The sequence below is a fragment of the Achromobacter arsenitoxydans SY8 genome (genome assembly GCF_000236785.1).
GTDB lineage: Bacteria > Pseudomonadota > Gammaproteobacteria > Burkholderiales > Burkholderiaceae_B > Achromobacter > Achromobacter arsenitoxydans.
Genome location: NZ_AGUF01000031.1, coordinates 1 through 55,985 on the forward strand (window position 1 = coordinate 1; position 55,985 = coordinate 55,985).

The window sequence follows — 55,985 nt, forward strand, 5'->3', positions numbered from 1 at the left end:
CTGCCGCGGGCGAGGCGTTGCTCGAACGCTGGCGCGCGGCGGGAGTCTCCCGCGAAAACCTGTTCTGGCGGTCATTGGCGCAGAACCAGGAGGCCATCGAGGACGAGGTAAACCAGCTATTCAACAACAAAGGCGCGTTGGCGTCACTCGATCCGTCAGCGTCGCAGAATCTGATCAAGAGGCTGGCCGATTTCTACGACAAGAGCCACGCCATGATGGATTCGCTGGCTGACGCCTCCACCGCGGGGCCGCCATCCAGCTACCTGGTGGGCGGCGCCATGCTCATCAACACGCTGGGCAATTCGCTGTTTCAGAGCAAAGCGGCAAGCATTCTGGATAAGCCTGTGAACAGGGTGTTTGCGTCCGTCCTGCATGCAAGGCTGGGCCAATTTGCCCAGCATTTCCGGCTGGAAATGCGTGACGGAAAAGCGTTGAGCCGGGGCACGACAGCCCGCATAGACCGCGCCACCACCCGCAGCATCGACGAGGCCCTGAGTGCCGGAAAGATGGGGGCGATGACTGAGGTGCGCATCGGCGGCGTGCTGGTGTTCTTGGAGATATGGAATCTCTATAACAAGCTGACAGTCCTGCATAAGCAAAGCAGGGAATATGTCGAGGCCGTGGTGGCGCTAGTGGCGTTAACGGCTGCCGGTGTTGAACTAGGGGCTTGCGCGGTGTCGCTGGCCGAGCGGAGCGGTAATGCTGCGGTTCGGCAGGGCGCCAGGGTTTTTGGTAGTGGGTTGCGGTTGACGGCGGGGGTTTTGGCGGGGTCGGCTGCGACAGTCAGTGCGTGGTATGACATCCAAGACTGGTACGAAAACTATAAGCTAGAAAGGCGATCCCTAGCCGCCTTCTATTTCCTGCGATCAGTCACCCAAGTGGGCGCAGCTTCCCTGTCGATCGCTGTGGGGTTGGGGCATGCAGGCCCATTTTTTGAGTATCTGCTCAAGAAATACGGAGCGCGGCCGCTACTTGGAAAAGGCATCGAAGTCGCTTGGCGGGTATCTGCGGCAATGGCTGCGCGAATGGCACCCATGCTTCGAATCTTCTTCGGGCTAAACCTCGCCATCGTGGCATTGGTTCTAATTGAGATCTTTCTTTTTCCCGACGATTTAGAGCGTTTTCTTGACCATTGCACATTCCGGAAGAATCGTAGCAATGGAATTGTAGCCACTGAAGAGCAGGAGATTGATCTGATGCAACATGCAATAGAGAGAAGATTCTGATGTACTTTCTAGAGCGAGGATTCCAATGGGGCAAGAGCCTGATGTCTTACGAAGAAGCCACGGAGGAATACAGCAAGAAGCAACGCCAGCCAGGGCAGGCCGAACTTCAGGCACCGGAAGGCGTGGGTGAATCCGTCTGTGTGGCAGTCAATGAAAATGGTTCTCTGTATGCGCATAACGAAACCTATATCGACGTCCGCACCCCCAACGATGAAAAGAGAGGTGTCATAACGGCATTTGCAGGCTGCATTTATGGGATGTTCATCTACGCATTTTTTCTGGCTTTGTTCGTATCCATTGAGAAATTCATGTCAGGCCATCGCCTTAGTGGCGAGCCACTCGGCGGCTCCGATTACTTCATTTTCACAATATTTCCTATATTGTGGCTAGTGGTGCTTGGGATTTTCTTGAAATACACATTCCGATTCTTCCGTCTGGAGTCCCTGACCGCTCGACGCATCATCGTTCGCTTCAACCGTATCACCCGCAAGGTCTATCTGCTGCGCCCCAAGCATTTGGGCGGCATCTTAATCCTGGACTGGGATAAGACCGAGGTGCTCATGGACAAGAGCATGAGCGAATTGGAGGGTACGGGTGGGTTCGTAGTCCTGATCTGGGACAAGGGGGATGGCGTGGACTTGCAGGGTACACCCACCGACCACCTCGAAATGACCTTCGTCGGCAAGCCGACTCGCAACGCCAGCGAATTGCTCGCATTCTGGGAATACATCCGCCGCTACATGGAAGACGGCCCCGCTGCCGCGCCGGCGCCCAAAAAACTCCTCACCAAATTCCCCTGGCCCTGGCTCTCGTTCAAGGCGGCCTGGGGTTTGGACACCCGGTTCTTTCGACACAGCGGGCTGTGGGTATTCGTGCTGATCAACGTATTGATACTGCCAGCCATCCTCATCCACGCCACCGGCCATTGGCTGTCCCTGCTGCTGTGCTACGAGCCTCGGTTTCCTCGCGTCATTGAAGAAGCGGGGCGTTGAACGCGGCAAGTGCACAGGCGGCCGTCGAGGGCCACCGCGCGCCAGCAGCAGGAACCAGTACGCATGCTGCATCAACAAGGACAAGCTGCTCATCGAACAAGGCGACTCGCGTCTTTCAATTGGGCAGCGTTCGCAAAACCTATTCAAGAAGCTGGCCGATTTCTACGACAAGAGCCACGCCATGATGGATTCGCTGGCTGACGCCTCCACCGCGGGGCCTCCGTCCAGCTACCTGGTGGGCGGCGCCATGCTCATCAACACGCTGGGCAATTCGCTGTTTCAGAGCAAGGCGGCAAGCATTCTGGACAGGCCCGTGAACAGGGTGTTTGCGTCCGTCCTGCATGCAAGGCTGGGCCAATTTGCCCAGCATTTCCGGCTGGAAATGCGTGACGGAAAAGCGTTGAGCCGGGGCACGACAGCCCGTATAGACCGCGCCACCACCCGCAGCATCGACGAGGCCCTGAGTGCCGGAAAGATGGGGGCGATGACTGAGGTGCGCATCGGCGGCGTGCTGGTGTTCTTGGAGATATGGAATCTCTATAACAAGCTGACAGTCCTGCATAAGCAAAGCAGGGAATATGTCGAGGCCGTGGCGGCGCTGGTGGCGTTAACGGCTGCCGGTGTTGAATTGGGGGCTTGCGCGGTGTCGCTTGCCGAGCGGAGCGGTAATGCTGCGGTTCGGCAGGGCGCCAGGGCTTTTTTGGCAGTGGATTGCGGTTGACGGCGGGGGTTTTGGCGGGGTCGGCGGCGGTGGCGGGGACGTGGTATGACTTCCAGGATGCTTACGAGCGCTATAAGGTGGGCCAATACTCCATAGCAAGATTCTATCTCTTACGCTCCGTCACCCAGTTTGGTGCAGCTTCGCTGTCGGTTGCGATCGGGTTAGGCCATGCCGGCCCATTTTTTGAGTATCTGCTCAAAAAGTACGGAGCGCGGCCGCTGCTTGGAAAAGGCATCAAAGTGGCTTTGCAGGTATCTGCAGCAATGGCCGCGCGCATGGCGCCGATGCTTAGAATATTCTTCGGGCTGAATATTGCGATTTTGGCGCTTGTTGTGATTGAGATTTTCGTACTTCCCAACGATCTAGAGCGCTTTCTGGACCATTGCACGTTCCGCAGGAATCGGAGCAATGGCATCGTGGACACTGAAGAAAAAGAGATTGAAATAATGCAGCAGGCGATAAAGAGAGAACTCTGATGTATTTCCTGGAGCGAGGATTCCAATGGGGCAAGCGCCTGATGTCTTACGAAGAAGCGACGGCAGAATACAACAAGCAGCAGCGACAGCCTGGACAGGCTGAACTTCAAGCGCCGGAAGGGGTAAGCGAATCCGTTTCCGCGGTCGTCTATGATAATGAGTCACTTTATTCATATAACGACATCTTTATTGACGTTCGTACGCCTAACGATGAGAAGAAAGGTGTAATAACGATATTTGCAGGTGGCATTTACGGGATGCTTATTTACTGGTTTTTTATGTTTTCAAGTGTATCCATTGAAAGATTTGTGTCTGGGCGTCAGCATAATGGAGAACTACTTACGGGTTCCGACTATTTCTCTCTCACGCTTTTTCCCGTAACGCTGCTAGTAATACTCGGTATTTACTTAAAATACACATTCCGATTCTTCCGTCTGGAGGCCCTGACCGCCCGGCGTATCATCGTTCGCTTCAACCGCATCACCCGCAAGGTCTACCTGCTGCGCCCCAAGCATTTGGGCGGCATCTTAATCCTGGACTGGGAGAAGACCGAGGTGCTCATGGACAAGAGCATGAGCGAACTGGAGGGTACGGGTGGGTTCGTAGTCCTGATCTGGGACAAGGGGGATGGCGTGGACTTGCAGGGTACGCCCACCGACCACCTGGAAATGACCTTCGTCGGCAAGCCAACACGCAACGCCAGCGAATTGCTCGCATTCTGGGAATACATCCGCCGCTACATGGAAGACGGCCCCGCTGCCGCGCCGGCGCCCAAAAAACTCCTCAGCAAATTCCCCTGGCCCTGGCTCTCGTTCAAAGCGGCCTGGGGCCTGGACACCCGGTTCTTTCGACACAGCGGGCTGTGGGTATTCGTGGTGATCAACGTTTTGATACTGCCAGCCATCCTCATCCACGCCACCGGCCATTGGCTGTCCCTGCTGCTGTGCTACGAGCCGCGGTTTCCTCGCGCTATTGAAGAGGCGGGGTGTTCAGCGTCAACGGCAAGTGCGGCAGGCGGGTGTCAAGACTCGCCGCGCTGACAGCTGGAATCAGTACGCCCGCTATATCAACGAGGACAGTCGATCGGCATTGCCGGGCGTAGCGGGCTGTAGTTGCGTCTGCGCGGCGCAATGGCAACAAGCCAAGACGCTTGATGACCGAATAGAATGCGGGCGTCCCAGACCAACCAAGATACTCCCGTGGAGAACGCCATGCATCCCCTCATCATCGCCGGCATACAGGACGCCGAGGAACGGCTGCGCCAAGCCATGCTGGCCTCGGACGTGGCGGCGCTGGAGGCCCTGCTGGATCCCGGCCTGCTGTTCGTCAATCACATGGGCTGGACGGTTACGCGCGAAGACGATCTGGACACGCACCGTTCGGGTCTCTTGAAGATCCACGCGCTGGATCTGTCCGAGCAGTGCATTTTGCCGCGCGGCGATTGCGCGGTGGTGTCGGTGCTGGCCCGCATCGCGGGCAGCTACAACGGCATCCCGGCCAACGGCCTATTCCGCTTCATGCGGACGTGGGCGCCGGATGCGGACACCGGCGCGTGGCGCGTGATTGCGGCCTCGTCGGTGATGGTGGTCTGAAACGGCCTTCGGCGGCTCAGGCCTTGAGGTCCTTGAGCAGCTTGGCGAGCTCTGGCGCGGTCATCAGCGACACGCCCTGCGTCCTGGCGTATTGGATCGCGTTGTCGGACACCTCGCCCAGCGCGATATAGATCGCTTCGCGGGCGCCGCGTTTTTCGCGCACGGCCTGCAGTTCTCGCAGCGGCTCCACGCCATTTCTAGCCGCTTTCCAGCGTTTGGCGCTGACGATGGCCACGTGGCCGTCTTTGGAGAGCGCGAAGTCGGCGCCCGGCGTCTGCAGGCGCTCGACCTCGCAGCCGTCACGCTGGAAGCCGGCTTGCACGGTGCGCGAGAATTCAGCCCACGACATGGCGGCCGCGGCTTCTGTCACGAACTGCACGCGCGCCCCTGACGGCGCGCGCAATTGCTTGTAGGCGGCCATGATCGAGATCACCGCGAACGGCACTGCGGCAAACACGCCCATCGCGGCATATTCCAGCGGCAGCGCGGCAAAGCCGAGCACGCACAGCAGCAGCGCCACGCCGGCGCTCATCCACCAGGGCGACCGCAGCAGCACGGCGAAGATGGAATTCTGGGACATCTTGAGTTTCATGGCGGCTCGCGACAGGAAGAGGTCAGGCCGCGCCGGCGGCGTCGAAGTCGCGCACCACGATGCGCACGTCGCCACAGGTCACGATCTGCCCGCCGCGGATCTTTGCCGTCTTGCGCGTTTCCACCGTGCCGCCGACGCTGACATGGCCTTCCGCCACGAGCATCTTGCCCGCGCCGCCGCTGTCGCAGACGCCGGTGGCCTTGAGCAGCTGGTTGATTTCAATATAGGGGCTGCCTTCGGCAAGCGTGAATTCGATGATGGGCATAAGGCGAATCTACAGGGTTCTGCGGTCAGGCCGGGCCGTTGCCGGGGTTGCCCGGATTGCCGGGGGCGGCGGGCTGGTCGGCCGGCGCGGGCGGGCCGGCGGGCGGAGCGGGGCGGCTATTGGTTTCGGCGCGGGCCATCCAGGCGATCAGCGACGACCGCATGGCCTCTTCGACCGACATCTGGATGGGCTGCACCCAGTCCTGCGGCACGAACACGGTGTAGCCGCCGATCATGTAGCCCATCGGTAGGTAGACCGCGACGCGCTCGCCCTGGGTGAAGCCTTCGGGCAGGCCGTCCATGCTGCGGCGGGTGACCAGGCCCACCAATTCCAGCTGCTGGCCGGGCACGCGCAGGATGACGACCTGCTGGGCGGTGTTCTTGGAACTGGGCGAGAAGTAGTCGGCAAAGCTCTTGAGCGAAGAATAGATGCTCTTGACCACCGGCAGGTTGGTGAAGGGCATTTCCACGACCGTCAGGAAGCGCTGCACGCGTTCCTTGGAAACCAGGTAGCCGATCGCCAGGATGCCCAGGATGCCCAGCGCCAGTCCCATTCCCGGGACGTAGAAGCCGCCGATGAAGGGGCGCAGGAAGGTCAGCGCCACGCCTTCCGTCCAGGCCAGAAAGAGGTAGAGCAGATAGATCGTCAGCGCCAGCGGCAGGACGGTGATCAGGCCGCGGAAGAAGTATTTATATAGACGGGTCATAGACAGAGGCAATAAATGGGGTCGGACGAGTACGAATTCGGCCGAGGCCCGCAGCATAGCAGCCGTCGAGGGACTTTCCGGTAACAGACCGGGCAGGGCGGGGGGTATGTCTGCTTTTGGCGTGAACGGAACCTAGCGGTCCACAGGCAGGAACAGCGTCTCTTTGATCTCCTCCATGACCACGTAGCTGTGCGATTCGGCGGACGCGGGCAGACGCTTGAGGATTTCGCCCAGGAGCCGGCGGTATTCGTTCATTTCGGTCAGGCGGGCCTTGACCAGGTAGTCGAAATCGCCCGACACCAGATGGCATTCCATCACTTCGGGCACGTACAGCAGTTCCTTCTTGACCTTGTCGAAGACGTCGCCCGACTTGGCCGACAGCTTGATTTCCAGGAACACAAGCAGGTTCTTGCCCAGCGCCGCGGGATTGACGCGCGCGTGGTAACCCGTGATGACGCCTTCTCGCTCCATGCGCTTGACGCGGTCCGAGCAGGGGGTGGCGGACAGGCTCACGCGCTCGGCCAATTCCGTGACCGAAATGCGGCCCTCGCGTTGCAGGATATCCAGGATTTTCAGGTCGATACGGTCTAGGTCGCGCATTTCACTTTCGCCGGTCATAAAACAGGGCTCGCCCGAGAAAAACCACTGGCAAAACCAAATCTTCAGTGTTTTTCACTGGTCGCGGCCCAATAGACTACCGAAATTCCCGTACAAAACCAATCACCGGAAAGAATCATGCATGTGATCGTCCTCGGCAGCGGCGTTATCGGCACAACCACCGCCTATTATCTTGCCCGCCAGGGCGCCAAAGTGACCGTGCTGGATCGCCAGCCGGCCGCGGCGCAAGAGACCAGCTGCGCCAACGCCGGGCAGGTGTCGCCCGGCTATTCCACGCCCTGGGCCGCGCCCGGCATCCCGCTCAAGGCGGTCAAGTGGCTGTTCCAGAAGCATGCGCCGCTGGCGATCCGCCTGGACGGCAGCCTGTACCAGCTCAAATGGATGGCCGCCATGCTGGCCAACTGTTCGGCGGAGCGCTACTCGGTCAACAAGGAACGCATGCTGCGCCTGGCCGAATACAGCCGCGACTGCTTGCGCGAACTGCGCGCCTCCACCGGCATCCACTACGAAGAACGCGCCCGAGGCACCCTGCAGCTGTTCCGCACGGACGCCCAGATGGAAGCCGCGCGCCGCGACATCGCCGTGCTGGAAGAAGTGGGCGTGCCCTACGAACTGCTGGACCGCCACCGCCTCGTGACGGCTGAGCCGGCGCTAGCCGCTTCCGCCCACAAGCTGGCGGGCGGGCTGCGCCTGCCGAACGATGAAACCGGCGACTGCCAGTTGTTCACCCGCAGGCTGGCCGAGATGGCGGCCGAGCTGGGCGTGGATTTCCGCTACAGCCAGACCGTCGCGGGCCTGGAAACGGCCGGCGGTCAGGTCACGGGGGTGCGGGTCGGCAACGAGGTGCTCAAGGCGGATCGTTACGTGGCGGCGTTCGGCAGCTACACGCGCGGCTTCCTGGAACCCCTGGGCCTGGACCTGCCGGTCTATCCGGTCAAGGGCTATTCGCTCACCATCCCCATGAAGGACGAGGCGGCCGCGCCGGTTTCGACCATCCTGGACGAGACCTACAAGGTTGCGGTGACGCGCTTCGACCAGCGCATCCGCGTGGGCGGCATGGCCGAGCTCTCGGGCTTCGACCTGCGCCTGAAGGACGCCCGCCGCAAGACGCTGGAACTGGTCGTGAACGACCTGTTCCCGGGAAGCGGCCATGTGGCCCAGGCCGAGTTCTGGACCGGTCTGCGTCCCATGACGCCGGACAGCACGCCGATCGTCGGCGCCACCCGCTACGGCAATCTGTACCTGAACACCGGTCACGGCACGCTGGGCTGGACCATGGCCTGCGGGTCCGGCAAGCTGGTCGCCGACCTGGTCATGGGCCAGCGTCCCGCGATCAGCACCGACGGCCTGGGCCTGTCGCGCTACGAGCGCGGCGCGGCCGCCAGCCAGCCGCTGGTGCTGGGCGGCAAAGGCGCGTAACGCCGACGCCGCATTCGCAGCGCCGCAAGACGGGCGCGCACACCACCGGGCCGCTTCGATGCGGCCCGTTTCTTTTGCGTGATCTGGCGGTCACGGTGTCGCCGAGGGCGCCCGCTTCTTTGTGCCAAAATCGCCGCATGACCCATTTCCTGCATACTGCCGACTGGCAGATCGGCCGACAGTACGGCCAGTTCGAAACCGACGACGCCGCCATGCTGGCCGAGGCGCGCTTTGACGTCGTGGCGCGCATCGCCGCGCTGGCCGCCGAGCGCGCCGTGGATGCGGTGCTGGTGGCCGGAGACGTGTTCGACACGCAGGGCGTGTCGGACCGCAGCATCCGGCGCCTGTTCGCCGCCATGACGGCTTACGCCGGACCCTGGGTGATGATCGCCGGCAACCACGATGCCGCGCTGGCCGACAGCGTCTGGAGCCGCGCGATGCAGCTGGGCTGCATTCCCGCCAACGTTCACATTCCCCTGCGCACCGGCGTGGTGGACCTGCCGCAGGCCAGCATGGCCGTGCTGGCCGCGCCGCTTACGCAGCGCCATACCTACGACGACGTCACCCAGGCCTTCGACTCGCTTGAATCCGCGCCCGGCCGGGTGCGCGTGGGACTTGCCCACGGCAGCGTGGCCGGCCGCCTGCCCGATAACGTCGACGCCACCAACCCCATCGCGCCCGACCGCGCGGCGCGCGCGCGCCTGGACTATCTGGCGTTGGGCGATTGGCACGGCTGCCTGTCCATCGACGAACGCACCTGGTATGCCGGCACGCCGGAACAGGATCGCTTTCGCGGCAACGAGCCCGGCCATGTGCTGGACGTGCGCATCGCGGCGCCCGGCGCCATGCCTCAGGTCGAACGCGTGGCCGTGGGCCGGTATCGCTGGTCGGCCTGGACTGAAGCAGTCAGTCTGCCCACCGACGCGCAGGCGCTGGCCGGCCGCATGGCCGCGCTGCGGAGCGAAGACGTGCTGCGCCTGGACGTGCAGGGCCACGTCAACATGGAAACCTGGGAAGCCCTGCAAAGGGCCGTGGACCAGGCCGCCGCGCAGGTGCGGGCGTTGCTGCCGGACCTTTCCGGCCTGCGCCTGGAACCCGACGACGCCGACCTGGCCGAACTGCGCGCCAGCGGTTATGTGGGCGAGGTCGCCGCGCAATTGCAGGCGATGCAGGGCGATACCGCGCAGGCCGCGGTGGCAGGCGAGGCGCTGCGCCTGCTGTTGCGGTTCCAGCGTGAAAGCGTCGCGCCGGGAGCCGCCAAATGAAGCTCACCCGCATCGTCCTGGAAGAATTCCGCAAGTTCCGCCAGCCCTTGTCGCTGGACGGACTGCAAGACGGCCTGAATCTGTTCGTCGGCCCCAACGAAGCTGGCAAGAGCACGGTGGCCACCGCCATACGGGCCGCCTTTCTTGAACGCTACAGCACCAGCAAGGTGGCCGACCTGGCGCCGCGCGGCGAATCGGGCGCGCGCCCCAGCGTCGAGCTGGCGTTCACGCATGCCGGTCACGGCTACGTGCTGAAAAAGCAATTCCTATCCCGCGCGCGTTGCGAACTGCTGATCGACGACGGCGCGCAGCGGCTGGACGGCGAAGAAGCCGAGAACGCGCTGGCCGCCTTGCTGGGCTTCGAAATGTCCGGCCGCGGGCAGAGCAAGCCGGATCTGGCAGGCATCCCCGGCCTGTTGTGGATTCAGCAGGGCGATGGCCAGAACCTGCAGGAGGCCGCGGGCCATGCCGGCGTCCATCTGCGCGATGCGCTGACGCAGCTTTCCGGCGAACTCGCATCCGGCGACGGCGATCGCCTGTTCGAACGCGTGTCCTCAGAGCGCGCGGCCTTGCTGGACGCCCGTAACGGCCGCCCCAAGGGCAGCTACAAAGAGGCGGAAGACGCGCTGACGCGCGCCGCCGCCGAACGCGACGAATGCGCGCAGACCATGGCCCAGCTTGACGCGGACGTCGACCGGCTGGCCGAATTGCGCCGCGAGCACGAGCGCGCCCAGGCGGCGGAACCGTGGAAGGACTTCGAGACCAGGGCCGCTCAGGCGCGCGCCCGGTTGGCGGCGCTGGCAAAGGAACGCGAGGCGTTCGAAGGCCTGCAGCGCGAGCAGGCCCAGGCCGCCCAGACCCTCGCCTTGCTGCAAGACCAGGTCAGGCGCGATCAACAGGATGAAAGCGAGCTGCAGGCGCTGATGCGCGACGCGCGGGCCGCGCGGGCGCATGTGCAGGCCGCGCAAGAGCCCCTGGCGCGCGCCCAGCAGCAGCGCCAGGCCCACGCCGACACCGTTGAAGCTGCGCGCCGGCGCGTGGCGGCAGTGCAGGCCCTGGCCGACCGCCGCGACCTGGACCGCCAGCTTGCCCGGCTTCACCCAGAGATCGAGCGCCTGGACGGCGCCCTGAAAGAGGTTGCGGTCCTGATCGAGCAGGGCTCCGCGCTAAAGGCCGAGGCCCTGCGCCTGGAAATATCCGACGCCGAGATCGACGCATTGCGCAAGGCCGGGCGCGAACTCGGCAACCTGCAATTGCAGCAGCAGGCCATCGCCACGCGGCTGCGCTATCAGCTGGATCCCGGCAGGCAGGCGCTGCTGGACGGCAAGGCCTACGAGGGGGCGGGCGAGGTCCTGCTGACGGCCGCCGCCGAGCTCGACATGCCCGGCGTCGGCCGCTTCCACATCGAACCGGGCGGGCAGGACCTGCCCGCGTTGCAGCGCGACCTGGCGCGGGCGGAAGCGGCCCATGCCGCCTTGCTCAAGCGCGCGGGCGTGGCCACGCTGGCTGACGCCGAACAGCGCCACGCCCGCTACGGCGCCTTGTCGCGCGAACTTGAAGGCATGCGCAAGACGCTGGGCATCCATGCGCCCAAGGGCGTAGAGGCCTTGCGCAATCAGCGCGAAGAGGCGCTGGCGCGCCAGGCGCAGCTGCAGGAGCGCCTGGCCGCGCTGCCCGCCGCAAGCGGCGGCAACACGGGCGAGGACGACGACGACCTGCCGGCGGCTGTCCAGGCCCTGCGCGAGGCCGAGGCCATCGCGGCGCAGGCCGAAACGGCGCTGGCGCAGGCGCAGCGCGCGCTGGATGCCGACACCGCGCGCGCGCAACTGCTGGAAGGGCAGGCCGAGGCGCGCGGCGTGGAAGTGCAGTCGCCCGAGCGTGCGGCCCAGCGGCAGGCGCGCGCCGGCCGGCTGGCCGAGGTTCGCAGCACCCACGACCAGCTTGAGCTACGCGTGCGCGCGGCGCAGGCGGCTCTGGCGGAACACCGGCCAGAGCTGGCCGAACAGGACGCGCTGCGGTTCGAGAAATCCGCGGCCATCGAGCGCGAGGCCCAGCACAAGCGCCACGGCGACATCCTGCAACTGCAGGGCAAGCTGGATCAGGCCGGCGCCCAGGGCCTGGGCGAACGCCTGTCCGAAGCCCAGGCCGCGTGTGAACGCCTGCAGCGGCGCCGCGACGAGTTCGCGCAACGCGCCGCCGCACTGGATCTGTTGCAGCAGTTGCTGGCCGACAGGCGCGCGGCGGCCACGCAGCGCCTGCAGGCGCCGCTGGCTCGGCGCCTCAATCACTATCTGGCCCTGCTGTTCCCCGACGCAGCGCTGCGCCTGGACGATGCGCTCCTGCCCACGGCGCTGCGCCGGGGCGGCGGCGAAGACCTTCTGGCGGCGCTCAGCTTCGGCACGCGCGAGCAGTTGGGCATCCTGGCGCGCTTTGCGTATGCCGATCTGCTGCGCGAGGCCGGCCGGCCCACCTTGCTGCTGCTGGACGATGCGCTGGTGCACACTGACGACGCGCGGCGCGACTTCATGAAGCGCGCGCTGTTCGACGCGGCGACGCGGCATCAGATCCTCATGTTCACCTGCCACGGCGAGGCCTGGCGCGACATGGGGGTGGAGCAGCGCCGCATCGGGGCCTGAACGCCCCGGAGCGCGCTATTCCGGGCGGACGCCGCCCGCCCAGTGCCCGCTCACCAACTGGGCCGGACGCGTGCGCGCAACGACGCGCGCGCAGACATCCCAGGCGTCCAGCCGCACGCTCAGACCGGCATAGACGCCATGCCCGGCGCCGGCCTCGATGACGCCGGCGGCTTGCGCGCCTTCACCGGCCCGGATCGCGCCTTCCGCCCGGATGTCCTCGCCAGCGATCAGCCCCCAGCCGCAGGCCAGGTGATCACCGCACTGGATCGTGCCGCCGGCCTGGATGCCGCAGCCCGCATTGATTTCCTTGTCCGCGCGCACCTCGCCGCCGGCCTTGATGCCTTGTCCGCACTTGATGGCGCCTTGCGTGCTGATGTCCTGGCCCGCATGCAGGTGGCCGGTCACGGCCAGGTCCTGCCCGGCGCAGATGTCCCATTTTGCGCGCACGTTGCCGCCGCAATCCAGGCGGGTCGCGGTGTCGATGCCCCATTCGGCGGCCACGTCGCCGCCCGCGCGCAAGTTGCCGCCGCTGGCGATGTTCGCGCCCGCCGTGATGTTCTCCCCGGCCATGATGGTCTCGCCGGCGCGGATGCCGCCGCCCGTCACGATGGAGCGTCCGGCGCGAACGACGGTGTCGACGTTGATGCCCTTGCGCACTTCGATCGTGCCCGCGAACACGACGGCATCGGCTTCCAGGCTGTCCAGCCTGAGCACGGCGTCGGTCGGGCCGAACTGGTCCAGCAGCCAGCAGGCGTCGCCGACGCGGCCGTCGGCGACCAGGGCGTCAAGCACGGCCTGGTAGTCCCCCTGGCCGTTGTGGTCGCGGATGAACCATTTGTAGCCGCCCGCGCAGGGATTCTTGGCTTTGACGAATTTCTTGGTGAGTTGCATGGCGCTAGAAGAGAAGGTGCGTGGCCGCCCGCAGGCCATCGCGGGCATGCGGAAGCGAAATAGGGCGAACGCCCGCCACGCGGCGGTGCGTCCGCCGGCCGGAATCGGGCTGCGCGCCGCGCGGATGTGCGCGGGCAGCCGGCATCGGGCCGGAATCAGGAAGGGGAAGGGGGCAGCCGGGCGGTTAGCCGGGCTTGGATCGCGCGTAGGCGGAACGCGCGGCGACTTCCTGCGAGCTCAACAGCGTTGAGCGCAGGGCGCGGAGGGCGCAGGTGGCGCCGGGAAGGGAAGAAATGTGGGATTGCACGGGGGCAGATGCTACCACCCGGGCGATTGCAGTCAAGCCAGGAGCCCGCGAAAACAGCACGTCGGCAGGGATCCCGGTAGCGACGCCGGCAAGGGGCGGCTTGCGTGCGACTATGCCCCTTGCCGGCGGTCAGCGTCAGTTCGTCAGGACGATATTGCGGTCTTTGGCGATGCGCTGGCGCAGCTCGAGTTCGCGCTGGATCTGCTTGGCGTAATCGGCGGGCGAGTTGCCGTCCACCAGCGAGCCGCCGTCGGCCAGGCGCTGGGCGATCTTCGGATCCTTCAGCGCCTTGGTGGTGGCCGCGTAGATGCGGTCGACCACGGCCTGCGGCGTGCCGGCCGGGGCCACCAGGCCGTACCAGGCCATGTTGTCCATGTCGGGCAGGCCGCCTTCGGCGAAGGTCGGCACATCCGGCAGGGCGGGCAGGCGCTTGGGAGCCGCCACTGCCAGCGCGCGCAGCTTGCCGGCCTGGATGTGGGGCATGGACGAGGGCAGGTTGTCGAACTGGGCGTTCACCTGCCCGGCGATGACGTCATTCAGCGCCGGGCCCGAGCCGCGGTAGGGCACGTGGACCATGTCGGTCTTGGTGAGCGACTTGAACAGTTCGCCGTCCAGGTGGCTGATGCCGCCCGCGCCCGACGAGGCGTAGCTGTACTTGCCGGGATTGTCCTTGAGCAGCTTGATGAATTCCGCCAGCGTCTTGGCGGGCACCGCCGGGTTCACCGTCATGACGTTGGGCACGTTCACCATATTGGTGATGGGGGTGAAGTCCTTGAGCGGGTTGTAGGGGTTCTTGGGGTTGGTGGCGGGATTGGTGGCCATGGTGCTGACGGTGGCCACGCCCAGGGTGTAGCCGTCGGGCGCGGAGCGCACCAGGGCATCGGCGCCGATCGAGCCGCCGCCGCCGCCGCGGTTCTCGACCACGACGGGCTGGCCCAGTTCGCGGCCCAGGCCTTCGGCCACGATGCGGGCGACGATGTCGGTGGTGCCGCCCGCCGCGAAGGGGACGATCAGCCGGATCGGCTTGTTGGGATAGGGGTCGGCGGCCTGCGCCGCGGAGCTAAAGCAGACGCCTGCGATGGCGGCGGCCAGGACGGCCTTGGCATGTGACAACACGTTCAAGAGTCTTCTCCATATTGTTGTTCCGAGCCGGCCGGCTTCTTGGGCCGGCTTCGGTGAGGCGCGCACTGCCGGGGTGCCCGGCAGACTCCGCCTCGTGGCCGAATTCCACACAGGTATGTCCCCACGGTCAACTTGGGATTGTCCCTGTTATGACGAAGCGCAAAAAAAATCCAGCGGCGCCGATTTCCGTGGAAATGCCGTAATTTGGGCGAAAAAGACAGTCTTACAACCTCATGAACGAATTTTCAATGGCTTTCATTGCGCAATCATTGCGCAGTCATCGTGCTGTCATTACACGGGTACGTGCATAAATCTCTGCATAACTTACAAGAATCTGATATTTTTCGGATGAGATTCTTGCCCGGTCTTGCAAGAAAGCTATTGCGTTTGTTTCTGTCTGCGCCGTTCAATTGGCGTTGGTTGATGTCCCTGCGGGGCAACGTGTAGTGCCGCGCCGCACCGGGCCAGGGTTCCGTCCGTTTTCAATCCCCGGTCTGTTTCGTCTCTCGCTGCCTTGCGCTGGCGGGAGGGGGCCCGGACATTCTCGGAACGCCATGTCGCTGATCCTGATCCTCGCTCTGCCGTTCGCCGGCAGCCTGTGCGCCGCGCTGCTGCCCTCCAACGCCCGCAATGCCGAGGCCTGGTTGGCGGGCCTCATCGCCCTGGCCTGTGCGGTTCTGGTAGCCAGCCTGTATCCCGAAGTCGCCAACGGCGGCGTGATCCGCGCCGACATGCCCTGGGCGCCCGCGCTGGGCCTGCAATTCACCCTGCGGATGGATGGCTACGCCTGGCTGTTCGCGCTGATCGTCTCCGGCATGGGCGCCCTGGTCGTCCTGTACGCGCGCTATTACATGTCGCCGGAAGATCCGGTGCCGCGCTTTTTTCTCTTTCTTCCAGGCCTTCATGGCCGCCATGCTCGGCGTGGTGCTGTCTGGCAACCTGATTCAACTGGTGCTGTTCTGGGAAATGACCAGCCTGGCGTCGTTCATGCTGATCGCCTACTGGCACCATCGCCTGGACGCGCGCCGCGGCGCCCGCATGGCGTTGACCGTCACCGGCGCCGGCGGCTTGTGCCTGCTGGCTGGCGTGCTGATCCTGGGCCATATCGTCGGCAGCTACGACATGGACCGCGTCCTGGCGTCGGGCGACCTGGTGCGCGCCGATCCCTGGTATCCGGCGGTGCTGGCGCTGGTCGCCCTGGGCGCGTTGACCAAAAGCGCGCAGTTCCCGTTCCATTTCTGGCTGCCCAACGCCATGGCGGCGCCCACGCCGGTGTCCGCCTATCTGCATTCGGCCACCATGGTGAAGGCCGGCGTCTTCCTGCTGGCGCGCTTCTGGCCGGTGCTGTCCGGCACCGACGAATGGTTCTGGATCATCGGCGGGGCAGGGCTGATCACCCTGGTGCTGGGGGCCTATGCGGCCATCTTCCAGCAGGACATGAAAGGGGTGCTGGCGTATTCCACCATCAGCCACCTGGGGCTGATCACGCTGCTGCTGGGGCTCAACAGCACGCTGGCGCTGGTGGCCGCCATCTTCCACATGATCAACCACGCCACGTTCAAGGCCTCGCTGTTCATGGCGGCGGGGGTGGTCGACCACGAAACCGGCACGCGCGACCTCGGGCGCCTGTCGGGCCTGTACAAGGCCATGCCGATCACGGCCACGCTGGCCATGGTGGCCGCCGCGTCGATGGCTGGCGTGCCTCTGCTGAACGGTTTCCTGTCCAAGGAAATGTTCTTTGCCGAAACCACCTTCGTCAGCGCCGACCGCTACATCCAGATCGGTCTGCCGCTGCTGGCCACCATCGCGGGGGCCTTCAGCGTCGCCTATTCGCTGCGCTTCATCCTGCAGGTGTTTTTCGGCCCCCCAGCCACCGACCTGCCGCGCGCGCCGCACGAACCGCCGCGCTGGATGCTGCTGCCCAGCGGGCTGTTGGTGTTCATGTGCCTGCTGGTTGGCGTAGTGCCCGGGCTGACCGTGGGCCCGTTCCTGGCCACCGCGGCGCAGAGCATCCTGGGCAAGGACATGCCCGAGTACAGCCTGGCCGTCTGGCACGGCGTCAACCTGCCGCTGGTAATGAGCCTGGTCGCCACGACGGCGGGCGTGCTGCTGTACCTGGGCCTGCGCGCGCATCAGCAGGCCAATCCGGGCCGGGTGCCCTTCATCTATCGCCTGGATGGCCGCCGCACATTCGAAGCGCTGCTTGACGGCTCCAGCGTGGCGTCCGCCTGGCTGCTGCGCTGGGTGTCGTCCACGCGCCTGCAGGTGCAGATGGCGCTGATCGTGGTGGGCACGCTCTTCGTCGCCTGGCTGCCGCTGCGTGCGGGCGGCTGGCTTGACGGCGCGGACCGCCTGACGCCGGTCGATCCGGTGTTCGCGCTGCTATGGCTGGTGGGAGGCACCTGCGCGCTGGCCGCCGCGTTGCAGGCCAAGTACCACCGCCTGGCGTCGCTGGCCCTGGCCGGCGGCGCGGGGCTGATCACCTGCCTGACCTTCGTCTGGTTTTCGGCGCCCGACCTGGCCCTGACGCAGTTGTCCGTCGAGGTCGTGACCCTGGTCCTGCTGCTGCTGGGCCTGCGCTGGCTGCCCCGGCGCATCGAGCAGGACGACGAAGAAGGCCTCAAGGCCACGCTGCAGGCCCGCGGCCGCCGCCTGCGCGACCTGGCGCTGGCCGTGGCGGCCGGCGGCGGCATGTCGGCTCTGGCCTACGCCGTGCTGGCGCGTCCGCAAGGCGAGACCCTTTCCACCTATTTCGTCGATCGCGCGCTGCCGGACGGCGGCGGCACCAATGTCGTCAACGTGATCCTGGTCGACTTCCGCGGCTTCGACACGTTCGGCGAGATCACGGTGCTGGGCATCGTGGCGCTCACGGTCTACGCGCTGCTGCGCCGCTTCCGTCCCGCGGCGGAAAGCGCCGACCTGCCGCGCCAGCAGATCGACCAGGACGGCGGCATCCCGGACGCGCCGGACATCAAGTCGCTGGTGCCTCCCAATTCGATGATGGTGCCCGCGGTGCTGGTGCGCCTGCTGCTGCCCGTCGCCGCGCTGATCTCGGTTTACTTCCTGCTGCGCGGCCATAACCAGCCGGGCGGCGGGTTCGTCGGCGGCCTGATCTTCGCCACTGCCGTCATCCTGCAATACATGGTGGGCGGGGTGTACTGGGTCGAATCGCGCAGCCGGCTCAACCCGCAGTACTGGATCGCGATCGGCCTCTTGTGTGCCGGCGCCGCCGCGGCGACCGCATGGTTCGCGTACAAGCCGTTCCTGGCCGCGCTGGCCTGGGATGTTGCGCTCCCGCTGGTCGGCCACGTGCATCTTTCCAGTGTGGTGCTCTTCGACCTGGGCGTCTACATGCTGGTCGTGGGCTCTACCGTGCTGGTGCTGGTGGCGCTGGCCCACCAATCGCTGCGCGCGCAACGCAAGGCCGCCGCCGAACTCCAGGCGGCCGCCGCTCAAACAGGGGAAGCCTGATGGAATTGATATACGCTGCCGCGATCGGGGTCCTGGCGGGCTCGGGCGTCTGGCTGTTGCTGCGGCCCCGGACGTTCCAGTTCATCATGGGCCTGACGCTGGTTTCCTACGCGGTGAACCTCTTCATCTTCGGCATGGGCCGGCTCAGTTCTGGCCGCCCGCCGGTCGTGGATCCCGCCATGGCGCATGATCCTTCCTGGTATACGGATCCGTTGCCGCAGGCGCTGGTGCTGACCGCCATCGTCATCGGCTTCGCCACCACCGCACTGTTCCTGGTTGTGCTGCTGGCCTCGCGTGGCCTCACGGGTACCGACCACGTTGATGGACGGGAGTCCCAATCTTGAATTTTTGGCTTCAACATCTACCCGTACTGCCCATCATCATCCCGCTGGTCGCCGGCGCGGCGATGCTGCTGCTGGCCGACACCAGCCGCTATGCGCGCGGCGGCATCTCTCTGGTTTCCACGCTGGCCCAGCTTGCGGCCGCCATTGCGCTGCTGGTCGTGGCCGGCGGCGGCGTCCCGGGCGTCTGGTCCGAAGGGGTAGGGGTCTACCTCGTGGGCGACTGGCCGGCGCCGTTCGGCATCGTGCTGGTGGTCGACCGCCTGGCGGCCGTGATGCTCACGCTGACCGCGGTGCTGGGGCTGGCCACGCTGGTCTACGCGCTGGCCCGCTGGGACCGCGCGGGCGTGCATTTCCATTCGCTGTTCCAGTTCCTGCTGATGGGCCTGAATGGCGCCTTCCTCACCGGCGACCTGTTCAACCTGTTCGTGTTCTTCGAAGTGCTGCTGGCGGCGTCCTACGGGCTGCTGCTGCACGGTTCGGGCGTGGCGCGCGTCAGCGCTGGCCTGCAGTACATCGCCGTGAACCTGGTGGCGTCGTTCCTGCTGCTCATCAGCATCGCGCTGATCTACGGCGTTACGGGCACGCTGAACATGGCCGACCTGGCGCTGCGCGCCGGCAATCTGGCCGGCGCGGAGCGCATGCTGTTCGAGGCGGGCGCGGCCATCCTGGGCGTTGCCTTCCTGGTCAAGGCGGGCGCCTGGCCCCTGAACTTCTGGCTGGTCAAAGGCTATGGCTCGGCCGGCGCGCCGATCGCGGCCATGTTTTCCATCATGACCAAGGTCGGCATCTACGCGCTGCTGCGCATCGGCTCGCTGCTGCTGCCGTCGGGCGCGCCCGCGGCCTTCAGCCTGGACTGGATGTTCGCCGCGGGGCTGGCCACGCTGCTGTTCGGCGCCCTGGGCCTCCTGGCGACCCAGCAGCTGGAGAAAATGGTCGGCTACTGCGTGATCGTATCGGCGGGCACGCTGCTGACAGCGCTGGGCATGCCCGGCGTCACTCTCACGGGTCCGGCGCTGTTCTACCTGATCAGTTCGGTGCTGACGACCGGCGCGTTCTTCCTGCTGGCCGAGCTGATCGAGCGCACGCGCAGCTTCGGCGCCAACGTGCTGGCAGTCACCCTGGACGCCTTCGATCTGGACGATCCGGCGTCGGTCAACCGCTCCGACGACGTCGTCGGCGTCGCCATCCCGGCGGCCATGGCGTTCCTGGGCCTGGCTTTCATCTGCTGCGCGCTGCTGGTGACGGGGCTGCCGCCGCTGTCGGGCTTCGTGGCGAAGTTTTCGCTGTTGTCCGCCGCCGTGTCGGCCGCCACCGAATCCGCGCCGCCGCTGGACGCCTGGCTGTTGGTGGCCGCCGTGCTGATTTCCGGCCTGGCCGGGCTGATCGGCCTGGGCCGCACCGGCATCCGCGTGTTCTGGGCCAGCGACGACCGCAGCACGCCGCGGCTGCGCGTCATCGAGGCCGGCCCGGTGGCCGTGCTGGTGCTGCTTTGCATCGGCCTGGCGGCGGGCGCCGGTCCGGTATCGGCCTACCTGGACGATGCCGCCCGGTCGCTGGACCAGCCCAAGTCGTACATCGACGCCGTCATGTCCGCGCAGACCGTGCGCGGCGCCAAGGGAGGAAGCTGATGCGCCGTCTCTACTTCCTGATCCTGCCCACGCTGCTGTTCGTGCTGTGGCTGGTGCTCAATGAAAGCGTATCGACGGGCCAGATCGCGCTGGGCCTGGCGCTGGCGCTGTGGTTCACCTGGGCGGCCTCGCGCCTGCGCCCGTTGCGCGCGCGTCCGCGCCGCCTCTGGAAGGTGGTGCCGCTGATCCTGCACGTCACCCTGGACATCATCAAGTCCAATATCGCCGTGGCGCGGCTGATCCTCAATCCCCGGCCCAATGTGTTTTCCCCCGGGTTCATCATGATCCCGCTCACCATGCGCGATCCGCATGGCCTGGCGATGCTCGCCTGCATCGTCACGTATACGCCCGGCACCGTCTGGGTGGACCTGACCGACGACCACAGCCTGAAGCTGCACGTGCTGGACCTGCAGAACGAAGACGAGTGGGTCAAGCTGGTGCAGGAGCGCTACGAGCGCCCGTTGATGGAGATGTTTGAATGAATAACGCACTTTACTGGGCGGCGTCCTTTGCCTTGCTCTGCTTCGCGCTGGGCATGGTGTGCGCCACCATCCGCCTCTTGCGGGGCCCCACCGCCCAGGACCGCGTCCTGGCCCTGGACACGCTGTACATCAACGGCATGCTGACGATGCTGGTGTTCGGCATCCGCTCGGGCACGTCGGTCTATTTCGACATCGCGCTCCTGATCGCGCTGTTCGGTTTCGTGGGATCCACCGCGATGGCGCGCTTCCTGCTGCGCGGCGAGGTGATCGAGCCATGATCGGCGTCGACCTCCCGCTGTGGGCCAGCATTCCCGCCTGCATCCTGCTGGTGCTGGGCGGCCTGCTGGCGCTGACCGGTTCCGCGGGCCTGCTGCGGTTCCGCACCTTCCAGGCGCGCATTCATGCGCCGACGCTGGGCAACACCCTGGGCTGCGGCTGCGTGCTTGGGGCTTCCATTCTGGTGTTCTCTGCGCTGTCGGCGCGTCCGGTCTTCCATGAAGTGATCATCACGCTGCTGCTGATTGTTTCTTCGCCGGTCACCGCCATGCTGCTGATGCGCGCTGCCACCTACCGCAACCGCCTGACCAAGGCCGACGCGGACAGGGACGCGCGCTAAGGGCAAGTTGTTTTGTCCCTTATTTTTAACGTTGAAACGTAACCTTACGAATTCACGTCGCTGGACATGTCCCCCACCGCTCAACGGTGGGATAGTGGTGTCGGTTGTTTGCGCGGAGTCCAACCCGCGCAGCCGGGTTCAATCTCTTTCATAGGAGCTGACCATGAACATTCGACACATGCACACCAAGCGTCTTGCGGCGACCCTGTGTACGGCAGGCCTGATGCTGGCCGCCGGCGCGGTCCACGCGGCCGATGCGGCAAGCGGCGCCGGCACGCCCCAGAACCGCTTCCAGCAGGACATGGCCAGGTGCAAGGCCGGCGACACCAGCCAGTCGATCGACACCTGCAAGCGCGAGGCCGGCGCGGCCAAGCAGGAAGCCTCGCGCCAGAATCTCCGGGACGCCAGCCCCGAGCAGCTGCAGCAAAACATGCTGGCCCGCTGCAACCGCCTGCCCGAGGCGCAGCGGCAGAGCTGCGTGACGCAGATGACCTCGCCCAACACCACCGTGCGCGGCAGCGTGCAGGGCGGCGGCGTGCTGCGCGAAACCACGATCCAGGTGCCCGCCGACAGCGTCGCACCGGCTGGCGCGGCGCCCGGCATGGCGCCCGCTCCGGGCATGGCGCCTGCGCCCGGCACCGGCACGATGAGCGCGCCGATCCGCCAGTAAGGCGGGGCAGAGGGGCGCAACCGCCGCCGCATTCAGGCAAAATGGCGGCTGTCGCCCCTTTTTACGCATATTCATGTCCGACGTCATCGCCCTGATTTTCGATTTCGACGACACGCTGGCTTCGGACAGCACGTCCGGTTTCCTGGACAGCATCGGGGTGGACACGGCTTCCTTCTGGAAAGACCAGGTCGACCCGCTGCTGTCCCAGCAAGACTGGGACCCCGTGCCCGCGTATCTCTACAAGATGATTCAGCTCTCGCAAGAGGGCCGGCACGGCCTCATCACCCAGCAGCGCCTGAACGAATGGGGCGCCCGCCTGGAACTGCACGACGGCGTGCCCACGCTGTTCCAGCGGCTGCGCGCCGCCGTGCGCGCCGAGCAGCCGCAGGTGCAGCTTGAGTTCTACCTGATTTCCAGCGGCATCGGCGACGTCGTCCGGTCCACGCCCATCGCGCACGAGTTCACGGAGATCTGGGCGTCCGAATTCGTCTATGGCGCCGATGGCGGCATCACGTTTCCGCGCCGCGTGGTCAGCTTCACCGACAAAACCCGCTACCTGTTCCACATCCAGAAGGGCATCATCGGGCGCGATTTCCGCAACAAGCCGTTCGAGGTCAACCGCAAGGTTCCCGAAGACCGCCTGCGCGTGCCGTTCGACCAGATGGTGTTCGTCGGGGACGGCTACACCGACATCCCGTGCTTCTCGCTGATCCGCCGCGCCGGCGGTTTCGCGTTCGGCGTTTGGGATCCCAAGCACCGCGACAAGCGCAGCCGGGCCTGGGGCTTCATCGAAGAGGGCCGGGTGTCCAACCTGAACCAGGCCCGCTACGACGAGCAGGCCGAGCTCTACCAATGGCTGGAAGAGGCCGTCACCAGCCTGGCTGGCCGCATTGCGCTGAAATCCCGGGTGTACCGTGGTTGAACCGACTCCCATGGCGGCGGTTCCGCCCTGGACCGAAGAAGACGCCCGCTACATCACCCTGGCCCTGGAACAGGCCCAGGCGGCCTACGACATCGGCGAAGTCCCCGTGGGCGCGCTGGTGGTTTCGCCGCAGGGCGAGATCCTGGGGCGCGGGTTCAACCGCACCATCATCGACCACGACCCGACCGCCCACGCCGAGATCGTGGCCCTGCGCAGCGCCGCCCGTCAGCTTGAAAACTACCGGCTTCCGGGCATCACGGTGTACGTCACGCTGGAGCCGTGCGTGATGTGCATCGGCGCCATGCTGCACGCGCGGCTGTCGCGCGTGGTGTTCGGCGCCTACGATCCCAAGACGGGCGCCTGCGGCAGCGTGCTGGACGTCGGCGCCGTTCCCAAGCTAAATCATCACACTTCAGTCACCGGCGGCGTGCTGGCCGAACCCTGCGGCGACCTGCTGCGCCGGTTCTTCCGCGAGCGCCGCGCCAAGGAATCCATCGCATGAGCACCCCCAAAGCCGCCAAGCCCGCCACGCACGCCGGCCATGATCACGATCACGGTCACGCCTGCGGCGACGATTGCGGCCATGACCACAGCCACGATCACGGCCATGGCCACCAGCCCGACGCCCGCGGCATCTACCTGATCTCGCCGTCGTCCGCGGTGCGCGACCCGGCTACGGTGGACCTGGCGCGCGAACGGCTGCAGGGGCAGGGCTTCAAGACCGCCCTGGACCGCACCGCGCTGGCCGTTCACCAGCGCTTTGCCGGCACGGATGCGCAGCGCCTGGCCGGCCTGACGCGCGCGATCAAGCAGAAGCTGCCCATCGTCATGGCGACGCGCGGCGGCTACGGCCTGGGCCGGTTGCTGCCCGCCATCGACTGGAAGGCCATGGCCGACAGCGGCAAGCGCTTCGTGGGCATGAGCGACTTCACCGCGTTCAACCTGGGCCTGCTGGCGCAGACCGGCGCGGTCAGCTACACCGGCGCCACCGCCGTCCAGGACTTCGGCGGCAAGAAGGTCGACGACCTGACCGAAGCGCTGTTCGGCGAAGTGATGCGCGGTGAACTGGAAATCCTCAGTTTCGAAACCCAGGATGCCGATCCTGTCGACGCCCGCGGCATCCTCTGGGGCGGCAATCTGGCTATGGTGGTTTCGCTGCTGGGCACGCCTTACATGCCCAAGATCCGCGGCGGCATCCTGTTCCTGGAAGACGTGGCCGAGCATCCCTACCGCGTCGAGCGCATGCTGATCCAGCTGGCGCAGGCCGGCATCCTGGCCCGCCAGAAGGCGATCGTGCTGGGGCGCTTCACAGACTACCGCCTGGCGCCGCACGACAACGGCTACGACATGCAGGAAGTGGTGGCGTGGCTGCGCAAGACCGTGAAGGTGCCGGTCGTCACCGGCCTGCCGTACGGGCACGTGGCCACCAAGGCCACCCTGCCGGTCGGGCAAAAGGTCGGCATCGCCACTGAAAAGGGCCTGGCGCACCTGGTGCTGGACGAACACCACCACTGATCCGCACGGGACGCCGGCGCCGCGTCCGGGCCCCCTGCAGGAACCGCGTCCGCCCCGGGCCACGCGCCGGGGTAGGGCCGCGGAATGCCCCTGTCTGAAACGGGGGCGTATCCCCATTTGCTACACTATCCGGTTTCCCCGCATGCGCTTTCGGGCGCCTTCAAACGCAAATACACCGTGATATCCACAGCCAATCTCACCATCCAGTTCGGTCCCAAGCCCCTTTTCGAGAACGTCAGCGTCAAGTTCGGGGAAGGCAACCGCTACGGGCTGATCGGGGCCAATGGGTCCGGCAAGTCTACGTTCATGAAGATCATCGGCGGCGACCTTGAACCCTCCGCCGGCAACGTCGCGCTTGAACCCGGCGTGCGCCTGGGCAAGCTGCGCCAGGACCAGTTCGCCTTCGAAGACCTGCGCGTGCTGGACGTCGTGATGATGGGCCACACCGAGATGTGGGCCGCCATGTCCGAACGCGACGCCATCTATGCAAATCCCGAGGCGACCGAAGACGACTACATGCGTGCGGCCGACCTGGAGGCCAAGTTCGCCGAATACGACGGCTACACCGCCGAAGCCCGCGCGGGCGAGCTGCTGCTGGGCCTGGAAATCGCGGTGGACCAGCACAACCTGCCCATGCGCGAAGTGGCCCCGGGCTGGAAGCTGCGCGTGCTGCTGGCGCAGGCGCTGTTCTCGAATCCCGACGTCCTGCTGCTGGACGAACCCACCAACAACCTGGACATCAACACCATCCGCTGGCTGGAAAACGTGCTCAACGGCTACCAGAGCACGATGATCATCATCAGCCACGACCGCCACTTCCTGAACCAGGTGTGCACGCACATGGCTGACGTGGACTACGGCGAGATCCGCATCTACGCCGGCAACTACGACGACTACATGCTGGCCTCCACCCAGGCCCGCGAACGCCTGGTGGCCAACAACGCCAAGGCCAAGGAACGCGTCGCCGAACTGCAGGACTTCGTGCGCCGCTTCGCCGCCAACAAGTCCAAGTCGCGCCAGGCCACGTCGCGCCTGAAGCAGATCGACCGCATCAAGGCCGACCAGGTCGTGGTCAAGCCGTCGTCGCGCCAGAACCCGTATATCCGCTTCGAGCAGAGCAAGGTGATGCACCGTCTGGCGGTCACCGTTGAAAACCTCAGCAAGGCCTACGATGCGCCCGTGATCACCAAGTTCTCGGCCATGGTCGACGCTGGCGAAAAAATCGCCATCATCGGCGCCAACGGCGTGGGCAAGACGACGCTGCTGCGCCTGCTGGCCACCAATCTGCAGCCCGATTCGGGCTCGGTGAAGTGGTCGGATAACGCGGACCTCGGCTACATGGCCCAGGACGTCTCCGACCAATTCCTGCAAACCGATATCAACCTGCTGGACTGGATGGGCGACCATCGTCAGCCCGGCGACGACGACCAGTCCATCCGTTCGGTGCTGGGCCGCCTGCTGTTCTCGGCGGACGACCTGCCCAAGGCGCCCAAGGTGCTGTCCGGCGGCGAAAAGAACCGCATGACCTTCGGCCGCCTGATGCTGGGCCGGCACAACGTCATGCTGCTCGACGAGCCGACCAACCACCTGGACATGGAATCTATCGAATCGCTGCAGTTCGCCCTGGAAAAGTACGAAGGCACCCTGGTGTTCGTCTCGCACGACCGCGAATTCGTTTCGGGCCTGGCCACGCGCGTGATCGAAATCCTGCCCTCGGGCGAGATCGTCGACTACCGCGGCGGCTACGAAGACTACCTGTCTTCGCGCGGCATCGAGGCCTGATCCTTCGGGCCCCATCAAGCGGCGCGCTGCAAGGCGCGCCGCTTTGTTTTTTTCGCGAGGCGGCGTTCAGCCTGCCGCAATGTGCGCTGCGCTATCATCGTCGCAATCCTGGCGGCTGTCCGGCCAGGCTTCTTTTTGCCCCCACATGTCTCCCTCTTCGCATGCCGCGCCCGACGGCGCGCAGATCGGCTCGTTCGCACTGACGGGCCGCATCGTCGCCATCGCCTTCTTCACTTTCATCTGCTATCTCGCCATTGGCCTGCCGCTGGCCGTGCTGCCGGGCTACGTGCACGACAAGCTGGGCTACGGCTCGGTGCTGGCTGGCCTGGCGATCAGCGTGCAGTACGTCGCCACCTTGCTCAGCCGGTCGCACGCCGGGCGCATGGCCGACACCGTCGGTCCTAAGCAGACGGTCGTGATCGGCATGGCGGCCTGCGCCGCCAGCGGGGTGTTCCTCTTGCTGGCGTATGCGTTCGAGCGCAGCGCCTGGCTCAGCCTGACTGCGATCCTCCTGAGCCGCCTGGCGCTGGGCTTCGGCGAAAGCTGGGTCGGCACGGGCGCGGCCACCTGGGCCATCGCCAGGGTAGGGCCGCTGCACACGGCGCGCGTCATTTCCTGGAACGGGATCTGCACGTACGGCGCGCTGGCGCTGGGAGCGCCCCTGGGCGTCGTGCTGGAAAACCGCTGGAGCATGGGCGCGCTGGGCGGCGCGGTGCTGCTGCTGGGTCTGGGCGGGCTGGGGCTGGCGGCCGCGCGTCGCGCGGTTGCGATCGTGGGCGGGCAGCGCATGGCCTTCAAGAGCGTCGTGCTGCGCGTCTTTCCGCACGGCATGGCGCTGGGTCTGGGGTCGGTCGGTTTCGGCACCCTGGCGGCCTTCGTGGCGCTGTATTACGCCAGCCGCTCCTGGGACGGCGCGGCGCATGCGCTAAGCGCGTTCGGCGGCGCCTTTATCGGGGTGCGCCTGCTGTTTGCCGGGACCATCACGCGCTACGGAGGATTCCGGGTGGCGCAGGTGTCCTTTTTGGTCGAGGCCGCCGGGCTGCTGCTGTTGTGGCTGGCGCCGAATCCGGGCCTGGCGCTGATGGGCGCGGCGCTCACGGGCTGCGGCTTTGCGCTGGTGTTTCCCGCCATCGGCGTCGAGGCCGTGGCGCGAGTGCCCGCCGGCAGCCGCGGTGCGGCGCTGGGGGCGTATTCGGCCTTCCTGGACCTGGCGCTGGGCGTCACGGGACCCATTGCCGGGTACATTTCCAGCGGCTTCGGCTATCCGGCGATCTTCCTGTCGGCCTCGCTGTCCGTGATGGTGGGGTTCCTGATTGCGTTTGGATTGCAGCGGGGCGCCACGCGCCAAGCGGCGGCGGCTGGGGCCGGCTAGGCCATTATTACTAAAAGAATTAAAGACATTCGATATTGATTGTTTGGATTCATATAACGAATTGTTAGATTTGAGCCTCGTTTCCACGCGAGCCCAAGATTCGTTCCATGAACCTGACCTTCGACCACGTCCACAAGCACTTCGGCGACCTGCCCGTCGTGGATGGCTTCACCAGCGAATTCAAGACGGGCGAACTCGTCGCCCTGGTGGGGCCGTCGGGCTGCGGCAAGTCCACGCTGCTGCATCTGGCCGCCGGGCTGGAACAGCCGACGCAAGGCCGCGTGCTTGCCGATGGCAGCCCGGTGACCGGCCCGCATCCCAGCCGCACGCTGGTGTTCCAAGAACATGCGCTGTATCCCTGGCTGACCCTCGAAGACAACGTGGCGCTGGCGCTGGAATTCCAGAACACGCCCAAGAAGCGCGCCCGCGAGGCCGCCCGCGAATGGCTGGCGCGCGTCAGCCTGGGGGGCTTTGAACACTATTACCCGCATCAGGTTTCCGGCGGCATGCGCCAGCGCGCCGCGCTGGCCCGCGCGTTCATCGCGCAGCCCCAGACCATGCTGATGGACGAACCCTTCGGCGCGCTGGACGCGCTGACCCGCCTGAGCCTGCAGGATGTGCTGCGCCAGCTCATCGCCCAGGAAAAGCCCACCGTGCTGCTCGTGACGCACGATGTCGACGAAGCCCTGTTCCTGGCCGACCGCATCGTCGTGTTTAGCCCGCGGCCCGCCCGCGTGCTGCGCGAGTTCAATCTGGCCCACCGCGTGAAGACGCACGACCTGTCCGACCTGGCCGCCGAGAAGCGCGAAATCCTGCGCCTGCTGGGCATCGGCGTCGGCGGTTCGGATGCGCACTCGGACCTGGCGCTGGCTGCCTGACCTCTTTCTTTTTTGAATACCTGTCGGCCGCGCCGTGGCGCCGCCGGTTCCTGAATTCCCTGGAGCTCCTGATGAAACTGAAGCAATGGCTGTCCCTGCCGCTGGCTGCGGCGCTGCTGGCGGCTGCCCCCGCAATGGCCGCCGAGAAATTCCGCGTGGGCTACCTGCGCGTGATGGACGATGCGCAGGCGATCGTCGCCCAAGAGGGCGGCTACTACAAGAAGGCCGGCCTGGATTCCGAACTGATCGAGTTCAAGTCGGGCACCGACCTGATCAAGGCGATCGTCGGCGGCCAGCTGGACATCGGCGTGCTGGGCTTCACCAATGCGGTGGCCTGGGCCTCGAAGGGCGCGGACCTGAAAGTGGTGGGCGGCGCGCAGCAGGGCTACCACTCGCTGATCGTGCGCGATGATTCCGGCATCAAGGACATCGCCGGCTTGAAGGGCAAGACGCTCGCGTCCCAGGCCGAAGGCAGCACCGCCGACGTGGTGCTGAAGGGCGTGGTGCTCAAGCAGGGCAATCTTGGCGCCGACGATGTCAACGTCATGGGCGTCAGCCCGGCGGTGGCCGTGCAGTCGCTGGTGGGCAAGCGTGTGGACGCGGCCTTCCTGTTCGAACCCTACGACCGCATCGCGCAACTGGTCGCGCCGGTCAAGCAGATCTACGAAGTTGGCCAGGCCTGGCCGTTCCCGTGCATGGTTGTGATCACCTCCGGCGAAACCCTGGCCAAGCGCAAGGACGACGTCTGGAAGGCGCTGGACGCGCAGAACCAGGCTATCGCGCTGCTGCAGAAGGAACCCGCGCAGGCCTCCAAGCTGATTGCCTCGTACTTCATTGCCGAGCCCACGCTCAAGACGCTGAACCGCGGTGAGCTCCCGCGCGAAACCGTCATCGCCGAAGCCATCAGCACGCAGGTCTTCACGCCCAAGCTGACGCCGAAGGACACGGCCCGCATGCAGGAAATCGCTGACATCCTGCAGGCCCAGGGTTCGCTGAAGACGCGCGACGGCAAGCCGTACGACGTGTCCAGCATCGTCGACCTGTCCTGGCAAGAGGCTCGCAAGCTTTGAGCGCCTCTACCCGAGTGACCGGCGCCCGCAAGCATATTGCGGGCGTTTTGGGCGTCCTGTTCATCCTGGCACTGTGGCAATTGGCGGCGTTCGCGCTGCCCGACTTCCTGATGCCGGGCGTGCCGGCCGTGGTTGAACGGCTGTTCGAAGACCTGGGCAAGCAATCCTTCCATCAAAGCCTGTTGGGCACGCTGGGCAGGCTGGGCGCGGGCTACGGCCTGGCGCTGGCGGCAGGCATCGGCTTCGGGCTGGTGGCCGCGGTGCTGTTCTTCTTCCGGGAAGTGCTGCGCAGCGCGATCGTCATCCTGCAGTCGATTCCGTCGATCGCCTGGGTGCCGCTGTTCCTCATCGTGATGGGGTTCGGCAATACGCCCATCATCGTGGTCGTGGCCTTGTCCGCGTTCTTCCCGGCCGCGCTGAGCGTGATGAACGCCACCGAATCCGTGCAGCGCGTGCACGTGTCGGCGGCACGCGTCATGGGCGCTACGCGCTGGGGGCTGGTCAAGCGGGTGTACCTGCCTGCGGTCATGCCCGAACTCATCACCGGCGCGCAGCTCGCGTTCGGCAATGCCTGGCGCGCGCTGATCTCGGCCGAAATGCTGATCGGGTTCGGCAAGGGCCTGGGCCGTTCGCTGGCGTATTCGGGCGAGATCGCCGACATGACCGGCGTGATGACCAACATCCTCGTCATCGCCGTGCTGGCCGCGCTGATTGATCAGTTCGTGCTTGAAAACCTCAAGCACCGCCTGTTGCGCTACCAGTACGTCTGAGGCCGCGGATTTCACCATGATCGCCCGCCTGCGCCTGTTCGTCCTTGCCGCCAGCCTGAGCCTTATGCCTGGCGCGCAGGCCCACGCGCAGCCGGACACGTTCCCGGCGGCGCGGGCCAGGGGCGAGCTGGTGGTGGGAGTGCCGTACCTGGCGCCGCCGCCCGCGGCGGGCGCCAAGATCCGTACACCCGAAGGGCTGGACGCGGCCATTTCCGAAAAGCTGGGCGCTAGCCTGGGATTGCCGGTGCGGCTGGTGCAGTTGCCGGCCGACGAGGCCGCCGCCGCGCTGGCGGCCGGAAAGGTCGACCTGGTGCTGGCCGATCGGGCCGACGGTCAGCCCGACGCCGTGGCCACGCAGTCCACGGGCTATGGTGTGCGACCGAAGGCCGTGATCCGCAGCGATACGACCCTGCGCAAGCCGGCCGATGTGCGGGGGCGCACCGTCTGCATGGCCGAGGCCGCGACGCAGGCGCGCGCGCTGGCGCAGACCTGGGGCGCCGAGGTCCGCACCTATCGCGTGCCTTCCGACGCGCTGGTCGCGGTGCGCGAAGGCAGCTGCGACATCGGCCTGGTCGACGATGCCGTATGGGAGCCGCTGGTCCGGTTCCCGGAATGGAAGAAGTTCTCCTCGACCTTATCGGCCGATGGCGCGCGACGCGAACGCGTGTGGCTGCTGGCGGCTGGCGACACGGCCTCGCGCGCCTGGCTGGGCCAGGAAATGCGGGCGTGGGACCGGGCCGGCGCCTGGAAGGCCATGACGACGAAGTGGGCGCGCGACGTGGCGTTCGACGTCTACCTGGACCAGGAAGTGCCCGACTGCCACGGTTAGCGCCGGCAGCGGGCCGCTGCCGGGCACGGCGCCCGCGCGCGCACTTACAATGCCGGGCATGACGCACACGCTGACCGCTCCCTGCTCCTACCAGGAAGACATCAAGAAGAGCCGCTTTGCGGCTTACGCCGCGCCTGTCGCGACCATCGACGACGCGATGCGGTTTTTTGCCGAGCGCAGCGACCCCGAGGCCACCCACAATTGCTGGGCCTACCGCATCGGTCAGGAATACCGCTTCAATGACGACGGCGAACCGGGGGGCACCGCCGGCAGGCCCATTCTGCAAGCCATCGAAGGGCAGGACATGGACCGCGTGGCCGTGCTGGTGGTGCGCTGGTACGGGGGCATAAAGCTGGGTGCGGGGGGGCTGGTGCGCGCCTACGGCGGTTGCGCGGCCAATTGCCTGAGGCTGGGCGAACGGACAGAGATCGTGGATCTGGCGACCGTGCGCTGCGCGTGCGGATTCGCCGAGCTGGCGCTGCTGAAATCGCGGCTTGCGCAGGCGGGCGCGGCTATCCAGCAGGAGGACTTCAATGAAGACGGCGTGGCCCTGTGCTTCTGCGCGCCCCGCGCGGTGCTTGCCGACCTGGAGGTCACAGTCGCCAACATCACGCGCGGGCGGTCGGCCTGGGAAGTGCTTTCGTAGCGGGCTGCGCCAGGCGGCGCGGGCGAGCGTAACGGACGCGAGTAACGGACGCGTGTAACGGACGCGTGTAACGGACGCGCGTGTTCGGCGTCGGTCCCGCACAAGCGGGTCAGTTGCTCCGGTGCAAAAGGAAGGGGCCCGATTTCGGGCCCCTTGCTGTTTATGCGTCCTGGCTGTCTTGAGCCGCGGCGATTTCCTTGTGGACCTGCTCCATGTCCACCTCCTTGATTTTGGCGAGCAGCTCGTTCAGCTGGCCGCCCGACAAGGCGCCCGGCTGCGAGAACAGCAGGACTTTTTCGCGGAAGACCATCAGGGTGGGGATCGAACGGATGCCCAGCGCGCCGGCGAGTTCCTGTTCGACGTCGGTGTTCACCTTGGCGAACGTGACATCGGGATGCTCAGTGGCGGCCTGTTCGAAGACGGGCGCGAAACCGCGGCACGGTCCGCACCAGGGCGCCCAGAAGTCGACGATCAGCGTGCCGTCAGGCGTGATGGCGTCCTGGAAGCTGTCTTTGGTGAGTTCAACAATACTCATTTGGAATCCTTGCCGCGGGAGCGGCTAAAAAGCGGTGGAGGAGACCCCGGGGCCTGCCCCGGACATGTTGCGGCGGCGCGTGGTGGACGATTGCCTGATAAGCAATAGTAGAGCCGGTCCAGGCTGCGTCGCAATGGTTGGCGCTTCGGTTGGCGCAGTTCGCGGCCCTCAGGCCGCGGTTTTAGTGGAGACGCCGGCGCCGTTTTTCAGCGACGCGACGATCTCGAAAGAGCGCAGGCGGTCGGCGATGTCATAGAAATCGGACACGATCATGACTTCATCGGCCTGCGTTTCGGCTACCAGCGCTTCGAGTTCGCGCTTGACGGTATCGGGGCCGCCCACGATGGAGGCGCCGAGTCTTTGATTGACCGCCTCGCGTTCCCATTCGTTCCACACGCCGTCCATGCTGTCGACGGGCGGCTGCAGCTGCAGGCGATGGCCGCGCACCAACGACAGGAACTTCAGTTGCTGGGTCGTCGATTGGAACCGGGCCGCTTCGTCGGATTCGGCGGCGATGACCGGCACGCCGATCATGGAGTAGGGACGCGAAAGGGTCGCGGACGGTTTGAACAGATGGCGGTACAGGCGCATCGCGGCCATGCCCTCGGGCGAGAAATGGCCCGCGAACGAGAACGGCAGGCCGAGTTCGGCCGCCATGCGCGCGCTGAAATCGCTGGATCCCAGCAGCCAGATGGGGATGTCCAATCCTTCGCCGGGAATGGCGCGCACCGCTTGTCCGGGGCGCGACGGCGCCAGGAAGGCGCGCAGTTCTTCCACCAGCGCCGGGAATTCCAGGCCGCTGCGCGGGCTGCGGCGCAGCGCTTGCTGCGTGGCGCCGTCGCTGCCGGGCGCGCGGCCCAGGCCCAGGTCGATGCGGCCGGGGTACAGGGTTTCGAGCGTGCCGAATTGTTCAGCGATGATCAAGGGCGCATGGTTGGGCAGCATCACGCCGCCGGATCCGACGCGCAATGTGCTGGTGTGGCCCGCGACGTGCCCGATCAGCACGGCCGTGGCGCTGCTGGCCACGCCGTTGATGTTGTGGTGCTCGGCCAGCCAGAAGCGGTTGTAGCCAAGACGTTCGACGTGCTGCGCCAGTGCGACCGTGTTGCGGAAGGCGTTCGCGGCGTCGCGCCCCTGCACAATCGGGGCCAGGTCCAGCACGGAAAAAGGAATATTGGCCAGGACGCTCATGCGTTGGCCTCCGTGCGCGTGGCGGGACAGGCGGGCAGCGCGGGGCTCAGACGGGAAAGACGCAAGATGTACTCCATATGCTGATTTACATGGGGAGTGTATCGGCGAATTCAAGTGCGCCCGCCAGCAACCATATGGCCGGGCGGGTTGATTGATTTTCCCGATCCGCGCCATAGCGCAGGCCTTCCCGCGGCGCGCGGACCCGCCTGGCGCCGCTTCAAGCCTGCGGCATGCGCCGCGCAATAAAACAGCCGCCGGGGACGCGGAGTCCCGGGCGGCTGTGGCGAGCGGCCTGAACGCCTTGCGGGCTATTCGGGGAAGAACGCGTAGCGGATGACGAACAGCACGGCCACCAGCCACGTGGCCGGATGCACGTCGCGGACCTTGCCGGTGGCGGTCTTGAGCACCACATAGCTGATGAAACCGAAGGCGATGCCGTTGGCGATCGAATACGTGAACGGCATGACCAGCGCCGTCAGCGCGGCGGGGGTTGCCTCGCAGACGTCGTTCCAGTCGATGTCGATCAGTTCGCGCATCATCAGGCCGGCCACGTAGAGCAGGGCGGGCGCGGTGGCGTAGGCGGGCACGGCGCCCGCCAGCGGCGAAATGAACAGCGCGGCCAGGAACAGCAGGCCCACGATCAGCGCGGTCATGCCGGTGCGGCCGCCGGCCTGCACGCCCGAGGCGCTTTCCACGTAGGCGGTGGTGCTGCTGGTGCCCATCATGGACCCGGCCACGATGGCGGTGCTGTCGGCGAACAGGGCGCGGCCCAGGCGGTTGGGGCGGTCCTCAGGCACCAGGCCGGCGCGCTTGGCCACGCCCACCAGGGTGCCGGTGGCGTCGAAGACCTCGACCAGCACGAACACCAGGATCACATGGACGAAGCCGGTGTGCAGGGCGCCCAGGATGTCCAGCTTGAACAGCGTGGGCGACAGGCTGGGCGGCGCCGAGAAGATGCCCTTGAACTCGTTGTAGCCCAGCGCCATCGACAGCACGGTGACCACGATGATGCCGATCAGGATGGCGCCGCGCACGCGCAGCGCGTCCAGCGCCGCGATGATGAAGAAGCCCAGGATGGCGAACAGCGGGCCGTGCGAGGTCAGGTTGCCCAGCGTGACCTTGGTGGCCGGATGCGCGACCACGATGCCGGCGCTGGACAGGGCGATAATGGCAAGGAACAATCCGATGCCGGCCGCGATGGCGCTGCGCAGCGAATGCGGGATGCCCTTGACCAGCCAGACCCGGATGCCGGATATCGTCAGGAACAGGAAGATGACGCCCGAAATGAACACGGCGCCCAGCGCCTGCTCCCAGGTGTAGCCCATGGTCTTGACCACGGTGAAGGCAAAGAACGCGTTCAGGCCCATGCCGGGCGCCATGCCGATCGGCCAGTTGGCGATGAACGCCATCACCAGCGAACCCAGCGCGGCCGCCAGGCAGGTGGCGACGAACACGGCGTCGCGGTCCATGCCCGTCGACGACAGGATGTCCGGGTTGACGAAGATGATGTACGACATCGTCAGGAATGTCGTCACGCCAGCGACGATTTCCGTTCTTGCGGTCGTGCCGTGTTCACGCAGCTTGAATAGCTTTTCCAGCATTCGAGTCCCCAGTGTTTTTACAGGCTTGCGGGTTGTGGCGGGAGGGGCCGGACGGCCCGTCCCTATTCAGAAACAGGCGTATTTTCGCATCAGTTGTAAACTCTGCCGCCATGATTATTCTCGGCTTTGAAAGCTCCTGCGACGAAACCGGCGTCGCAGCCGTCTGTACGGAACGCGGCCTGCTCGCGCACGCGCTGCACACCCAGATCGCCATGCACCAGGAATACGGTGGCGTGGTGCCCGAACTTGCCTCGCGCGACCACATCCGGCGCGTCGTGCCCCTGACCCGGCAGGTGCTCGAAGACGCCGGCCTCCAGATGTCCGATATTGGCGCAGTGGCCTACACGGCGGGCCCCGGGCTTGCCGGCGCCCTGCTGGTTGGGGCCAGCGTGGCGCAGTCGTTCGCCTGGTCGCGCGGCCTGCCGGCCATCGGCATCCACCACCTTGAAGGACACCTGCTGTCGCCGATGCTGGCCGACCCGCGGCCCGAATTCCCCTTTATCGCCTTGCTGGTGTCCGGCGGCCACACGCAGCTGATGCGCGTGGACGGCGTGGGCCGCTACGAATTGCTGGGCGAAACGCTCGATGACGCGGCGGGCGAGGCCTTCGACAAGTCGGCCAAGCTGATGGGCCTGGGCTACCCCGGGGGGCCCGCGCTGGCCCGGCTGGCGGGCAGCGGCGATGCCTCGCGCTTCGACCTGCCTCGGCCCATGCTGCACAGCGGGGACCTGGACTTCAGCTTCAGCGGCCTGAAGACGGCCGTGCTGACGCGGGTCAAGGCCGCCGAGCAGGCGGGCGGCCTGGACGAGCAGACGCGCGCCGATCTGGCGGCGGCCACCCAGGCGGCCATCGTGGAGGTGCTGGCGGCCAAGGCCATCCGGGCCTTGAAGCAGACGGGGTTGCGGCGGCTGGTGGTGGCCGGCGGGGTAGGGGCCAATCAGCTCCTGCGCGCCCGGCTGGACGCGGCGCTCAAGCCGCTGAAGGCCCGCGCCTACTTCCCGCCCCTGGAACTGTGCACCGACAACGGCGCCATGATCGCCTTCGCAGCGTCGGAACGGGTCAAGGCGGGGTTGGCGACGCTGGACGCCAGCGCCCACAGCTTCACGGTGAAGCCGCGCTGGGACCTGGCCGATATCGCATAAAGCGCAACGGGCGGCCAGGCCGCCCGTTGTCATTCAAATACTGCTTATTTTTTCTTGCCGCCGATGCGGCTTTCGGTGCCCTGGATCAGGCGGGCGATGTTGGCGCGGTGCCGATAGAACAGCAGCACGCCGATGATCGCCAGCGCGATGCCGATGGCCGGCTGCGCCTGCCAGGCCAGGCCGGAACCGAACACGTAGTAGACGGGGGCGAAAAACGCGGCCACCAGCGAGGCCAGCGAGGAATAGCGGAAGAACACGGCCATGATGAGCCAGGTGGCCGCCGTCGCGACGGCCAGCCAGGGCTGGATCGCCACCAGCACGCCCAGCGCGGTAGCGACGCCCTTGCCGCCCTTGAAACCCAGGAAGACGGGGTACAGGTGGCCGACGAAGGCGGCCAGCGCCACCGCCGCCACGGCCCCGGGGTTGAGTCCCGGCGCCAGCTTTTCGGCCAGCCAGATCGCGAACCATCCCTTTGCCGCATCGCCCAGCAGCGTCAGCGCCGCGGCGGTCTTGTTGCCCGTGCGCAGCACATTGGTGGCGCCGGGATTCTTGGATCCGTAGCTGCGGGGGTCTTGCAGCCCCATGAGCTTGCTGACGACCACGGCGAAGGGCACGGAGCCGATCAGGTAGGCCAGCAGGACGAGCGCCACGGTAAACGCCAGGGAGGGTTCGGTTATCGCCATGGAAAGGGAATCCGTTGTTGTAGTAATGGCTGCGGATTCTACCGCGCCCGGGGGCGGACCGGGTTCGGGTTATCGAGCGGGCGGGGCGGATCCAAAGTGCGCGGACGGACAGACGGGAGGCTGCCGCGGACGGTACAATCCGCAACGCCCACCCGCGTTTTATTTTCTTTCGGATGCACAATGCGAATTCTGGTTTCGAACGACGATGGTTACTCCGCCCCTGGCCTTGAAGCGCTGGTTGCGGCGCTGGAAGGGCTGGGCGATCTGACCGTTGTCGCGCCCGAAACCAACCACAGCGGCGCTTCCAATTCCCTGACGCTGAACCGGCCCCTGTCGGTGCGCACGGCGTCCAACGGCTTCATCGCCGTCAACGGCACGCCCTCGGACTGCGTGCACGTCGCCCTTACAGGCCTGATGGACACGCGCCCCGACCTGGTCGTGTCCGGCATCAACAACGGCGCCAACATGGGCGACGACACCCTTTATTCGGGCACCGTCGCCGCGGCAAGCGAAGGCTACCTGTTCGGCATTCCCGCCATCGCGTTTTCGCTTGCCGAAAAGGGCTGGGAACACATTGATTCCGCCGCCAGGGCGGCCCGCCTCGTGGTCGAGCGCCATCTGGCGCAGCCGCTGGCCGCGCCAGTGCTGCTCAACGTCAACATCCCCAGCCGCCGCTTCGAGGACATGCACGGATTCGCCGTGACGCGCCTGGGCAAGCGGCATCCGTCGCAGCCCGTGGTGCGCACTACCACGCCGTATGGCGACACGGTCTACTGGATCGGCCCGGTCGGCCTGGCCGCTGACGCGACTCCGGGCACGGATTTCCACGCCGTCGAGCAGGGCACGGTGTCCGTCACCCCCTTGCGCCTGGACCTGACCCAGCACAGCCAACTGGACGAGATCCGCACCTGGGCGGAGCCGCTATGCGCAAGCGCGTGAGCCAGCCGGATATTTCGCAGGCCGGCGCGGGCCGCAGCGCCCCGGTGCGCCACGACTCCGGCCGCCTGGGTCCCGGCTACACGCCGGCCAACAGCAACACGCGCATTTCCGCGGCCACGCTGCAGAAGCAAACGCAGGCGCCGCTGCCCGCTTCGGGCGGCAATCTGGGCCTGAATTCCGAACGCCTGCGCCAGGCCATGGTGCAGCGGCTCAGGACGCAGGGCATCACAGACGAGCGCGTGCTCAGCGCCATGGCCGCCGTACCGCGCCATCTGTTCGTCGACGAGGCGCTCGCCAGCCGCGCCTACGAAGACGCTGCGCTGCCCATCGGCCATTCCCAGACAATTTCACAACCGTGGGTTGTGGCGCGTATGATCGCGGCTGCTTGCGAAGACCGCACGCCGACCCGAGTGCTCGAGGTCGGCGCCGGTTGCGGATACCAGGCGGCGGTGCTGGCGCAGTTCGTGCGCGACGTCCACACGATCGAACGCATCCGCGGACTCTACGAATTGGCGCGCGATCATCTGCGCGCCTTGCGCCTCACCACCAGGATCCGCCTGATCTACGGCGATGGCACCCTGGGGCTGCCCGGCGTGGCGCCGTTCGATGCTATCGTTGTGGCTGCCGCCGGCCTGGCCATCCCGCAAGCGCTGCTCACGCAGCTTGCGCCGGGTGGCCGCCTGATCGCTCCCGAAGGGGGCTCGAACCAGCGCCTCGTTCTCATCGAACGCACGGGCGCGGCCAGCTGGAAACGTACTGAACTAGAGGCCGTGCGCTTTGTGCCGCTACGGTCCGGAATACAATCTTGAGCAACAGGAGAAACGTATGCTCAACGGGCAGTTGCAACTGACCGATATGAATATGGGCGCGTCCATGACGCGCCTGCGCCGCCCGCTCTTCGCAGTGGGGGTCCTCAGCCTCGCCATTCTGGCCGGCTGCGCATCCAAAGGTACCCGTGCCCCCGTGGTCGACATGACCGGCGGGCAACCCGCGTCGTCGGCCCCGTCCGGCAGCTATGTGGTCAAGCCAGGCGATACGCTCTACAAGATCGCCCGCGCCAACAACGCCGATATCGAAAACATCAAGCGCTGGAACAACATCAGCGATCCCAACCAGATCTCGGTCGGGCAGGTGCTGAAGATGTCCGGCGGTGCGGGTGGCGGCGCGCAGACCGCGCCGGTCGCCAGCGTCAAGCCGCAGCCGCGTCCGCTCGATCAGCCCGACACCTCCGCGTCGGGCACGCCCGCGCCCGACGCCACGCCCACGCCGCCGCCGGCGCCGGTGGACACCAAACCCGCCACGCGCGCGGCCGACGCCGGGGTCATCAACTGGGCCTGGCCGGCCAGCGGCCAGGTCGTGCAGGGCTACAACGCCAGCAGCAAGGGCATCGACATTTCCGGCGCACTTGGCGATCCCATCACCGCCGCGGCGGACGGCCTGGTCAAGTACAGCGGCAACGGCGTGCGCGGCCTGGGCAACCTGATCATCGTCGAACACCAGAACGGCTTCATCACCGCCTACGCGCACAACCGCGCCCTGCTCGTGAAGACGGGGCAGACGGTCAAGCGCGGCGCCAAGATCGCCGAACTCGGCCAGAGCGACACCACGTCGCCGCGCCTGCACTTCGAGATCCGCCGCCAGGGCACCCCCGTGGACCCGATGCAGTACCTGCCGCCCAAATGACGCCCACCCTGGTATTCGACCTCGAAACCATCCCCGACGCCGACGGGCTGCGCAAGCTCAATGGCTGGGGCGCCGACGTCCCGGACCAGGAAGTGGTCGAGCGCGCGCTTGCGGCGCGGCGCGAGGCCGTGGGCCACGACTTCCTGCCGCTGCACCTGCACAAGGTGGCGGTGGTGGGCTGCGTGTTCCGCGACGACCAGGGCTTTCGCGTCAAGACGCTGGGCCAGCCCGATGATCCTGAAGCCGCCTTGCTGGCGGGTTTCTTCAAGACCATCGAACGCTACACGCCCAAGCTCGTCAGCTGGAATGGATCCGGCTTCGACCTGCCCGTGCTGCATTACCGCAGCCTGATCCAGGGCGTGCCCGCGCCGCGCTACTGGGACATGGGCGAAGAAGACCGCGACTTCAAGTTCAACAACTACATCTCGCGCTACCACTCGCGCCATGTGGACCTGATGGACGTGCTGGCCAAGTACAACGGCCGCGCCAACGCGCCGCTCGACGAACTGGCCAAGCTGTGCGGCTTTCCGGGCAAGCTCGGCATGGACGGCAGCAAGGTCTGGGAAGCCTGGAGCCAGGGCCGCGCCGACGAGGTTCGCGCCTACTGCGAGACCGACGTGGTCAACACCTGGCTGGTGTACTGCCGCTTCCGGTTCCTGCGCGGCGAACTGGACCGCACGTCCTACGAAGCGGAAGTGGCGCTGGTGCGCGACACCCTCAGCGCCAGCGACGCGCCCCACTGGAAGGAATACCTGACGGCCTGGGACGCCGGCTAGCCGCGGCTGGCGGTCCGCGCCTGACGGCCTCCCGCCACGGCGGGAGCCGCACACTGAACGGGGCCTGCGCGGCCCCGTTCCTGCGTCCGCAGGGCAAGCAATCGACTGAAACAAAGGCGGCGGGCGCGAAACCTGGATGAAACCAGCGGGATCGCACAATGGCCTCGCTTTCTTCACTTTCAGGAGACCTACATGTCCCGATTCGCTATCCGCACCAACCTGGCCGCCCTTGCAATTGTCGCCGCGACGAGCGGCTTCGCGGCCAGCGCCGTCATGGCTGCGCCTCCTCCTGCTGCCGAGGGCGGCCCCGCCGCCATGCACGATGGCCACCGTGGCGGCGGCTTCCACAAGGGCATGCGCGACGGCCTGTTCATCCCTGGCATCGGCCCCGTGTCCAAGGCCCAGGTCGCCGAACTGAAGCTCGACGCCAAGCAGGAAGCCCTTTTCAAGACTGCGCAGGACGGCCAGCGCAGCCTGCACGAAGCCATGCGCGCCAACGGCGGCAAGCGCCACGACCTGCTCAAGGCGCAGCTGGACAGCGGCAAGCTGGATCCGCGCGCACTGGTCGAACAGTCCGAGAAATCGCGTGACCAGTTCGGCGCGCAGGCCAAGCAGGTGCGCGACCAGTGGCTGGCCGTCTGGGACAGCCTGAACGACACCCAGCGCGGCCAGGTAACCAAGATCGTCAAGGAGCGCCAGGCCAAGATGGCCGAGCGCCACGCCAAGATGGAAGGGCGCCACGGCAAGGGCAGGGACGGCATGCCTCCGCCTCCGCCCGCCGGCGATGTGCCCCCGCCGCCGCCGCCCAAGGCCAACTAAGCCGGCATTCCTGCCCGCAACCGGGGCGGTATCCACCGCCCCGCCAAACCCCGGACGTTCCCGCGTGCGGGGTTTTTCTTTGGGGCGGAGCATTGTCCGCAGCAGGTCCTGGCCGCGGATTCCCCGCTTTGACGCATCGGCCCGCCGTACGCCCCAAATCGGGGCACCAATCCGGTGCGTGCCTGCGGCAACGGCAGGCAGAGCGGGGTTCATGTCGATGCGCCAAAGCTGGCACGGACATTGCTTCTATGGATTCGAGCCGGTAGTAACCAGTGCAGCAAGGCCGGCCAGCCGGATGCGCAGCGCGCCGTCCGCCTCCTCGTAAATCCGATCAGGACTCCGCACCATGAAGAAGACGTTGCTAGCCTTGCCCTTCGCTCTTGCCGCTTGTTTCGCAGGGACGGCGCAGGCAGAACCCACCGATCTGGGGGGTGGTTTTTCGCTTAGCGGAAACGCGACCATAGTCAGCGACTACCGTTTTCGGGGCTATTCGCAGACCGACTTCCGTCCTGCCGTGCAACTGGGCTTCGATCTGACGCACAGCTCGGGCTTCTACCTGGGCAACTGGAACTCGAATGTCTCCAGCTTCGTGTTCACCGACGGCAACCTGGAAATGGACTTCTATGGCGGCTGGAAGGGCGATGTGGGTGGCGGCTTTACGCTGGATGCGGGCGTGCTGCATTACTACTATCCGGGCTCCAGTTCCCCCAAGGGCGGCAACTACAACAACACCGACCTCTACCTCGGCGCTTCCTACGGCAACTACAGCCTCAAGTATTCGTACACGCCCAGCGATTTCTTCAGTACTCCCGACAGCAAGGGCACCTGGTACCTGGACGGCACGGCCACGTTCGACCTGGGCGACGGCTGGGGTCTGCTGGGCCACGTGGGCTACCAGAAGCTTAAAAACCAGACCAACATGGACGGCGATTCCATCGGCCACTACGTCGATTACAAGGTCGGCGTGACCAAGGACCTGAAGGGCTGGATCCTGGGCCTGGCCGCGGTCGGGGCCACCAAGGACAACTGGCTGCCCACCAAGTACGGCCATCCGTCGGGCCGCATCGGCGCCGTCTTCTCGGTGGCGCGTTCATTCTGATATCCGTGGCGGCGCCCTGAACAGCGCCGGCCTTTGGGGTTTGCGGGCCGCCGCCGCTTAAAGGCGGCGCCCGCAAGCCCCTTTTTTTATGCGCGTTTCCGGGATAGCCCGGCGGCGCCGCGCAGGGGTTCCGGCCCCGCCAAACCCGATTTCCGGTATTGCGCCCAGTCCTTCTACAATGTCGGGTTGCGTGCAATTCTGGACTGCGTGAGATGTCTGACGTTTTGAGTATCGAATCCCTGGACCTGGAAGCCAGGGGGATCGCCCGCCGCGACGGGAAAGTCGTGTTCGTGGAAGGCGCCTTGCCGGGCGAGCGGGTCACTGCGGTGACGTTGCGCCGCAAGCCTTCCTATGAAACCGCCCGCGTGGACGAAGTGCTGCGCCCCTCGTCGCAGCGCGTTACGCCCCGCTGCCCGCATTTCGGCGTCTGTGGCGGCTGTGCCATGCAGCACCTGGAGCCCTCCACGCAGGTGGCCATCAAGCAGCGCGCGCTGGAAGACACGTTCTGGCACGTCGGCAAGCTGCGCCCGGCGCTGATCCTGGCGCCGCTGCAGGGCCCGACCTGGGGCTACCGCTACCGCGCGCGCCTGTCGGTGCGCGTCGTGCCGAAGAAGGGCGGGGTGCTGGTGGGCTTCCACGAGCGCAAGAGCAGCTACGTTGCCGACATGCGCGAATGCCACGTGCTGCCGCGCCACGTCAGCGACCTCCTGATCCCGCTGCGCGAGATGATCGCCTCGATGTCGGCGCCGGACCGCATGCCCCAGATCGAGGTGTCGCTGGGCGACGGCGTGACGGCGCTGGTGCTGCGGCACCTGCTGCCGCTGACCGACGGCGACATCGCCATCCTGCGCGCGTTTGCCGCCCGCCATAACGTGCAGTGGTGGCTGCAGGCCAAGGGGCCGGACACGGTCCACGCGCTCGAGCGCGAACACAACGACGCGCTGTCCTACACCATGCCGGAATTCGGCTTGCGCATGCCGTACCGGCCCACCGATTTCACGCAGGTCAACCACGCGATCAACCGCGCGATGGTGTCGCGCGCGCTCAAGCTGCTGGATGTGCAGCCCACCGACCGCGTGGCCGACCTGTTCTGCGGCCTGGGCAATTTCACCTTGCCCCTGGCCACCCAGTGCCGCGAAGCCGTCGGCGTCGAAGGCAGCAAGGCGCTGACCGACCGCGCCTTCGACGCGGCGTCGCGCCACGGTCTGGGCGATCGCACCAGCTTCGCCACGCTGAACCTGTTCGAGGTCGACGCGACCTGGCTGCGCAGCCTGGGCTTTTTCGACCGCATGCTGATCGACCCGCCGCGCGAAGGCGCACACGCCGTGTCGCAGGCGCTGTCGGAACTGACGCCCGAAGAGCGTCCGCGCCGCATCGTGTACGTGTCCTGTAATCCCGCCACCCTGGCGCGGGACGCGGCGATTCTCGTGCACGAAGGCGGCTATGTGCTCAAGAGCGCCGGCGTGATCAACATGTTCCCGCACACGGGGCACGTGGAATCCATCGCTGTGTTCGAATCGCTGGACGCCGCGGGCGTGCTTGAAGTCAAGGAACGCGCCCGCCAACGCGCCATCCAGGCCGCCGCGGATGCGCTGGCGGCGGAAGAAGCGAAGCTGGCCGCCGCGGCCGAAAAGGCGGCGGCCAAGCAAGCCGCCACCGAAGCCTACGAAGCGCGCATCGCCGCCGAGGCGCAAGCGGGGCAATAAGCCTCGGGGCCGGGCAGGGCGCGCCTGTTGTTGCAAGGCGCCGCCCGGCCGCGCCTCAGTGCGAACAGCCCAGGCTTTCCAGGATGGGGCAGTCGGGTCTGTCGTCGCCATGGCAATGCTCCGCCAGATGCTTGAGCGTGGCCGCCATCTCGCGCAGCGCCTCGGCCTTGCGTTCCAATTCCTGCACGTGCTCCAGCGCAATGCGCTTGACGTCCGCGCTGGCGCGGCTGCGGTCCTTCCACAGCGTCAGCAGCTCGTTCATCTGCTCCACCGAAAAGCCCAGGTCGCGCGCGCGGCGCACGAAACGCAGCGTGTGCAGGTCATGTTCGGTGTAGACGCGGTAGCCCGAGTCCGTGCGCACTGCCGGCCCGATGAGGCCGATGCTCTCGTAGTAGCGGATCATCTTGGCGGAAATGCCCGAGCTTTTCGCGGCTTGTCCGATGTTCATGGGTTTGCTCCTGGATTTCCGATACCGGTTCAGGCCTGCGCGGCGCGCGGGCGGAACGCCTTCAGGCGCAGGGCATTGCCCAGCACGAAGACGCTCGACAGGGCCATCGCGCCTGCGGCGAAGATCGGCGACAGCGACAGGCCGAAGGCCGGATACAGCGCGCCCGCGGCCAGCGGGATCAGCGCCGCGTTGTAGGCAAACGCCCAGAACAGGTTCTGGCGGATATTGGCCAGCGTGGCGCGGCTGAGCGCGATGGCGTTGGGCACGCCGTGCAGGTCGTCGGCCATCAGGACGACGGACGCGGCTTCGATCGCCACATCCGTGCCGGTGCCGATGGCGATGCCGGTGTCGGCGGCGGCCAGCGCGGGCGCGTCGTTGATGCCGTCGCCCACGAAGGCCACTTTGCGGCCGCCTTCGCGCAGCGACCCGATCGCTTCCACCTTGCCGTCGGGCAAGACCTCGGCGCGCACTTCATCAATGCCCAATTGGCGCGCGACGGCCTGCGCGGTGTAGCGGTTGTCGCCGGTGATCATGGCGGTCTTGAGGCCCTGCGCATGCAGCGCGGCGATCGCCGACGCGGCCGAAGGCTTGACGGGATCCGTCACGGCCATCATGGCGGCCGCCTGGCCGTCGATGGCGACATAGATGGGCGTCTTGCCTTCGTTGCCCCAGTCGGCGGCGCGCTCGCCGAACATGCTGACGTCCACCCCGCGCTCGGCCATCAGGCGCGCGGCGCCCACCAGCACCTTCCTGCCGTCCACCGACGCCTCGACACCGGCGCCCGTGATGGCGGCGAAGCCCTCGGCCGGCAGCAGCGGCAGCTTGCGTTCCCCGGCCGCGGCCACGATGGCCAGCGCGATCGGGTGTTCGGAGCGGGCCTGCACCGAGGCCACCCACTGCAGCACCTGCTGCGCGTCATGGCCGGCGGCCGGCGCAAGCTCGGTCAGCGTCGGCTTGCCCAGCGTCAGCGTGCCGGTCTTGTCGAAGGCCACGACGTTGACGTCGCGCAGCGTCTGCAGGGCGTCGCCCTGGCGGAACAGCACGCCCATTTCGGCGGCGCGTCCGGTGCCCACCATGATGGACGTGGGCGTGGCCAGGCCCATCGCGCAGGGGCAGGCGATGATCAGCACGGCAACCGCGTTGACCAGCGCATGCGACAGCGCGGGCGACGGGCCCAGGAAGAACCAGACCAGGAAGGTGAGCAGGGCGGCCGCCATGACGGCGGGCACGAACCAGGCCGTCACCTGGTCCACCAGCGCCTGGATGGGCAGGCGTGCGCCCTGGGCGGCCTCGACCATGCGGATGATCCGGGCCAGCATCGTGTCCGCGCCCGTGTGGGTGACGCGCAGGGTGAAGCTGCCCGACGTGTTCAACGTGCCGCCGGTCGCCTGCATGCCCGGCTGCTTTTCGACGGGCACGGGTTCGCCCGTGAGCATGGATTCATCGACATAGGAGCTGCCTTCGATGATCTCGCCGTCCAGCGGGATCTTCTCGCCGGGGCGGACTACCACGATGTCGCCCGTGCGCACCTGCTCGATCTCGACGTCCAGCGCCTGGCCGTCGCGCATGACGCGAGCGGTCCGCGGCTGCAGGCCGATCAGGCGCTTGATCGCGGCGCCCGTCTTGCCCTTGGCGCGGGCTTCGAGCATGCGGCCCAGCAGGATCAGCGTGACGATCACGGCAGCCGCCTCGAAATAGACGTTGCGCGCCGCTTCAGGCAACCAGGCGGGGGCAAAGGTGGCGACCACCGAATAGGCCCAGGCCGCCCCGGCGCCCAGCGCCACCAGGGAATTCATTTCGGGCGCACGGCGCCACAACGCGGCCAGCCCCTTGGTGAAGAACTGCCGTCCAGGCCAGGCCAGCACGGCCGTGGTCAGGAAGAACTGCAGCAGCCAGCTGTTCTGTTGGCCAATCGTGTCCAGCACCCAATGGTGCATGGCGGGGATCAGGTGCGACCCCATTTCCAGGGCAAACACGGGCAGCGTCAATACCAGCGCGGCGATGAATGCGCCCCGAAGACGGTGCGCCTCGGCGTCGCGCGCCTGCGACTGCCGTTCGGCGTGGTCGTCCTGCGCGGCGATCGGACGGGCTTCATAGCCCACCTTGCCGACGGCGGCGACCAGCGCCTGCGGCTGGGCGGCGGCGGGGTCGAACGAGACCAGGGCGCGCTCGGTGGCAAGGTTCACTTGCGCTTGCGCAACACCGGGCACATTGGTCAAGGCTTTTTCCACGCGCTTCACGCATGATGCGCAGGTCATGCCTTCGATGGCGAGTTCCAACTCGGAAAATGAGGATGGGGCGGCAACGCTCATGGCAGTCTCTGTCTGGATGGGAGCACCCAGTTTCATCCTTCCCATTGTGGGAAGGTCAAGCCCCATTCTACGCTTGACCCTGACACCATGGGAAGGTTTAACCTGCGTTCAATGGTGGAACAGACCGATCCCGCCAGCCTTTCATAACCCCAGGAGAAATCTAATGAGCATCGAGTTCCAAGTGCCCGACATGACTTGCGGCCATTGCGTCAAGACCATCACCGGCGCCGTGAACCAGGCAGCCCCGGGCGCCTCTGTTGCGGTGGATCTGCCGACGCATCGCGTAACGGTGACCGGCACTGACCAGGCCGACAAGATAGAGGCCGCCATCCGCGAAGCCGGCTACGAGCCGTCGCGCGTCTGAGGCAAGCGGGAAGGCTGGGCTATGATAGATCCAGCCTTTTCAATATAAGTACCCGATTGCTGTTGGCTATCAATCAATTAAATTAATTAAATTGGATTAGTTAATAGCTGGTGTTTATGATTCTATCCATGGTGGTTAACCAAACCCCGCTACCCCAAGGAGAGATTCGAATGCTGCAAAACCGCGAAGGCCAACGTGTTCCGAACGTTACGTTCCCCGTCCGCGAGGACAACACGTGGAAGAAGGTCACGACCGACGACCTGTTCAAGAACAAGACTGTCGTGGTCTTCTCGCTTCCCGGCGCTTTCACGCCGACCTGCTCGTCGACCCACCTGCCGCGCTATAACGAACTGGCCCCCGCGTTTTTCGACGCCGGCGTGGACAGCATTGTCTGCGTTTCGGTCAACGATACCTTCGTCATGAACGAATGGGCCAAGGACCAGGAATCGGCCAACATCACGCTGCTGCCCGACGGCAACGGCGCCTTCACCGAAGGCATGGGCATGCTGGTCGACAAGAGCGACCTGGGCTTTGGCAAGCGCAGCTGGCGCTATTCCATGCTCGTCAAGGACGGCGTGGTCCAGAAGATGTTCATCGAGCCGGAAAAGGAAGGCGACCCGTTTGAAGTGTCGGACGCCGACACCATGCTGTCGCACTTCGCCCCGACGGCCAAGAAGCCCGACCAAGTGGTCGTGTTCTCCAAGCCGGGCTGCCCGTTCTGCGTGGAAGCCAAGGCGCTGCTCGACAGCAAGGGCTACGCCCCGATCGAGATCCCGCTGGAAAACAAGGTCCGCGGCCGCGTCATCGGCGCGGTGTCCGGCAAGGGCACGGCTCCCCAGGTGTTCATCAATGGCGCCCTGATCGGCGGCCTGGAAGACCTGAAGGCGCACTTCGCCTAAGTTGCGCCGCCGGGCGGGGACGCATTCCCCGCCCGGCTGGCCGGCCGGTGCGGTCAGGTGGCCGCACGGCCGGCGCTTCCGAGTTTCCCTTCTTTCGCACCCTTATCGCATTGCTGCGCGGCCAGCCGCGGGACGGCGTTCGTCCAGAGGATGCGCAATAAGGCGGAACTCGCCTTTGAATTCCTGCTTACACGCAACACCGGGGGATACCCACTCATGAAAACACTGCACACCGACATCGCCGTGATCGGCGCCGGCACCGCCGGCCTGGCTGCTTACCGTGCCGCCAAGGCTGCGGGCCTGCGCGCGCTGCTCATCGAGGGCGGCCCCTATGGCACCACCTGCGCCCGCGTGGGCTGCATGCCGTCCAAGCTGCTGATCGCGGCGGCCGAGGCGGCGCATGCCGCCGCGCATACCGAAGCGTTCGGCGTGCACGTCGGCGGCGAGATCTCCGTCGACGGCGCCGAAGTGATGGATCGGGTCAAGCGCGAACGCGACCGCTTCGTGGGCTTCGTGCTGGAGGGGGTGGAGAACATCCCCTCGCAGGACAAGCTGCGCGGCTACGCCAGGTTCGTGTCCGATACGGTGTTGCGCGTGGACGACCACACCGAAATTCAGGCCTCGCGCGTAGTGATCGCCACGGGCTCGCGTCCGTCCGTGCCCGCGCCTTTCCTCGCGCTGGGCGACCGCCTCGTCGTGAACGACGACGTGTTTGCGTGGGACGAGCTGCCGAACCGCGTGGCCGTGTTCGGGCCGGGCGTGATCGGGCTGGAGCTGGGGCAGGCCCTGGCGCGCCTGGGCGTGGAAGTGCGCGTGTTCGGCGTGAGCGGCAGCCTGGGCGGCATCAGCGATCCGCAGGTGCGCCAGACGGCCCGCAGGATTTTTCAGCGCGAGTTCTATCTGGACCCGGACGCCCGCGTGCTGGAAACCACGCGCGTCGGCGATGAAGTGGAGATTCGGTATATCGCGCTGGACAACAGCGAGCGTACCGAGCGCTTCGACTACGCGCTGGTCGCCACCGGCCGCCGCCCCAATATCGACGGCCTGGGCCTGGAAAACACGTCGCTGAAGCTCAATGCCCAGGGCGTGCCGCTGTTCGACCGGCAGACGATGCAGGCGGGCAACTCGCCCATCTTCATCGCAGGCGATGCCAATGCCGACGCGCCGCTGCTGCATGAAGCGGCCGACGAAGGACGCATCGCGGGCGAAAACGCAGCGCGCTTTCCCGACGTTCGGCAAGGCTTGCGGCGTGCGCCGCTGGGCGTGGTGTTTTCGGATCCGCAGATCGCGCTGGCGGGCGAAAGCCATGCGCGTCTGGTGCCGGGCACGTTTGTCACGGGCGCGGTGGACTTCAGCGATCAGGGACGTTCGCGCGTCATGCTGAAGAACCGGGGCATGCTGCACGTCTATGCGGATATCGAGACCGGCCGCTTCCTTGGCGCGGAGATGGTCGGCCCCAGCGCCGAGCATATCGGCCACCTGCTGGCCTGGGCGGTGCAACAGGAACTGACGGTGGCGCGGATGCTGGAGATGCCGTTCTACCATCCCGTGATCGAGGAAGGCTTGCGCACCGCCTTGCGCGACGCGGCGTCCAAGCTGGCGCTGGCGCAGGAAGCGCTGCGCCAATCCGCCGCCGAAACGGTCTGACTCGCCTAAAGTACAAGGGCCGCGCTCGTAGCGCGGCCCTTGTCGCTGGCGGGCGCGGACGCGCCGCCGCTCAGTCGTCCGAGTGTTTCTTGGGGACGGGGAAGGGGTTCTCGCGGAACTGCAGCGTGAAGCCTGCCCGCTCGTCCTGCGCCAGCTCGCGCGCCAGATAAGGCATGGCTTGCTTGAGCGCGTCGTGCAGCGTCCAGGGCGGGTTGATGAGGAACATGCCGCTGCCGTGCAGGCCGTAGCCGTCGATCGTGGCCTTCTTGACGGTCAGCGTGGCGTGCAGCCAGCTCTTGACCTTCAGGTTTTCGAAGTGGCGCGCCATTTCGCTGGCCTCGCGGCGCTGCACCAGCGGATACCAGATTGCATAAGTGCCCGTGGCGAAGCGCTTGATGCATTCCTTGACGGTCAGCAGCGTGCGCCGGTAGTCGTGCTTGTCTTCATAGGACGGGTCGATCAGCACCATGCCGCGCCGCGTGGGCGGCGGCAGCAGCGCCTTGACGCCCTCGAAGCCGTCGTCGCCGTAGATCGTGGTCTGGCGCTGCGCCGCGCGGCCCTGGTGTTCCAGGTTGCCGACCAGCGTGTCGATTTCGGTTGGGTGCATCTCGAACAGGCGCAGCCGGTCCGACGGGCGCAGCGCGTCCAGCGTCAGCCACGGCGAACCGGGGTAGCGGCGCAACCGGCCGTTCGTGTTGTAGCTGCGGATGCGGTTGACGTATTCGGCCAGGATGGGGGGCAGGTCCGTGGCCTCCCACAGGCGGCCGATGCCGTCGGCAAATTCGGAGGTTTTGGCCGCCCAGTCGCTGTCCAGGCTGTAGAGGCCGGCGCCTGCATGGGTGTCGATGACCCAGTAGGGCGCGTCCTTTTTGTTGAAGTAGTCCAGGGTGTGGACCAGGATGGCGTGCTTGAGCACGTCGGCATGGTTGCCGGCGTGAAAGGCGTGACGGTAGCTGAACACGGGTCTTCTGCCTCAGGCGGCGGGCCGGATCGCGGCCAGCTCGTCGGTGAAAATGCCGTCGATGCCCCAGTCCAGCAGCAGGCGGGCGCGCTCGGGGTCGTTGACGGTCCAGGCGGCGATGCGATAGCCGGCGGCATGCACGGCGTCGATCAGTTCGCGGGTGGCGTCCTTTTGGTTGATGTTCAGGGCCACGCAGTCGTACTTGGCCAGCCGTTCGCGCCAGTCGGCCGGCACTTTTTCGACCAGCAGGGCGCGCGGCAGCTCGGGCGCGGCCTTGCGCGCGGCCGCAAGCGCTTCCTCGGCGAACGAGGACAGCAGCGGGGCCGTGTCCGCACCTTGCCACAACTGGCGGGCGGCCAGCGCGACGGCGCGGCCGGTTTCGGCTTCGCGTCCGGGGCAGGGCTTGATCTCGACGTTGCTGGCGATGCCGTTGGCGACCGTATAGCGGGCGACTGCGGCAAAGGTCGGCAGGGGTTCGCCGGCGTAGGCGGCCGAATGCCAGCCCCCGAAGTCCAGCTGGGCGAGTTCGGCATAGGGCTTGGCCGCGGCCGGACCCTGGCCATTGGACGTGCGGTCGACGTCGTCGTCGTGCATCAGCACCAGCACGTTGTCGCTGCTGAGCTTCACGTCGTATTCGAACATCGTGAAGCCGTGCGCGGCGCCCACGCGCATCGCGGCCAGGGTGTTCTCCGGCGCCAGACGGCCGCCGCCGCGATGCGCGATGTAACGGGAGTAGGGCCAGGAGGGAAGGTTTGCGGTCATTTCGGTGCTGCTTTCGGGTTCTTTTTGGGACAGGTTGCAAGGATACCCTGTTCTCAGGGCGCGCTTCCTGTCCCGGACCGAGGCCTATTTCATCGGCGCCTTGTCCTGCGAGACGTCCATGATCATCCGCGTGGCCAGGTACAGGCGGGGCACGATGCTGTTGATCTGGATGTATTCGGCGTCGTTGGAGTGGGCGCCAAAGCCGCTCAGCCCCATGCCTTCGATGACGGGGCCGCGGGCCTTCAAGGCGGCAAACGCGGCATCGGTGCCGCCGCCGCTGGCGCGGTCCACCACCTTCATGGGCAGGTCGAGTTCCTTGTAGATCTGGACCCCGTGCTGGGCCAGCGCGCGCGAGGCGGCCGTCGCCTCGAGCGGCGGGCGGCGCACTTCGAATTTGACGCTCACTTTGGACTCGGGCAGCAGCTTTTTCTGGACCCGCTCTTCCAGCGTCCGGGCCAGGGCGTCGAAGTCGGACACGCGCAGCGCCCGGGCGTCGCCCTGCGCGGTGGCCAGACCCGGGATGACGTTGCGGTTGGTGCCGGCCTGCGCGACGGTCCAGTTCAGCTTCAGGCCGTCTTCGGGCTTGGACAGCTTGTCCAGCTGAAGCAGCTGATGTGACAGTTCATACAACGCGTTGACGCCGCCTTCCGGGCGGGCGCCGGCATGCGAGGTCTTGCCTTGCACGGTCAGGTAGGCCGCGCCAATGCCGCTGGTCGCCAGGGTCAGGCGCGGCTCCATGCCGCCGCCCTCGAAGGAGAACACGGCGTCCTGGTCGGCGCCCAGGCGCGTGATGGTGCTGCGGGCGCCGGGCGAGCTGATTTCCTCATCGCCGTTGATCAGCACCGTCAGGGTGCCGTAGTCGGCAAAGCCCAGGCCCTTCAGCATCGCCAGGGTGTGGATGATGGCGGCCACGCCGTGCTTGTCGTCGGCGATGCCCAGTCCGTAGGCCCTGTCGCCGTCCACGCGGAAGGGCTGGTCCTTGAGCATGCCATTGCGGTAGACGGTGTCCATGTGCGCGATCAGCATGATTTTCTTGCTGCCGCTGCCCTTGAATTCGGCGTGAACCATCGGGCCGACCTTTTTGGGCGTGTCGTCCAGCCGGAAAACGTCGGTGGGCGCGATGATCTCCACCGTCCCGCCCAGCGCCTTGAGCCGGTCGCGGATCAGTTCGGCGATGCGCTCCACGCCTTCGACGTCCTTGCTGCCTGATTCGATGTTGACCAGGTCGCGCATGGTGTCCAGCATGGCCTGCTGTTGCCCCTTGGCTGCCTCGTGCACGGCGGCCACGGGGGCGGCGAGCGCCGCGTGGGCGCTCCCCAGGAAAGCCAGGGCCAGGCAGGTTCTCAGGATATGCAGGCGGGGAGGCGTGAGCGGCATCAGTGGTTACCTTTAAGCGTGCGATGAGGGAAGAGCCGGCCGTGGACCGGCCCGTGGGCCGCCGCGGGTGCGGGCTAACCCTGAGGCCACGATACGGGGGGGCGGGTGGGGCGGAAATGGTGATTTCCCGGGTTGACGGCGGGGGGTATCCGTGGGGACGGCTGACCCGGGCGGCGGCCCTTGTCTCTTTCAGGCGCGCCGCAGCGCCTTCATGAATGAGAAATGGTAAAATCCGCGGGCTGACCCGGTAACAAAGCAACAACAACCGGTATGGGAATAGGGCGAATCGAGTTCGCCTTTTTTTATGCGTTTTCGTGCGGCCCCGGGCGTAACCCCCCGGAGCGCGGCAACAGGGATTCCATGTTCGAATTTATTCGCAGCCATCGGCGCTGGATGCAGTTCATCCTGCTGCTTCTGATTGTGCCGTCCTTCTTCCTGGTCGGGATTCAAGGCTATGACAGCTTCATGCGTCAGGAGCCTGAGCTGGCCACGGTCGCCGGCCAGCCGATCTCACGCGCCGAGTTTGACCAGGCGCACCGCAACCAGCTGGAGCAGTTCCGCCAGCGCCTGGGCGCGCAGTTTGACCCGGCCGTGATCGACACGCCCGCGCTGCGCGAGGCCCTGCTGAACCAGCTCATCAACCAGCGCCTCCTGGCCAACGTGGCCTCGGACAACCGCTTCTCGGTCTCCGACGAAACGCTGCGCAACACCATCGCCGCCATCCCGGAAGTCCAGGACAACGGCCGCTTTTCGCCCGAGCGCTATCGCCAGGTGCTGGCCGCGCAGGGCATGTCCCCGACCTCGTTCGAAGCCGGCCTGCGCCGCGATCTGGCCGTGGCCCGCGTGCTCGAGCCCGTCGGCCAATCGGCCCGCGCGCCGGCCGAAGTCGTGTCGTCGCTGGAATCGGCCCTGACGCAGAACCGTACGGTCCAGCTGCGCCACTTCGCCGCTGCCGATTACCGGTCGCAAGTCACCGTCGCGCCCGCCGACATCCAGGCCTGGTACGACGCCAACAAGCAGCAATTGCAGGTTCCGGAGCAGGTCCAGGTCCAATACGTGGTCCTGGACGAGGCCGCCGCCACGCAAGGCGTGCAGGTCAAGGACGAGGACCTGGCTTCGTACTACGAACAAAACAAGAACCGCTTCGGCACGCCGGAACGCCGCCGCGCCAGCCACATCATGATCGAGCTGGCGCCGGGCGCATCTGAAGATGCGCGCAAGGCCGCCCGCGCCAAGGCCGAAGACGTGGCCAAGCAAGCAGCCGCCAATCCGTCGCAGTTCGCCGAACTGGCCAAGAAGTTCTCCCAGGACGCGGGCTCGGCGTCCAAGGGCGGCGACCTGGACTGGATCGCCCCCGGCTCCCAGCCCGCCGCGCTGGACAAGGCCATTTTCAGCCTGGCCCAGGGTCAGGTGTCGGGCGTGATCGAAAGCCCGTTCGGCCTGCACATCGTGAAGGTCACCGAGATCCACCCGTCGGCCATCAAGCCGATGGCCGAGGTCAAGGACCAGATCACCGCCGAAGTCCGCAAGCAGATCGCCGCCCAGCGCTTTTCGGAAATGGCCACCCAGCTGAACAAGCAGGTGTACGACCAGCGCGACAGCCTGCAGCCCGCCGCCGACGCGGTCGGCCTGAAGCTGCGCACCGCCTCGGGCGTGACGCGCGAAGGCCTGCTGCCGGCCGCCAGCGTCGGCCCGGGCTCCGCCGCCGACAGCCCCGATGCCGCGCTGCTGGACAACCCGCGCGTGCGCCAGGTGCTGTTCTCGCCCGACGTGCTGCGTGAAAAGCAGAATTCGGGCGTGATCGAACTGGCGCCGGATACGATGCTGGCCGTGCGTGTTGCGGCGGTCGAGCCGGCCCACGTGCCGCCGCTGGACAAGGTCAGCGATCTCATCCGCGGCAAGCTGCTGGACGAGCGTTCAGCCGAAGCCGCGAAGAAGGCCGGCGAAGCCGCGTTGGCGGCCGACAAGGCCAATCCCGCTGCCGCGCCCGAGGGCTTCGCGCCCGCCGTCGTCGTGTCGCGCCAGGATCCCAAGGACCTGCCGCGCCAGGTGCTGGACGCCGTGATGCGTCTGCCTGCGGCTCAACTGCCGGCCTACGCCGGTGTGCAGGCCGGTGCGGACTACACGCTGGTTCGCGTTGAGAAGGTCGAGGCCGGCAAGACGGAAGCCGCCGACAAGGAGCGCCTGGCGCAGCAGTTGTCGGGCGCCTGGGGCCAGGCCGAAAACGAAGCCATGATCCGCATGCTGCGCGAAGAGTACAAGGTGAATGTGCTGCCGGCCGCCGCAGACGTCATCCGCGGCGATCAGCCGCAGGCCGCGGGCTGACCCTCCCACGGCCAGGGCCTGTCCGCCAGCCGGCGCGCAGGCCCTAGTTCAACAGCGGCCGCAGCGTCGGCCACACGTTGTCCAGCAATTGAGGCTGGGCATCCTCGTTCGGATGGATGCCGTCGGCCTGGAACATCGCCCGGTTCGTTGCAATGCCTTCCATCAGGAAGGGCACGAGCCGGGCGTTTTCGTCTTTGGCAACCTTTGGGAACACCGCCGCGAAGCGCTCGGCGTAGTCGCGGCCGTAGTTGGGCGGAATCTGCATGCCGACGATCAGCACGTCGGCGTCGGCCTTGCGGGCGGCTTGCGCCATGGCGCGCAGGTTCTGCTCGGTCATGTTCAGCGGTAGTCCGCGCAGCGCATCATTTGCGCCCAGTTCCAGCACGACCACCGCGGGCGCATGCTGGCGCAGCAGCGCGGGCAGCCGCGCGACGCCGCCGCTGGTCGTGTCGCCGCTGATGCTGGCGTTGACCACCTTGAACTTCGGGTATTGTTCGGAAACCCTTGCGGACAGCAGGGGCACCCAGCCTGTCCCGCGCTTGATGCCATACTCGGCGGACAGGCTGTCGCCAACCACCAGCACGGTGCGCGGCGCGGAACCCTGGGCCGCCGCGGCGGTCTGAGCGTGGGCGGGCGCCACCATGGCGGTGGCCAGGGCGGACACAAGAAGCAGATGGGAAAATAGGCGCATGGATAGCAATAATTCGATCGTGGTGAAAGGGCTGGGCAAGCGGGTGGCCGATGCCGGCGGGACGCTGTCTATCCTGGAAGGCATTGATTTTACGGTCGAGGCGGGCAGCGCCGTGGCAATCACGGGCAGCTCGGGATCGGGCAAGTCGACCCTTCTGGGACTGCTGGCCGGGCTGGATGTTCCCAGCATGGGTAGCGTACAC

Annotated in this window: 54 protein-coding genes and 1 pseudogene (1 of these 55 running past the window's edge); 39 read left to right on the forward strand and 16 right to left on the reverse strand. The window is 66.4% G+C overall.

Annotated features, from left to right (window positions below):
• The 6 genes from KYC_RS29600 to KYC_RS06690 all read left to right on the forward strand — a co-directional run.
• Positions 1-1,226, forward strand: a 1,226-nt coding sequence (locus KYC_RS29600; RefSeq protein WP_008160206.1) for a hypothetical protein, incomplete at its 5' end; no start/stop codon positions are given.
• Positions 1,226-2,218, forward strand: coding sequence for a DUF6708 domain-containing protein (locus KYC_RS06670; protein WP_008160208.1), 993 nt, complete (start codon positions 1,226-1,228; stop codon positions 2,216-2,218). The genes KYC_RS29600 and KYC_RS06670, both read left to right, overlap by 1 nt.
• A complete protein-coding gene (locus KYC_RS06675) occupies positions 2,199-2,939 on the forward strand; it encodes a hypothetical protein (RefSeq protein WP_008160210.1) in 741 nt (246 codons plus the stop codon). Before KYC_RS06670 ends, KYC_RS06675 begins: the two co-directional genes overlap by 20 nt.
• On the forward strand, positions 2,936-3,415 hold the full coding sequence (locus KYC_RS06680) for a hypothetical protein (protein ID WP_008160212.1): 480 nt from the start codon (positions 2,936-2,938) through the stop codon (positions 3,413-3,415). The genes KYC_RS06675 and KYC_RS06680 overlap by 4 nt, the downstream gene beginning before the upstream one ends.
• A complete protein-coding gene (locus KYC_RS06685; protein ID WP_008160214.1) occupies positions 3,415-4,455 on the forward strand; it encodes a DUF6708 domain-containing protein in 1,041 nt (346 codons plus the stop codon). Before KYC_RS06680 ends, KYC_RS06685 begins: the two co-directional genes overlap by 1 nt.
• A gap of 171 nt (positions 4,456-4,626) precedes the next feature.
• Complete coding sequence (locus KYC_RS06690) at positions 4,627-5,007, forward strand: nuclear transport factor 2 family protein (RefSeq protein WP_008160216.1); 381 nt, start codon at positions 4,627-4,629, stop codon at positions 5,005-5,007.
• Between the two features lie 16 nt (positions 5,008-5,023).
• Here KYC_RS06690 and KYC_RS06695 read toward each other — a convergent pair whose 3' ends face one another.
• The 4 genes from KYC_RS06695 to KYC_RS06710 all read right to left on the reverse strand — a co-directional run bounded on the left by KYC_RS06695 (position 5,024) and on the right by KYC_RS06710 (position 7,170).
• Complete coding sequence (locus KYC_RS06695) at positions 5,024-5,599, reverse strand: restriction endonuclease (protein ID WP_043517773.1); 576 nt, start codon at positions 5,597-5,599, stop codon at positions 5,024-5,026.
• Positions 5,600-5,621: 22 nt separating this feature from the next.
• On the reverse strand, positions 5,622-5,864 hold the full coding sequence (locus tag KYC_RS06700; RefSeq protein WP_008160220.1) for an RNA-binding S4 domain-containing protein: 243 nt from the start codon (positions 5,862-5,864) through the stop codon (positions 5,622-5,624).
• A gap of 25 nt (positions 5,865-5,889) precedes the next feature.
• Positions 5,890-6,570, reverse strand: coding sequence for a DUF502 domain-containing protein (locus KYC_RS06705; RefSeq protein WP_008160221.1), 681 nt, complete (start codon positions 6,568-6,570; stop codon positions 5,890-5,892).
• A 132-nt stretch (positions 6,571-6,702) separates the two neighbouring features.
• Entirely contained in the window at positions 6,703-7,170 is a 468-nt protein-coding gene (locus KYC_RS06710; RefSeq protein WP_043517787.1) for a winged helix-turn-helix transcriptional regulator, read from the reverse strand.
• A gap of 135 nt (positions 7,171-7,305) precedes the next feature.
• Between KYC_RS06710 and KYC_RS06715 the strand changes: the two genes are divergently transcribed.
• From KYC_RS06715 to KYC_RS06725, 3 genes are all read left to right on the forward strand, one after another.
• Positions 7,306-8,607, forward strand: a complete 1,302-nt coding sequence (locus KYC_RS06715) for a D-amino acid dehydrogenase (protein ID WP_008160226.1) — start codon at positions 7,306-7,308, stop codon at positions 8,605-8,607.
• 137 nt (positions 8,608-8,744) lie between these two features.
• Positions 8,745-9,872, forward strand: coding sequence for a metallophosphoesterase family protein (locus KYC_RS06720; protein WP_008160227.1), 1,128 nt, complete (start codon positions 8,745-8,747; stop codon positions 9,870-9,872).
• Entirely contained in the window at positions 9,869-12,508 is a 2,640-nt protein-coding gene (locus KYC_RS06725; protein WP_008160230.1) for an AAA family ATPase, read from the forward strand. The genes KYC_RS06720 and KYC_RS06725 overlap by 4 nt, the downstream gene beginning before the upstream one ends.
• Positions 12,509-12,523: 15 nt before the next feature.
• On the opposite strand, the gene KYC_RS06730 is transcribed toward KYC_RS06725, so the two are convergent.
• Positions 12,524-13,399, reverse strand: coding sequence for a hypothetical protein (locus KYC_RS06730; protein ID WP_008160232.1), 876 nt, complete (start codon positions 13,397-13,399; stop codon positions 12,524-12,526).
• 442 nt (positions 13,400-13,841) lie between these two features.
• Positions 13,842-14,828 (reverse strand): Bug family tripartite tricarboxylate transporter substrate binding protein, encoded by a 987-nt coding sequence (locus KYC_RS06735; RefSeq protein ID WP_008160234.1) that lies wholly within the window; start codon positions 14,826-14,828, stop codon positions 13,842-13,844.
• A 554-nt stretch (positions 14,829-15,382) separates the two neighbouring features.
• On the opposite strand from KYC_RS06735, the pseudogene KYC_RS06740 reads away from it, so the two are divergent.
• The 17 genes and pseudogenes from KYC_RS06740 to KYC_RS06820 all read left to right on the forward strand — a co-directional run bounded on the left by KYC_RS06740 (position 15,383) and on the right by KYC_RS06820 (position 31,823).
• A pseudogene (locus KYC_RS06740) lies at positions 15,383-18,299 on the forward strand (monovalent cation/H+ antiporter subunit A).
• The gene (locus KYC_RS06745) at positions 18,299-18,643 is read left to right on the forward strand and encodes a Na+/H+ antiporter subunit C (RefSeq protein ID WP_008160238.1); all 345 of its coding nucleotides are present in this window, start codon (positions 18,299-18,301) and stop codon (positions 18,641-18,643) included. The pseudogene KYC_RS06740 and the gene KYC_RS06745 overlap by 1 nt, the downstream one beginning before the upstream one ends.
• A complete protein-coding gene (locus tag KYC_RS06750; protein WP_008160239.1) occupies positions 18,640-20,271 on the forward strand; it encodes a monovalent cation/H+ antiporter subunit D in 1,632 nt (543 codons plus the stop codon). Before KYC_RS06745 ends, KYC_RS06750 begins: the two co-directional genes overlap by 4 nt.
• Complete coding sequence (locus tag KYC_RS06755; RefSeq protein ID WP_008160240.1) at positions 20,271-20,753, forward strand: Na+/H+ antiporter subunit E; 483 nt, start codon at positions 20,271-20,273, stop codon at positions 20,751-20,753. The genes KYC_RS06750 and KYC_RS06755 overlap by 1 nt, the downstream gene beginning before the upstream one ends.
• Positions 20,750-21,031 (forward strand): K+/H+ antiporter subunit F, encoded by a 282-nt coding sequence (locus tag KYC_RS06760; RefSeq protein WP_008160241.1) that lies wholly within the window; start codon positions 20,750-20,752, stop codon positions 21,029-21,031. Before KYC_RS06755 ends, KYC_RS06760 begins: the two co-directional genes overlap by 4 nt.
• Positions 21,028-21,369 carry a monovalent cation/H(+) antiporter subunit G gene (mnhG, locus tag KYC_RS06765; RefSeq protein WP_008160242.1) on the forward strand — a complete coding sequence of 114 codons (342 nt, stop codon included), beginning with the start codon at positions 21,028-21,030 and terminating at the stop codon, positions 21,367-21,369. The genes KYC_RS06760 and mnhG overlap by 4 nt, the downstream gene beginning before the upstream one ends.
• Before the next feature lie 163 nt (positions 21,370-21,532).
• Positions 21,533-22,039 carry a hypothetical protein gene (locus tag KYC_RS06770; protein WP_100148265.1) on the forward strand — a complete coding sequence of 169 codons (507 nt, stop codon included), beginning with the start codon at positions 21,533-21,535 and terminating at the stop codon, positions 22,037-22,039.
• Between the two features lie 73 nt (positions 22,040-22,112).
• Positions 22,113-22,961: an HAD family hydrolase gene (locus KYC_RS06775; RefSeq protein ID WP_008160245.1), complete on the forward strand. Its 849-nt coding sequence runs from the start codon at positions 22,113-22,115 to the stop codon at positions 22,959-22,961.
• Positions 22,962-22,971: 10 nt separating this feature from the next.
• Positions 22,972-23,463, forward strand: a complete 492-nt coding sequence (gene tadA / locus KYC_RS06780; protein ID WP_008160246.1) for a tRNA adenosine(34) deaminase TadA — start codon at positions 22,972-22,974, stop codon at positions 23,461-23,463.
• Entirely contained in the window at positions 23,460-24,476 is a 1,017-nt protein-coding gene (locus KYC_RS06785; RefSeq protein WP_008160248.1) for an LD-carboxypeptidase, read from the forward strand. The genes tadA and KYC_RS06785 overlap by 4 nt, the downstream gene beginning before the upstream one ends.
• 177 nt (positions 24,477-24,653) lie before the next feature.
• Positions 24,654-26,258: an ABC-F family ATPase gene (locus tag KYC_RS06790; protein WP_008160250.1), complete on the forward strand. Its 1,605-nt coding sequence runs from the start codon at positions 24,654-24,656 to the stop codon at positions 26,256-26,258.
• Positions 26,259-26,403: 145 nt separating this feature from the next.
• Entirely contained in the window at positions 26,404-27,630 is a 1,227-nt protein-coding gene (locus KYC_RS06795; protein WP_008160252.1) for an MFS transporter, read from the forward strand.
• 107 nt (positions 27,631-27,737) lie between these two features.
• On the forward strand, positions 27,738-28,508 hold the full coding sequence (locus tag KYC_RS06800) for an ABC transporter ATP-binding protein (protein WP_008160253.1): 771 nt from the start codon (positions 27,738-27,740) through the stop codon (positions 28,506-28,508).
• Between the two features lie 71 nt (positions 28,509-28,579).
• Complete coding sequence (locus tag KYC_RS06805) at positions 28,580-29,578, forward strand: ABC transporter substrate-binding protein (RefSeq protein ID WP_008160255.1); 999 nt, start codon at positions 28,580-28,582, stop codon at positions 29,576-29,578.
• Positions 29,575-30,348 (forward strand): ABC transporter permease, encoded by a 774-nt coding sequence (locus KYC_RS06810; protein WP_008160256.1) that lies wholly within the window; start codon positions 29,575-29,577, stop codon positions 30,346-30,348. Before KYC_RS06805 ends, KYC_RS06810 begins: the two co-directional genes overlap by 4 nt.
• A gap of 16 nt (positions 30,349-30,364) precedes the next feature.
• Complete coding sequence (locus KYC_RS06815; protein WP_008160259.1) at positions 30,365-31,177, forward strand: substrate-binding periplasmic protein; 813 nt, start codon at positions 30,365-30,367, stop codon at positions 31,175-31,177.
• Between the two features lie 58 nt (positions 31,178-31,235).
• Positions 31,236-31,823: an IMPACT family protein gene (locus tag KYC_RS06820; RefSeq protein ID WP_008160262.1), complete on the forward strand. Its 588-nt coding sequence runs from the start codon at positions 31,236-31,238 to the stop codon at positions 31,821-31,823.
• Positions 31,824-31,983: 160 nt separating this feature from the next.
• On the opposite strand, the gene KYC_RS06825 is transcribed toward KYC_RS06820, so the two are convergent.
• From KYC_RS06825 to KYC_RS06835, 3 genes are all read right to left on the reverse strand, one after another.
• A complete protein-coding gene (locus KYC_RS06825) occupies positions 31,984-32,358 on the reverse strand; it encodes a thioredoxin family protein (RefSeq protein WP_008160264.1) in 375 nt (124 codons plus the stop codon).
• 168 nt (positions 32,359-32,526) lie between these two features.
• Positions 32,527-33,549, reverse strand: coding sequence for an LLM class flavin-dependent oxidoreductase (locus tag KYC_RS06830; RefSeq protein WP_008160266.1), 1,023 nt, complete (start codon positions 33,547-33,549; stop codon positions 32,527-32,529).
• Positions 33,550-33,857: 308 nt separating this feature from the next.
• Complete coding sequence (locus KYC_RS06835; protein WP_008160269.1) at positions 33,858-35,150, reverse strand: NCS2 family permease; 1,293 nt, start codon at positions 35,148-35,150, stop codon at positions 33,858-33,860.
• A 110-nt stretch (positions 35,151-35,260) separates the two neighbouring features.
• Here KYC_RS06835 and tsaD point away from each other — a divergent pair, with 110 nt between their 5' ends.
• Complete coding sequence (tsaD, locus tag KYC_RS06840; RefSeq protein ID WP_008160271.1) at positions 35,261-36,292, forward strand: tRNA (adenosine(37)-N6)-threonylcarbamoyltransferase complex transferase subunit TsaD; 1,032 nt, start codon at positions 35,261-35,263, stop codon at positions 36,290-36,292.
• 44 nt (positions 36,293-36,336) lie between these two features.
• Here the strand turns inward: tsaD and plsY are convergent, their stop codons facing one another.
• Complete coding sequence (gene plsY / locus KYC_RS06845; protein ID WP_008160273.1) at positions 36,337-36,975, reverse strand: glycerol-3-phosphate 1-O-acyltransferase PlsY; 639 nt, start codon at positions 36,973-36,975, stop codon at positions 36,337-36,339.
• Positions 36,976-37,155: 180 nt separating this feature from the next.
• Here plsY and surE point away from each other — a divergent pair, with 180 nt between their 5' ends.
• From surE to rlmD, 7 genes are all read left to right on the forward strand, one after another.
• Complete coding sequence (surE, locus tag KYC_RS06850) at positions 37,156-37,914, forward strand: 5'/3'-nucleotidase SurE (protein ID WP_008160275.1); 759 nt, start codon at positions 37,156-37,158, stop codon at positions 37,912-37,914.
• Entirely contained in the window at positions 37,899-38,723 is an 825-nt protein-coding gene (locus tag KYC_RS06855) for a protein-L-isoaspartate(D-aspartate) O-methyltransferase (RefSeq protein ID WP_008160278.1), read from the forward strand. The genes surE and KYC_RS06855 overlap by 16 nt, the downstream gene beginning before the upstream one ends.
• Before the next feature lie 16 nt (positions 38,724-38,739).
• Positions 38,740-39,597, forward strand: coding sequence for a peptidoglycan DD-metalloendopeptidase family protein (locus KYC_RS06860; protein ID WP_008160279.1), 858 nt, complete (start codon positions 38,740-38,742; stop codon positions 39,595-39,597).
• Complete coding sequence (locus KYC_RS06865; protein WP_008160283.1) at positions 39,594-40,373, forward strand: 3'-5' exonuclease; 780 nt, start codon at positions 39,594-39,596, stop codon at positions 40,371-40,373. Before KYC_RS06860 ends, KYC_RS06865 begins: the two co-directional genes overlap by 4 nt.
• Positions 40,374-40,565: 192 nt before the next feature.
• A complete protein-coding gene (locus KYC_RS06870; protein ID WP_008160284.1) occupies positions 40,566-41,192 on the forward strand; it encodes a hypothetical protein in 627 nt (208 codons plus the stop codon).
• A 346-nt stretch (positions 41,193-41,538) separates the two neighbouring features.
• On the forward strand, positions 41,539-42,291 hold the full coding sequence (locus KYC_RS06875) for a TorF family putative porin (protein ID WP_008160287.1): 753 nt from the start codon (positions 41,539-41,541) through the stop codon (positions 42,289-42,291).
• A 212-nt stretch (positions 42,292-42,503) separates the two neighbouring features.
• The gene (gene rlmD, locus KYC_RS06880; RefSeq protein ID WP_008160289.1) at positions 42,504-43,997 is read left to right on the forward strand and encodes a 23S rRNA (uracil(1939)-C(5))-methyltransferase RlmD; all 1,494 of its coding nucleotides are present in this window, start codon (positions 42,504-42,506) and stop codon (positions 43,995-43,997) included.
• Positions 43,998-44,052: 55 nt separating this feature from the next.
• On the opposite strand, the gene cueR is transcribed toward rlmD, so the two are convergent.
• Together cueR and KYC_RS06890 are read right to left on the reverse strand one after the other, a co-directional pair.
• Entirely contained in the window at positions 44,053-44,445 is a 393-nt protein-coding gene (gene cueR, locus KYC_RS06885; protein WP_008160291.1) for a Cu(I)-responsive transcriptional regulator, read from the reverse strand.
• Positions 44,446-44,474: 29 nt separating this feature from the next.
• Positions 44,475-46,757 (reverse strand): heavy metal translocating P-type ATPase, encoded by a 2,283-nt coding sequence (locus KYC_RS06890; protein ID WP_008160293.1) that lies wholly within the window; start codon positions 46,755-46,757, stop codon positions 44,475-44,477.
• 163 nt (positions 46,758-46,920) lie between these two features.
• Between KYC_RS06890 and KYC_RS06895 the strand changes: the two genes are divergently transcribed.
• The 3 genes from KYC_RS06895 (at position 46,921) to KYC_RS06905 (ending at position 49,667) form a co-directional block, all read left to right on the forward strand.
• Positions 46,921-47,121, forward strand: coding sequence for a heavy-metal-associated domain-containing protein (locus KYC_RS06895; RefSeq protein ID WP_008160295.1), 201 nt, complete (start codon positions 46,921-46,923; stop codon positions 47,119-47,121).
• 170 nt (positions 47,122-47,291) lie between these two features.
• Positions 47,292-48,020 carry a glutathione peroxidase gene (locus KYC_RS06900; RefSeq protein ID WP_008160297.1) on the forward strand — a complete coding sequence of 243 codons (729 nt, stop codon included), beginning with the start codon at positions 47,292-47,294 and terminating at the stop codon, positions 48,018-48,020.
• 216 nt (positions 48,021-48,236) lie between these two features.
• Entirely contained in the window at positions 48,237-49,667 is a 1,431-nt protein-coding gene (locus tag KYC_RS06905) for a dihydrolipoyl dehydrogenase (protein WP_008160299.1), read from the forward strand.
• A gap of 70 nt (positions 49,668-49,737) precedes the next feature.
• Here KYC_RS06905 and KYC_RS06910 read toward each other — a convergent pair whose 3' ends face one another.
• From KYC_RS06910 to KYC_RS06920, 3 genes are all read right to left on the reverse strand, one after another.
• Positions 49,738-50,628: a 23S rRNA (adenine(2030)-N(6))-methyltransferase RlmJ gene (locus KYC_RS06910; RefSeq protein ID WP_008160302.1), complete on the reverse strand. Its 891-nt coding sequence runs from the start codon at positions 50,626-50,628 to the stop codon at positions 49,738-49,740.
• A 12-nt stretch (positions 50,629-50,640) separates the two neighbouring features.
• Entirely contained in the window at positions 50,641-51,390 is a 750-nt protein-coding gene (gene ugpQ, locus KYC_RS06915; RefSeq protein ID WP_008160304.1) for a glycerophosphodiester phosphodiesterase, read from the reverse strand.
• 84 nt (positions 51,391-51,474) lie between these two features.
• A complete protein-coding gene (locus KYC_RS06920; protein ID WP_008160306.1) occupies positions 51,475-52,767 on the reverse strand; it encodes a M20/M25/M40 family metallo-hydrolase in 1,293 nt (430 codons plus the stop codon).
• 360 nt (positions 52,768-53,127) lie between these two features.
• Here KYC_RS06920 and KYC_RS06925 point away from each other — a divergent pair, with 360 nt between their 5' ends.
• Positions 53,128-55,092, forward strand: a complete 1,965-nt coding sequence (locus tag KYC_RS06925; RefSeq protein ID WP_008160308.1) for a SurA N-terminal domain-containing protein — start codon at positions 53,128-53,130, stop codon at positions 55,090-55,092.
• Between the two features lie 43 nt (positions 55,093-55,135).
• On the opposite strand, the gene KYC_RS06930 is transcribed toward KYC_RS06925, so the two are convergent.
• Positions 55,136-55,783: an arylesterase gene (locus KYC_RS06930; protein ID WP_008160310.1), complete on the reverse strand. Its 648-nt coding sequence runs from the start codon at positions 55,781-55,783 to the stop codon at positions 55,136-55,138.
• Between KYC_RS06930 and KYC_RS06935 the strand changes: the two genes are divergently transcribed.
• A protein-coding gene (locus KYC_RS06935) for an ABC transporter ATP-binding protein (RefSeq protein ID WP_008160311.1) crosses the window boundary here: on the forward strand, positions 55,782-55,985 show its 5' portion. 474 nt of this gene lie beyond the right edge of the window; the window shows 204 of its 678 coding nt (coding positions 1-204); its start codon is at positions 55,782-55,784; its stop codon lies beyond the right edge, outside the window. The genes KYC_RS06930 and KYC_RS06935 overlap by 2 nt on opposite strands.

What these genes read in the sequence shown, in the direction of transcription:
- KYC_RS06670 (WP_008160208.1), top strand. Translation starts at nt 1,226, where the DNA reads ATGTACTTTCTAGAGCGAGGATTCCAATGGGGCAAGAGCCTGATGTCT.
- KYC_RS06685 (WP_008160214.1), top strand. Translation starts at nt 3,415, where the DNA reads ATGTATTTCCTGGAGCGAGGATTCCAATGGGGCAAGCGCCTGATGTCT.
- KYC_RS06690 (WP_008160216.1), top strand. Translation starts at nt 4,627, where the DNA reads ATGCATCCCCTCATCATCGCCGGCATACAGGACGCCGAGGAACGGCTG.
- KYC_RS06695 (WP_043517773.1), bottom strand. Translation starts at nt 5,599, where the DNA reads ATGAAACTCAAGATGTCCCAGAATTCCATCTTCGCCGTGCTGCTGCGG.
- KYC_RS06700 (WP_008160220.1), bottom strand. Translation starts at nt 5,864, where the DNA reads ATGCCCATCATCGAATTCACGCTTGCCGAAGGCAGCCCCTATATTGAA.
- KYC_RS06705 (WP_008160221.1), bottom strand. Translation starts at nt 6,570, where the DNA reads ATGACCCGTCTATATAAATACTTCTTCCGCGGCCTGATCACCGTCCTG.
- KYC_RS06710 (WP_043517787.1), bottom strand. Translation starts at nt 7,170, where the DNA reads ATGCGCGACCTAGACCGTATCGACCTGAAAATCCTGGATATCCTGCAA.
- KYC_RS06715 (WP_008160226.1), top strand. Translation starts at nt 7,306, where the DNA reads ATGCATGTGATCGTCCTCGGCAGCGGCGTTATCGGCACAACCACCGCC.
- KYC_RS06720 (WP_008160227.1), top strand. Translation starts at nt 8,745, where the DNA reads ATGACCCATTTCCTGCATACTGCCGACTGGCAGATCGGCCGACAGTAC.
- KYC_RS06725 (WP_008160230.1), top strand. Translation starts at nt 9,869, where the DNA reads ATGAAGCTCACCCGCATCGTCCTGGAAGAATTCCGCAAGTTCCGCCAG.
- KYC_RS06730 (WP_008160232.1), bottom strand. Translation starts at nt 13,399, where the DNA reads ATGCAACTCACCAAGAAATTCGTCAAAGCCAAGAATCCCTGCGCGGGC.
- KYC_RS06745 (WP_008160238.1), top strand. Translation starts at nt 18,299, where the DNA reads ATGGAATTGATATACGCTGCCGCGATCGGGGTCCTGGCGGGCTCGGGC.
- KYC_RS06755 (WP_008160240.1), top strand. Translation starts at nt 20,271, where the DNA reads ATGCGCCGTCTCTACTTCCTGATCCTGCCCACGCTGCTGTTCGTGCTG.
- KYC_RS06760 (WP_008160241.1), top strand. Translation starts at nt 20,750, where the DNA reads ATGAATAACGCACTTTACTGGGCGGCGTCCTTTGCCTTGCTCTGCTTC.
- mnhG (WP_008160242.1), top strand. Translation starts at nt 21,028, where the DNA reads ATGATCGGCGTCGACCTCCCGCTGTGGGCCAGCATTCCCGCCTGCATC.
- KYC_RS06770 (WP_100148265.1), top strand. Translation starts at nt 21,533, where the DNA reads ATGAACATTCGACACATGCACACCAAGCGTCTTGCGGCGACCCTGTGT.
- KYC_RS06775 (WP_008160245.1), top strand. Translation starts at nt 22,113, where the DNA reads ATGTCCGACGTCATCGCCCTGATTTTCGATTTCGACGACACGCTGGCT.
- tadA (WP_008160246.1), top strand. Translation starts at nt 22,972, where the DNA reads ATGGCGGCGGTTCCGCCCTGGACCGAAGAAGACGCCCGCTACATCACC.
- KYC_RS06785 (WP_008160248.1), top strand. Translation starts at nt 23,460, where the DNA reads ATGAGCACCCCCAAAGCCGCCAAGCCCGCCACGCACGCCGGCCATGAT.
- KYC_RS06795 (WP_008160252.1), top strand. Translation starts at nt 26,404, where the DNA reads ATGTCTCCCTCTTCGCATGCCGCGCCCGACGGCGCGCAGATCGGCTCG.
- KYC_RS06800 (WP_008160253.1), top strand. Translation starts at nt 27,738, where the DNA reads ATGAACCTGACCTTCGACCACGTCCACAAGCACTTCGGCGACCTGCCC.
- KYC_RS06805 (WP_008160255.1), top strand. Translation starts at nt 28,580, where the DNA reads ATGAAACTGAAGCAATGGCTGTCCCTGCCGCTGGCTGCGGCGCTGCTG.
- KYC_RS06815 (WP_008160259.1), top strand. Translation starts at nt 30,365, where the DNA reads ATGATCGCCCGCCTGCGCCTGTTCGTCCTTGCCGCCAGCCTGAGCCTT.
- KYC_RS06820 (WP_008160262.1), top strand. Translation starts at nt 31,236, where the DNA reads ATGACGCACACGCTGACCGCTCCCTGCTCCTACCAGGAAGACATCAAG.
- KYC_RS06825 (WP_008160264.1), bottom strand. Translation starts at nt 32,358, where the DNA reads ATGAGTATTGTTGAACTCACCAAAGACAGCTTCCAGGACGCCATCACG.
- KYC_RS06830 (WP_008160266.1), bottom strand. Translation starts at nt 33,549, where the DNA reads ATGAGCGTCCTGGCCAATATTCCTTTTTCCGTGCTGGACCTGGCCCCG.
- KYC_RS06835 (WP_008160269.1), bottom strand. Translation starts at nt 35,150, where the DNA reads ATGCTGGAAAAGCTATTCAAGCTGCGTGAACACGGCACGACCGCAAGA.
- tsaD (WP_008160271.1), top strand. Translation starts at nt 35,261, where the DNA reads ATGATTATTCTCGGCTTTGAAAGCTCCTGCGACGAAACCGGCGTCGCA.
- plsY (WP_008160273.1), bottom strand. Translation starts at nt 36,975, where the DNA reads ATGGCGATAACCGAACCCTCCCTGGCGTTTACCGTGGCGCTCGTCCTG.
- surE (WP_008160275.1), top strand. Translation starts at nt 37,156, where the DNA reads ATGCGAATTCTGGTTTCGAACGACGATGGTTACTCCGCCCCTGGCCTT.
- KYC_RS06855 (WP_008160278.1), top strand. Translation starts at nt 37,899, where the DNA reads ATGCGCAAGCGCGTGAGCCAGCCGGATATTTCGCAGGCCGGCGCGGGC.
- KYC_RS06860 (WP_008160279.1), top strand. Translation starts at nt 38,740, where the DNA reads ATGCTCAACGGGCAGTTGCAACTGACCGATATGAATATGGGCGCGTCC.
- KYC_RS06865 (WP_008160283.1), top strand. Translation starts at nt 39,594, where the DNA reads ATGACGCCCACCCTGGTATTCGACCTCGAAACCATCCCCGACGCCGAC.
- KYC_RS06870 (WP_008160284.1), top strand. Translation starts at nt 40,566, where the DNA reads ATGTCCCGATTCGCTATCCGCACCAACCTGGCCGCCCTTGCAATTGTC.
- KYC_RS06875 (WP_008160287.1), top strand. Translation starts at nt 41,539, where the DNA reads ATGAAGAAGACGTTGCTAGCCTTGCCCTTCGCTCTTGCCGCTTGTTTC.
- rlmD (WP_008160289.1), top strand. Translation starts at nt 42,504, where the DNA reads ATGTCTGACGTTTTGAGTATCGAATCCCTGGACCTGGAAGCCAGGGGG.
- cueR (WP_008160291.1), bottom strand. Translation starts at nt 44,445, where the DNA reads ATGAACATCGGACAAGCCGCGAAAAGCTCGGGCATTTCCGCCAAGATG.
- KYC_RS06890 (WP_008160293.1), bottom strand. Translation starts at nt 46,757, where the DNA reads ATGAGCGTTGCCGCCCCATCCTCATTTTCCGAGTTGGAACTCGCCATC.
- KYC_RS06895 (WP_008160295.1), top strand. Translation starts at nt 46,921, where the DNA reads ATGAGCATCGAGTTCCAAGTGCCCGACATGACTTGCGGCCATTGCGTC.
- KYC_RS06900 (WP_008160297.1), top strand. Translation starts at nt 47,292, where the DNA reads ATGCTGCAAAACCGCGAAGGCCAACGTGTTCCGAACGTTACGTTCCCC.
- KYC_RS06905 (WP_008160299.1), top strand. Translation starts at nt 48,237, where the DNA reads ATGAAAACACTGCACACCGACATCGCCGTGATCGGCGCCGGCACCGCC.
- ugpQ (WP_008160304.1), bottom strand. Translation starts at nt 51,390, where the DNA reads ATGACCGCAAACCTTCCCTCCTGGCCCTACTCCCGTTACATCGCGCAT.
- KYC_RS06920 (WP_008160306.1), bottom strand. Translation starts at nt 52,767, where the DNA reads ATGCCGCTCACGCCTCCCCGCCTGCATATCCTGAGAACCTGCCTGGCC.
- KYC_RS06925 (WP_008160308.1), top strand. Translation starts at nt 53,128, where the DNA reads ATGTTCGAATTTATTCGCAGCCATCGGCGCTGGATGCAGTTCATCCTG.
- KYC_RS06930 (WP_008160310.1), bottom strand. Translation starts at nt 55,783, where the DNA reads ATGCGCCTATTTTCCCATCTGCTTCTTGTGTCCGCCCTGGCCACCGCC.